51 protein-coding genes and 1 pseudogene (2 of these 52 cut by a window edge) are annotated in these 57,671 nt (G+C 63.6%); 30 read left to right on the top strand and 22 right to left on the bottom strand.

The genetic code is table 11. The features are described 5' to 3' along the window. Positions 1–223 carry the 3' end of an alpha/beta fold hydrolase gene (locus UC34_RS01775; protein WP_052810860.1) on the top strand. Its footprint begins 950 nt before the window's first position, so only the last 223 of its 1,173 coding nucleotides appear in the window; its start codon lies off the left edge, out of view; the stop codon is at positions 221–223. A gap of 237 nt (positions 224–460) precedes the next feature. Here the strand turns inward: UC34_RS01775 and UC34_RS26090 are convergent, their stop codons facing one another. The 4 genes from UC34_RS26090 to UC34_RS01755 form a co-directional block, all read right to left on the bottom strand. Then, positions 461–604, bottom strand: a complete 144-nt coding sequence (locus tag UC34_RS26090; RefSeq protein ID WP_044457624.1) for a DUF6726 family protein — start codon at positions 602–604, stop codon at positions 461–463. 213 nt (positions 605–817) lie between these two features. Then, complete coding sequence (locus UC34_RS01765) at positions 818–1,639, bottom strand: bestrophin-like domain (protein WP_044453499.1); 822 nt, start codon at positions 1,637–1,639, stop codon at positions 818–820. Positions 1,640–1,943: 304 nt separating this feature from the next. Beyond that, positions 1,944–2,594 (bottom strand): GNAT family N-acetyltransferase, encoded by a 651-nt coding sequence (locus UC34_RS26085; protein ID WP_335645753.1) that lies wholly within the window; start codon positions 2,592–2,594, stop codon positions 1,944–1,946. Continuing rightward, a complete protein-coding gene (locus UC34_RS01755; RefSeq protein ID WP_044453497.1) occupies positions 2,581–4,665 on the bottom strand; it encodes an ATP-dependent helicase in 2,085 nt (694 codons plus the stop codon). The genes UC34_RS26085 and UC34_RS01755 overlap by 14 nt, the downstream gene beginning before the upstream one ends. 186 nt (positions 4,666–4,851) lie before the next feature. Here UC34_RS01755 and UC34_RS01750 point away from each other — a divergent pair, with 186 nt between their 5' ends. The 3 genes from UC34_RS01750 to UC34_RS01740 all read left to right on the top strand — a co-directional run bounded on the left by UC34_RS01750 (position 4,852) and on the right by UC34_RS01740 (position 7,153). Then, complete coding sequence (locus tag UC34_RS01750) at positions 4,852–5,799, top strand: DUF72 domain-containing protein (RefSeq protein ID WP_044453495.1); 948 nt, start codon at positions 4,852–4,854, stop codon at positions 5,797–5,799. A 186-nt stretch (positions 5,800–5,985) separates the two neighbouring features. Further along, positions 5,986–6,546 carry a hypothetical protein gene (locus UC34_RS01745; RefSeq protein WP_044453493.1) on the top strand — a complete coding sequence of 187 codons (561 nt, stop codon included), beginning with the start codon at positions 5,986–5,988 and terminating at the stop codon, positions 6,544–6,546. A 10-nt stretch (positions 6,547–6,556) separates the two neighbouring features. Beyond that, positions 6,557–7,153 (top strand): hypothetical protein, encoded by a 597-nt coding sequence (locus tag UC34_RS01740; protein WP_044453491.1) that lies wholly within the window; start codon positions 6,557–6,559, stop codon positions 7,151–7,153. 55 nt (positions 7,154–7,208) lie between these two features. Here the strand turns inward: UC34_RS01740 and UC34_RS01735 are convergent, their stop codons facing one another. The 4 genes and pseudogenes from UC34_RS01735 to UC34_RS01720 all read right to left on the bottom strand — a co-directional run bounded on the left by UC34_RS01735 (position 7,209) and on the right by UC34_RS01720 (position 12,842). Further along, positions 7,209–8,678 carry a catalase gene (locus UC34_RS01735; protein WP_044453489.1) on the bottom strand — a complete coding sequence of 490 codons (1,470 nt, stop codon included), beginning with the start codon at positions 8,676–8,678 and terminating at the stop codon, positions 7,209–7,211. A gap of 544 nt (positions 8,679–9,222) precedes the next feature. Next, positions 9,223–10,380 (bottom strand): annotated as a pseudogene (locus UC34_RS01730) (cysteine desulfurase family protein); the annotation flags it as partial. Between the two features lie 154 nt (positions 10,381–10,534). Beyond that, positions 10,535–11,971, bottom strand: coding sequence for a sensor histidine kinase (locus tag UC34_RS01725; RefSeq protein WP_044453485.1), 1,437 nt, complete (start codon positions 11,969–11,971; stop codon positions 10,535–10,537). A 181-nt stretch (positions 11,972–12,152) separates the two neighbouring features. Then, positions 12,153–12,842 carry a response regulator gene (locus tag UC34_RS01720; RefSeq protein WP_044457621.1) on the bottom strand — a complete coding sequence of 230 codons (690 nt, stop codon included), beginning with the start codon at positions 12,840–12,842 and terminating at the stop codon, positions 12,153–12,155. Positions 12,843–13,085: 243 nt separating this feature from the next. Between UC34_RS01720 and UC34_RS01715 the strand changes: the two genes are divergently transcribed. From UC34_RS01715 to UC34_RS01700, 4 genes are all read left to right on the top strand, one after another. After that, on the top strand, positions 13,086–14,210 hold the full coding sequence (locus tag UC34_RS01715; protein WP_044453483.1) for an ABC transporter substrate-binding protein: 1,125 nt from the start codon (positions 13,086–13,088) through the stop codon (positions 14,208–14,210). Positions 14,211–14,346: 136 nt separating this feature from the next. After that, positions 14,347–16,110: an ABC transporter permease gene (locus UC34_RS01710; protein ID WP_044453481.1), complete on the top strand. Its 1,764-nt coding sequence runs from the start codon at positions 14,347–14,349 to the stop codon at positions 16,108–16,110. Further along, positions 16,103–17,173: an ABC transporter ATP-binding protein gene (locus UC34_RS01705; protein ID WP_044453480.1), complete on the top strand. Its 1,071-nt coding sequence runs from the start codon at positions 16,103–16,105 to the stop codon at positions 17,171–17,173. Before UC34_RS01710 ends, UC34_RS01705 begins: the two co-directional genes overlap by 8 nt. Positions 17,174–17,265: 92 nt before the next feature. After that, positions 17,266–18,348: a porin gene (locus UC34_RS01700; RefSeq protein WP_044453478.1), complete on the top strand. Its 1,083-nt coding sequence runs from the start codon at positions 17,266–17,268 to the stop codon at positions 18,346–18,348. Between the two features lie 109 nt (positions 18,349–18,457). Here UC34_RS01700 and UC34_RS01695 read toward each other — a convergent pair whose 3' ends face one another. After that, positions 18,458–19,555, bottom strand: coding sequence for a saccharopine dehydrogenase family protein (locus tag UC34_RS01695; RefSeq protein ID WP_044453476.1), 1,098 nt, complete (start codon positions 19,553–19,555; stop codon positions 18,458–18,460). A gap of 382 nt (positions 19,556–19,937) precedes the next feature. Here UC34_RS01695 and UC34_RS01690 point away from each other — a divergent pair, with 382 nt between their 5' ends. From UC34_RS01690 to UC34_RS01675, 4 genes are all read left to right on the top strand, one after another. Next, positions 19,938–20,501, top strand: coding sequence for a lytic transglycosylase domain-containing protein (locus UC34_RS01690; protein ID WP_063389807.1), 564 nt, complete (start codon positions 19,938–19,940; stop codon positions 20,499–20,501). 269 nt (positions 20,502–20,770) lie between these two features. Then, entirely contained in the window at positions 20,771–21,928 is a 1,158-nt protein-coding gene (locus UC34_RS01685) for a porin (protein WP_044453474.1), read from the top strand. 1,137 nt (positions 21,929–23,065) lie between these two features. Then, on the top strand, positions 23,066–23,491 hold the full coding sequence (locus UC34_RS01680; RefSeq protein WP_044453472.1) for a DUF3224 domain-containing protein: 426 nt from the start codon (positions 23,066–23,068) through the stop codon (positions 23,489–23,491). Then, complete coding sequence (locus UC34_RS01675; RefSeq protein WP_044453470.1) at positions 23,488–23,844, top strand: VOC family protein; 357 nt, start codon at positions 23,488–23,490, stop codon at positions 23,842–23,844. The genes UC34_RS01680 and UC34_RS01675 overlap by 4 nt, the downstream gene beginning before the upstream one ends. 186 nt (positions 23,845–24,030) lie before the next feature. On the opposite strand, the gene glmS is transcribed toward UC34_RS01675, so the two are convergent. From glmS to UC34_RS01650, 5 genes are all read right to left on the bottom strand, one after another. Next, positions 24,031–25,860 (bottom strand): glutamine--fructose-6-phosphate transaminase (isomerizing), encoded by a 1,830-nt coding sequence (gene glmS / locus UC34_RS01670; RefSeq protein ID WP_044453469.1) that lies wholly within the window; start codon positions 25,858–25,860, stop codon positions 24,031–24,033. Between the two features lie 109 nt (positions 25,861–25,969). Continuing rightward, positions 25,970–27,331 carry a bifunctional UDP-N-acetylglucosamine diphosphorylase/glucosamine-1-phosphate N-acetyltransferase GlmU gene (glmU, locus tag UC34_RS01665; RefSeq protein ID WP_044457619.1) on the bottom strand — a complete coding sequence of 454 codons (1,362 nt, stop codon included), beginning with the start codon at positions 27,329–27,331 and terminating at the stop codon, positions 25,970–25,972. Between the two features lie 121 nt (positions 27,332–27,452). Next, positions 27,453–28,409, bottom strand: a complete 957-nt coding sequence (gene ttcA / locus UC34_RS01660) for a tRNA 2-thiocytidine(32) synthetase TtcA (RefSeq protein WP_084070298.1) — start codon at positions 28,407–28,409, stop codon at positions 27,453–27,455. A gap of 1 nt (position 28,410) precedes the next feature. After that, positions 28,411–28,806 (bottom strand): dihydroneopterin aldolase, encoded by a 396-nt coding sequence (locus UC34_RS01655; protein ID WP_044453467.1) that lies wholly within the window; start codon positions 28,804–28,806, stop codon positions 28,411–28,413. 21 nt (positions 28,807–28,827) lie between these two features. Further along, positions 28,828–29,670: an SDR family oxidoreductase gene (locus UC34_RS01650; RefSeq protein ID WP_174556758.1), complete on the bottom strand. Its 843-nt coding sequence runs from the start codon at positions 29,668–29,670 to the stop codon at positions 28,828–28,830. A gap of 267 nt (positions 29,671–29,937) precedes the next feature. Here UC34_RS01650 and UC34_RS01645 point away from each other — a divergent pair, with 267 nt between their 5' ends. From UC34_RS01645 to UC34_RS01635, 3 genes are all read left to right on the top strand, one after another. Beyond that, the gene (locus UC34_RS01645) at positions 29,938–31,161 is read left to right on the top strand and encodes a class I SAM-dependent methyltransferase (RefSeq protein ID WP_044457616.1); all 1,224 of its coding nucleotides are present in this window, start codon (positions 29,938–29,940) and stop codon (positions 31,159–31,161) included. Positions 31,162–31,199: 38 nt separating this feature from the next. Next, positions 31,200–31,394 carry a DUF2905 domain-containing protein gene (locus UC34_RS01640; protein ID WP_044453465.1) on the top strand — a complete coding sequence of 65 codons (195 nt, stop codon included), beginning with the start codon at positions 31,200–31,202 and terminating at the stop codon, positions 31,392–31,394. Positions 31,395–31,716: 322 nt separating this feature from the next. Continuing rightward, on the top strand, positions 31,717–32,619 hold the full coding sequence (locus tag UC34_RS01635) for a glutamate/aspartate ABC transporter substrate-binding protein (RefSeq protein WP_044457615.1): 903 nt from the start codon (positions 31,717–31,719) through the stop codon (positions 32,617–32,619). 125 nt (positions 32,620–32,744) lie between these two features. On the opposite strand, the gene UC34_RS01630 is transcribed toward UC34_RS01635, so the two are convergent. The 4 genes from UC34_RS01630 to UC34_RS01615 all read right to left on the bottom strand — a co-directional run bounded on the left by UC34_RS01630 (position 32,745) and on the right by UC34_RS01615 (position 37,757). Continuing rightward, a complete protein-coding gene (locus UC34_RS01630) occupies positions 32,745–33,995 on the bottom strand; it encodes a multifunctional CCA addition/repair protein (protein WP_044453463.1) in 1,251 nt (416 codons plus the stop codon). Further along, a complete protein-coding gene (locus UC34_RS01625) occupies positions 33,992–34,636 on the bottom strand; it encodes a glutathione S-transferase family protein (protein WP_044453461.1) in 645 nt (214 codons plus the stop codon). Before UC34_RS01625 ends, UC34_RS01630 begins: the two co-directional genes overlap by 4 nt. 112 nt (positions 34,637–34,748) lie before the next feature. Continuing rightward, on the bottom strand, positions 34,749–35,699 hold the full coding sequence (locus UC34_RS01620; protein WP_044453459.1) for a complex I NDUFA9 subunit family protein: 951 nt from the start codon (positions 35,697–35,699) through the stop codon (positions 34,749–34,751). A gap of 51 nt (positions 35,700–35,750) precedes the next feature. Next, positions 35,751–37,757 (bottom strand): lytic transglycosylase domain-containing protein, encoded by a 2,007-nt coding sequence (locus UC34_RS01615; RefSeq protein ID WP_044453456.1) that lies wholly within the window; start codon positions 37,755–37,757, stop codon positions 35,751–35,753. Positions 37,758–37,779: 22 nt separating this feature from the next. On the opposite strand from UC34_RS01615, the gene UC34_RS01610 reads away from it, so the two are divergent. The 4 genes from UC34_RS01610 to pxpA are packed head-to-tail and all read left to right on the top strand — an operon-like array spanning position 37,780 to position 40,911. Then, a complete protein-coding gene (locus tag UC34_RS01610; protein WP_084070296.1) occupies positions 37,780–38,451 on the top strand; it encodes a 5-formyltetrahydrofolate cyclo-ligase in 672 nt (223 codons plus the stop codon). Positions 38,452–38,454: 3 nt separating this feature from the next. Further along, the gene (pxpB, locus tag UC34_RS01605) at positions 38,455–39,117 is read left to right on the top strand and encodes a 5-oxoprolinase subunit PxpB (RefSeq protein WP_044453454.1); all 663 of its coding nucleotides are present in this window, start codon (positions 38,455–38,457) and stop codon (positions 39,115–39,117) included. Continuing rightward, complete coding sequence (locus UC34_RS01600) at positions 39,114–40,127, top strand: 5-oxoprolinase subunit C family protein (protein WP_044453452.1); 1,014 nt, start codon at positions 39,114–39,116, stop codon at positions 40,125–40,127. Before pxpB ends, UC34_RS01600 begins: the two co-directional genes overlap by 4 nt. Positions 40,128–40,167: 40 nt before the next feature. After that, on the top strand, positions 40,168–40,911 hold the full coding sequence (pxpA, locus tag UC34_RS01595; protein ID WP_044453450.1) for a 5-oxoprolinase subunit PxpA: 744 nt from the start codon (positions 40,168–40,170) through the stop codon (positions 40,909–40,911). Positions 40,912–41,034: 123 nt separating this feature from the next. Here pxpA and aptA read toward each other — a convergent pair whose 3' ends face one another. Then, positions 41,035–42,366: an omega-aminotransferase AptA gene (aptA, locus tag UC34_RS01590; protein WP_044453449.1), complete on the bottom strand. Its 1,332-nt coding sequence runs from the start codon at positions 42,364–42,366 to the stop codon at positions 41,035–41,037. Positions 42,367–42,674: 308 nt separating this feature from the next. On the opposite strand from aptA, the gene UC34_RS01585 reads away from it, so the two are divergent. Further along, entirely contained in the window at positions 42,675–44,123 is a 1,449-nt protein-coding gene (locus UC34_RS01585) for an aminotransferase-like domain-containing protein (protein WP_044453448.1), read from the top strand. Between the two features lie 43 nt (positions 44,124–44,166). Here UC34_RS01585 and UC34_RS01580 read toward each other — a convergent pair whose 3' ends face one another. Both UC34_RS01580 and UC34_RS01575 read right to left on the bottom strand, forming a co-directional pair. Next, positions 44,167–45,147: a GlxA family transcriptional regulator gene (locus tag UC34_RS01580; RefSeq protein WP_044453446.1), complete on the bottom strand. Its 981-nt coding sequence runs from the start codon at positions 45,145–45,147 to the stop codon at positions 44,167–44,169. 46 nt (positions 45,148–45,193) lie between these two features. Then, positions 45,194–46,465: an MFS transporter gene (locus UC34_RS01575; RefSeq protein WP_084070295.1), complete on the bottom strand. Its 1,272-nt coding sequence runs from the start codon at positions 46,463–46,465 to the stop codon at positions 45,194–45,196. A 606-nt stretch (positions 46,466–47,071) separates the two neighbouring features. On the opposite strand from UC34_RS01575, the gene urtA reads away from it, so the two are divergent. From urtA to UC34_RS01545, 6 genes are all read left to right on the top strand, one after another. Beyond that, entirely contained in the window at positions 47,072–48,268 is a 1,197-nt protein-coding gene (gene urtA, locus UC34_RS01570) for an urea ABC transporter substrate-binding protein (protein ID WP_418303932.1), read from the top strand. Positions 48,269–48,331: 63 nt separating this feature from the next. Next, the gene (gene urtB / locus UC34_RS01565) at positions 48,332–49,972 is read left to right on the top strand and encodes an urea ABC transporter permease subunit UrtB (protein WP_044453442.1); all 1,641 of its coding nucleotides are present in this window, start codon (positions 48,332–48,334) and stop codon (positions 49,970–49,972) included. Then, positions 49,973–51,193, top strand: a complete 1,221-nt coding sequence (gene urtC / locus UC34_RS01560) for an urea ABC transporter permease subunit UrtC (RefSeq protein WP_084070293.1) — start codon at positions 49,973–49,975, stop codon at positions 51,191–51,193. It abuts the gene before it with no gap. After that, a complete protein-coding gene (gene urtD, locus UC34_RS01555; RefSeq protein ID WP_157122966.1) occupies positions 51,190–52,056 on the top strand; it encodes an urea ABC transporter ATP-binding protein UrtD in 867 nt (288 codons plus the stop codon). The genes urtC and urtD overlap by 4 nt, the downstream gene beginning before the upstream one ends. A gap of 2 nt (positions 52,057–52,058) precedes the next feature. Further along, positions 52,059–52,760, top strand: a complete 702-nt coding sequence (gene urtE / locus UC34_RS01550) for an urea ABC transporter ATP-binding subunit UrtE (protein ID WP_044453440.1) — start codon at positions 52,059–52,061, stop codon at positions 52,758–52,760. 169 nt (positions 52,761–52,929) lie between these two features. Further along, complete coding sequence (locus tag UC34_RS01545) at positions 52,930–53,826, top strand: urease accessory protein UreD (RefSeq protein ID WP_044453438.1); 897 nt, start codon at positions 52,930–52,932, stop codon at positions 53,824–53,826. A 180-nt stretch (positions 53,827–54,006) separates the two neighbouring features. Here the strand turns inward: UC34_RS01545 and UC34_RS01540 are convergent, their stop codons facing one another. Continuing rightward, positions 54,007–54,417: an organic hydroperoxide resistance protein gene (locus UC34_RS01540; RefSeq protein ID WP_044453436.1), complete on the bottom strand. Its 411-nt coding sequence runs from the start codon at positions 54,415–54,417 to the stop codon at positions 54,007–54,009. A gap of 585 nt (positions 54,418–55,002) precedes the next feature. Between UC34_RS01540 and UC34_RS01535 the strand changes: the two genes are divergently transcribed. The 4 genes in view from UC34_RS01535 to UC34_RS01520 are tightly spaced (at most 58 nt apart) and all read left to right on the top strand, a layout consistent with a single transcriptional unit that may run on beyond the window. After that, a complete protein-coding gene (locus UC34_RS01535; protein ID WP_044457610.1) occupies positions 55,003–55,773 on the top strand; it encodes a transporter substrate-binding domain-containing protein in 771 nt (256 codons plus the stop codon). A gap of 58 nt (positions 55,774–55,831) precedes the next feature. Then, the gene (locus UC34_RS01530; protein WP_044453434.1) at positions 55,832–56,518 is read left to right on the top strand and encodes an amino acid ABC transporter permease; all 687 of its coding nucleotides are present in this window, start codon (positions 55,832–55,834) and stop codon (positions 56,516–56,518) included. Beyond that, positions 56,515–57,165, top strand: coding sequence for an amino acid ABC transporter permease (locus UC34_RS01525; RefSeq protein WP_044453432.1), 651 nt, complete (start codon positions 56,515–56,517; stop codon positions 57,163–57,165). The genes UC34_RS01530 and UC34_RS01525 overlap by 4 nt, the downstream gene beginning before the upstream one ends. Beyond that, positions 57,152–57,671: the 5' portion of an amino acid ABC transporter ATP-binding protein gene (locus UC34_RS01520; RefSeq protein ID WP_044453431.1), read on the top strand. It continues 203 nt past the right edge of the window; the window shows 520 of its 723 coding nt (coding positions 1–520); the start codon lies at positions 57,152–57,154; its stop codon lies off the right edge, out of view. The genes UC34_RS01525 and UC34_RS01520 overlap by 14 nt, the downstream gene beginning before the upstream one ends.

The following is a 57,671-nucleotide window of genomic DNA, read 5'->3' as shown; positions in this document are numbered from 1 at the left end:
CGTCAGGCATCCGGTGTTTATCGGAATGGGCTCGGAGGACATCGACGTGCCGCTCATCATGCAACAGGCTTTCGCTCAGGACGTGACGAAAGCCGGAACGAAGACCCTCGTGCGCATTTACAAAGGGCTGGATCACGATGCAACGGTCAATCCTTCGCTGCGTGACTCCGTGCCGTTCATTCTCGATCTGATGGCGACGAAAAAGCGTGCGCGCGCACAATAACTAGAGGGTTGATTCGAGATTTGAACGAAGGGATCGAGGGAAGGTTCTTGGCGCCAGAAAATAACCCCTTGATTTAGTTGAATTTATTCCCCGTTGCATGAACGCAACATGCGGACACTTACGTAAAAATACATATGGTGCATCGCAACACGTCGTCCTATACTGAACTCGTCTCCTCCATGTCTCCTCCTGATATGGATTAAGCCCGCAACGCGCGGGCTTTCTTTTTTTCTGCGATCAGTCGATTGCCGCAGCGCAGGCGTCCGTCGGTGTTGCCAGCACGCCCCCGACTCCCGGAATGATCTTCAGCCCCGCCGAAGTGACCCGGCATGGGGCCGCCAGCAATCCACATCCCGCCACCGAGGTCACGAACGGCAGAATCGCGAATACGGCCCACCAGCGACGCCAATGGCGCGACGCGGGCGTCGAGACAGACTGTGCACCATCCTCCGTGCGATGGTGCGTGCGCGGGTCGTGTTCATCGGTCGGCACAGCATCAGCGGCGTGCGCAGTGGCGATGGCCTTACGGCGCATCGGGGAAAGTGTATTCATTGGGGGCGTCCTAGTTGCAAATTTGCGCACGTCCTCGCGTCGTCATCGGTTCGTCTGATCCTGTCGAGTGCCCTGGCGCGGCACGGTAAGGCCGACCGACTTCGCAAGGGGCGTCGGCGAGATTCCCGAAGCGCCCCGGAACGGTTCGTCGAGATTCACGATCAGCGCGATCACCATGCCGATCGCGCCCATGTGAATGGCGATGATGAAATTACTTTTCCATGAGCCCGGATAGCGCCCATTCATCGCCATCGCCGCCAGCATGAAAAGTGAGATGACCCACCAGAAAACGCCGGGCACGGTCTTCGTCGAGTTCTCGAAGCGGCCTTGGCGCGCTTCCTCAAGACGATCGAGCAGCGTGCGAATCGAACTGGCGCTGTCCTCGTGGCGCGCGACCACTCGCCGCGTAGCGCTCACAAACGCCGTCAGCGCCGCCTCGGTCCTGGGCGACAGATCGGGATCCGCGGTACTCAACGTCTTCCATTCGTCGGTGACGGCCGATGTCACGTAACCGCGCAGCAACACACGTGCCGACTGCGCGTCGTCGTCGCCGACCGCTTTCAGTTCGCGATCGAGTCGTCGCACGACCGAGGCTTCATGCAGCGCCTGATCGTCGGCGTGGCCGAGATTGGCTCGCACGTCGGTCAACACGTGAGCCAGTACGAACACGATAAAGGCGAGCAAGCTGCCGTGGACCACGTCCGCGACCGTGCCCCGCATCTCCGAGGGATCCCCCAGCCGATCGAACAACGAGACGCGCGCGAGCCAGGCGACGAAAACGGCGAGCACCGCCGTCCCAAGCGCCATGCAGACGAGCAACACGCCCGTCGGCAGCAACGTCATCTGATCAACCAGCCACTGCATGCCCGTCTCCCTGCGTTCGTCTTCGATGCGACTGTCGGCGCTTGCCGTACGCCGTACCCCGTACCTATCGCACCAACCTCACCTACCGCACTTGCCTCGCTCGTCGTTCCCCACCGCAACGGGTCGCGAATCTACGGGCGTCTTCGGAATCTATCGACGCCTTCGCGCCTTTCCCGGCAGCGCATATGCCACGCCTCGCCGCCGATGCGGCGACTATACCTGATGCGTAAAAGACAGCAACTTTAGAAGATTTCGGGGCCTGACAGCGGAAACGTGCCGAAAGATTGCGCGCCCGACGCAGGCGTCAGAGCGCTTTGGTGAGCAATACGGTCGTCAAGCCGCTGTCCCATGCCTCGTCGGGGTATGTCGCCACCTCGGCATAGCCATTGCGAACGTAGAACGCACGGCTTTGCGTGTTGAACGTGTCGGTCTCCAGACGCGCGAGACGATGGCCCGCCGCGCGCATCTGCGTCTCCGCGTGGGCGAGCAGCAACATCCCGATGCCCTGGCGTTGGCGCGACGGCGAAACATGCAGCGCGTCGATAAAGTCGCCGATGACGTGGACCATGCCCACGACCTCGTCCTCGTACGTGGCGTTGCATTCGCCTGCGGTCTCGCTCGGGGTCGCGCTCGGGGTCTCGCTCGGGGTCTCGCTCGGGGTCTCGCTCGAGGTCTCGGTTGGGGGCGCGGATGAGGTCGCAGTCGGGGTGCTTGCGGTCTCGCCTGCCGGTCGACTTTGGAGGCCACTTGCGGACGTCCCCGATACCGCGACAATGAACTCGCGCCAGTGCGCGCGCACATATGCGCGCGTCCGCTCGCCCGAGGCGAACGTTGCTGCGACGTCGGGACGCAACATCGGCGCCCACGTCGTGTGATACGTCTGCATGAGAAGCGCCGTCACCGCTTCGACGTCCGACACGCGCGCCATGCGCAACGCGATGTCAGGACCACGCATTGCGAAGCTTCCTTGCCACATCGATATGCACCGCGACGTCGCCAACCGGCCCGCGCGGCGCATCATCCTCGCGCGGCTTTGGAAAAATGTCGTACAGCGGCAGCATCGCGTCCGGGACGAATCGGCTACGAGTGCCATACACGTGACGATCGCCCATGCCGGTTTGCTGATGGACATAGAACCGCTGCGGCACGATCAGTTGCAACGACTCCTTCGCACGCGTCATGGCGACGTACAGCAACCGCCGCTCCTCCTCGATATCCTCATCATCCCCGGTGCTCATGTCGGAGGGAATGCACCCGTCGACAACATTGAGCACATACACCGAATGCCACTCCTGCCCCTTCGCGCTGTGGATGGTCGACAGGATCAGGTAATCCTCGTCGAGCAACGGTGGCCCGGACTGGGCGCTGGTCGCGTCCGGAGGATCGAGCGTAAGTTCGGTCAGGAACTGCTCGCGCGAACCGTAAGTGTTTGCAATGCGTGCGAGTTGTTCGAGATCGGCTTGCCGCACGGCGGCGTCGTCAAAGCGTTGCGCGAGCAACGGCGAATACCAGCGCAGTGCCAGATCGACGTCCGCCGGCCACGCGAGACGCGTGTCGTGCAACACCATGAAGACCTCGACGAACGCGCGCCACTCCGTCGTGGCGGCCGCGGGAGGTTTGAACGCTGCCAGCACCTGGGCGGGCGTTGCAGATTGCGCCATCGCATCGAGCAGCCGTGTCGCGCTCACCGGGCCGATACCCGGAATCAACTGTGCGACGCGAAACCCCGACAGGCGGCTCGCCGGGTTGTGCGCCCAGCGCAGAATCGACAGCATGTCCTTCACATGCGCTGCTTCGAGAAACTTCAACCCACCGAATTTCACGAACGGAATATTGCGACGCGTGAGTTCGAGCTCCAGCGCGGCGCTATGGCTGCCGGTACGAAACAACACCGCCTGCTGCGTGAGCCGGGTGCCCGTCTCGCGCTGGGCCAGCACCTGATCGGCGACCCAGCGCGCCTGCCCCGATTCATCGCTCACGTTCACGAGCTGCGGCAGACGTGACGATGGCCGGTCCGTCCACAGCGCCTTGGCATAGCGCTCGCTCGACTCGGCGATGACGGCATTGGACGCATCGAGAATCGGTTGCGTCGAACGATAGTTGCGCTCCAGCGTGACCACATGCGCCGGCTCGGCGAACTGCCCGGGAAAGTCGAGGATGTTGCGGATTGTTGCCGCACGGAAGGCGTAAATCGATTGCGCGTCATCACCCACCACCGTGAGACCGCGCCCTTGCGGCTTCATCGACAACAGAATCTGCGCCTGCAAGCGGTTCGTATCCTGGTATTCGTCGACGAGTACGTGATCGAAACGCGCGTCGAGTTCGCGCGCAAGTTCCGGTGCCCCCATCGTCTCCGCCCAGTACAACAGCAGATCGTCGTAATCGAGCACATGCTGCGCCTGCTTCGCGTCGACATACGCCCCGAAGAGCTGCTTGAGTTGGCCTTCCCACTGCGCGCACCACGGAAAATGCTTCGCCAGGACGTCTCCAAGCGGGGCCTGACTGTTCACCACGCGCGAATAGATCGTCAGGCAAGTGCCCTTGAGCGGAAAGCGCGACTGCGTGGCCGAAAATCCCAGTTCGTGACGCACCAGACCGAGCAGATCTTCGGCATCGCTGCGGTCATGAATGGTGAACGCCTCCGACAGGCCGATGCGCGGTGCAAAGTCGCGCAACAACCGTGCGCCGATCGCGTGAAACGTTCCCGCCCAAGGCAGCGACGGCGGCTGCGTCGATGACAGCCCCAGCACCTTTTGCAGCACCGCGCCCACACGTCGCTCCATTTCGTTCGCCGCACGGCGCGAGAACGTCAGAAGCAGAATGCGGTTCGGATCGGCGCCGCGCACGATCAGGTTGGCAACGCGGTGGGCGAGCGTACTCGTCTTGCCCGACCCCGCCCCGGCAATGACGAGCAGCGGGCCGCCCGGCGTGCCATCGTCGCCCACGCCATAGTCGACCGCTTCGCGCTGGCGGTCATTCAGTTCGGCCCATGGGTCGCGGGCGGTAGCGCTCGGCTGTTCGGACATGCAAGTTAGCGAAAGAACCACGGAAATACGCACATAAGCAGACGAAACGTGCCGCTTCTGTACGAGGACGCCTTAAGAATACTGTATATTTATACATTATAACGATGGGTTTGACGCCCATCGAGCCTCCCGCGAATTTAAGACGAATCCTCTCCGCTTCTTCCTATTTCTCCATTGCGGCCCCTGATGACGATTCGCATCGGTACATCGTCCTGGACCGATCCCACGCTCATCGCGTGCGGACGGTTCTATCCGCCCGGCGTCTCTACGCCGGAAGCACGCTTGCGCCATTACGCATCGACGTTCGATCTGGTGGAGGTCGACAGCAGCTATTACCGCCTGCCCGATGCCGGCGTCGCATGGCGATGGGCACAACGCACCCCCTCGTCGTTTCGCTTTCACATCAAGGCGTTTCGGGCCTTCACCGGCCACACCACCGCACTGAATGCGTTTCCGAAGGACATCGCGCGGGCGCTGGGCGCAAGCGCGTCGGACGCGTCGGAGGATTCCCCCGCGACGCAGGGCATTCAAATCGCAGCCAGCGACATTCCGTCCGAGCTGCGAGACGAGTTGTGGCGTCGCTATCTGAGCGCCGTCGAGCCGCTGCGCCAGAGCGGGAAACTGAGCGCGATTCACTTTCAGTTTTCACCACGCGTGCAAAACGATCCGGCCGGGCGCGCCCTTGTCTTCGAGACGGCACGGCGACTGGATGGCGAGCGTCACGTCGTCGAATTTCGCCATCGCAGCTGGTTCGATAGCCCGTCGCGCGAAACCGCGACGCTGGCAATGCTTCGCGAGACGGGCGCAGCGCACACCATCGTCGACAGCCCGGTCGGGTTCGACAATACGGTGCCCGCCGTGTGGGCGACCACACGCGACGATCTCTGCGTGGTCCGCCTGCATGGGCGCAACGCCGCCGCGTGGAATCGCCAGGGCATCACGGCGTCGTCAGGTCGCTTCGTCTACGAGTACAGCGCGAGTGAGCTGATCGACATCTCCGCACGAGTCGAACGAATCGCCGCGCTCGCCGATGACACCCACGTGCTCTTCAATACCAACCACGAAGACCAGGGCATGAAGAACGCCTCGGCGTTTCAGCGGGCGCTGGCCGATCTGGCCCGCCCCGGACATTAGGCGAGACGCCCGGTGTCAGGCCGACATCCCGCTGCACGAAGCGCGCACACTCACAACGCGTGACGTTTTTCCGCCGAAATCGAGACAAAAAGCCGAACCGCATCGGCCAATTCCGATAAATCGGCCGCTTGCCGTTTCCCAGCCATTTGCGCCTCTAGAATCGCCCTGAGATTCACGGAGAACGGCATGGTCGCAGACAGGGAATACATCGAACGCGTGAGAGGGTATGGGTGGAAGGATGTCGACGGATTATGGCGCGACGTCAAGCAATGCTCGACACCGGGTTGGGATGCGGGCAAGGCGCTGGAATATCTGGTGCTGAAGGGGTTCGAGCTTAGCGGGGCCAAGGTCCGATGGCCATTCAGGGTGTTGCACGAGGACCGAAAGGTCATCGAGCAGGTCGACGGCATGATTTATTCCGAAGGCATCGCGGCCATTGTCGAATGCAAGGACTATTCAAAGCCGGCCACACGTACGAAACGAGCCGCCAGCAAGGAGCCCATCGCGACCTTGCTCGCGCATCTGATGCGACGCCCTTCGTCGCTAATCGGTTGCCTGTTCGTGAGCGGCAACTATTCGGACACAGCACAGAACCTGGTCAATTCCATCAAACCTGCCACGATCCTCTGCTGGAGCGGGAGCGACATCGAGTACTGCCTCGAACGGCGGGATTTCGCGTTGGGACTTAAGCGCAAGTACCGGGCGTGCATGGAGGAAGGCGCGCACTGCATGAGTTGCGCAGACTAAGGAGAGTCACATGGAAATACTTCGAAGCATCGTTTGCCCGTCCGAGGACGCGATTGCATTTCTTCAGGCGTGGATGCCCGGAGCGCTCGTGAAATCGTCACGCTTTTATTGCCCCACGACATTGAGCGACGTCCCGACGACCGCTCGCGACGTCATCTATCTGCGAGAGCTCCAGACGCTCGTGATTCACGACGTCCGCTCGACGCATCCGAGCGTCATCGATGATCAAGAAGATCGCACCAAGGACCTGCTGACGATTAACGCATCAAGCGAGCAGTTCGAAATCGTCGTCGTTGCACCTACGCTCTTCATCATGCTTTTCGAAACGCAGGAGGTATTCCAGACGGTATTCGGACATCGCGCCAACGAATATCTGAATTTAATGGGAAGCTACGATCCGGAGCGCGCCATTCGGGAAGCCGGCACGAGCGTGCGCGAAATCATCGCGAACTTCGATAGCGCCACACTCGACAGATTGCGTAACACCATCACGGCGAAACGGATTCTGCAGGGCATCGCCATACTGGATGCCAAGCCATTCGCCGCGGTAAATGGCGGCGACTATGTCGTGCATCGTCGCCCGCCGCAATTTCGGCATTGGGACTAGCGCGCCGATGTCGGCGCGCTAGTCGATCACGTCGCTTTACTGCGCGAGTTTCACGCTACTTCTTCGCGTCCTTCACTGCCTTCTCGATACGTGCGCCGACGTCCGGATCGATTTTCTTCCAGTAGTCGAACGCGCGCTCCAGCACCGGACTGCGCACGCCGCCAAGCAGCGCCCCGGCCACGGTTTCGACGAGACGCGCTCGTGATGCGTCGTCGAACACGTTGCGAACGAGATCGCCGGGTTGCGAGAAATCGTCGTCGTCCTTGTGCAGCGTGTAGGCACTGCGGACCATGTCGCCATCCGATTCCCAGCCGTCTTCGGCCGCACCGGTCTGATCGGCGTACGGGCGTCCGGCGCTGTTCGGCACGTACACCGGCGCGTTGCCAGTGTGCTCGAACGTCATGTGGCCGTCGAACATGTAGGTATTCACCGGCACCTTCGGGCGGTTCACCGGCAACTGATGGAAGTTCGTGCCGATACGGTTGCGCTGTGCGTCGTTATAGGCGAATGCACGGCCAAGCAACATCTTGTCCGGCGACAGGCCAATGCCCGGCACCGTATTGCCCGGCGAGAATGCCGCCTGCTCGATCTGCGCGAAGAAGTTCTCCGGATTGCGGTTGAGCGTCATCTTGCCCACCTTGATCAGCGGATAGTCCTTGTGCGACCACGTTTTGGTCAGATCGAACGGATTGAAGCGATACTGCTTCGCTTGCGCATACGGCATGACCTGGACCGACAGGATCCAACTCGGATGTTCGCCTCGCGCGATGGCGTCGAACAGGTCGCGGCGATGGAAGTCGGCGTCCTGACCCGACATCGTGGCCGCTTCGGCGTTGGAGAAGAACGCCATGCCCTGCTCGGTGTGGAAGTGATACTTGACCCAGAACTTCTCGCCCTGCGCGTTCACCCACATGTAGGTGTGCGAACCATAGCCATTCATGTGACGCCAGGTACGCGGCAAGCCACGGTCGCCCATCAGATACGTGACCTGGTGCGCCGACTCCGGATTGTTCGTCCAGAAGTCCCACTGCATGTGGTTATCGCGCAAGCCCGAGTCCGGCAGGCGCTTCTGGCTGCGGATGAAGTGCGGGAACTTCATCGGGTCGCGCACGAAGAAAACGGGGGTGTTGTTGCCGACGAGATCGTAGTTGCCTTCGTCGGTATAGAACTTGAGCGAGAAGCCTCGCACGTCGCGCCAGGTGTCCGGGCTGCCTGCTTCGCCCGCGACGGTGGAGAAGCGCGCGAGCATGTCGACCTTGGCGCCCTTCTTGAACAGTGAAGCCTTGGTGAACCGGCTCACATCTTCGGTGGTTTCGAAAATGCCGAAGGCGCCCGCGCCCTTGGCATGGGGCTGACGCTCGGGGACCTTCTCCCGATTGAAGTGCGCCATCTGCTCGAGGAAGTGAACGTCGTGCAGCAGAAGCGGCCCGTCCGCGCCGACCGACAGTGTGTTCCGGTCGCTTGCCGCCGGTGCACCCGCACCGGTCGTCGAACCAGTGCCCGGACGTTCGTTCTCTTTGCTCATACATACCTCCGACAAGAAGGTGGGTGGGGAGAGGAAGAGGGAGAGAATAGGAGTCAGCGATGTCGCAAGTGGTTCAAAGCATAATACAAGTCGATGAAACGCATCCACCGGCACATCCACCGGCAAATGGCGCGCTGAATATCCGTCACTTGCGAACGACCTGCTGCGACGCGCGCGAACCGCTTGGCGCAATGCGGCACAAGCATTGGTAATGCATATTGATATGGGTATGGACGTGGGCGCGGATGCGCGGACTGCTGCGGATCGTAGCGCACGTACTGACGGGAGGGGCTGCGACAGGTACGGTTACTGACGCTGCGGCGCACCATCCAGGGCGACTACGATGACTAGGCGACGACGAGACTAAGCGACAAAGAGACCCGGCGGCGAAGGCAAACCTTCGACGACCACGCGACGACGATCAACCGACGATGACTAACAGGAAGTTGCCGAGCGCCTCGGCGCGAGACGCTCGGTTCTGGCCGCCGTGCGGCCAATGCTCAAGACATCAAGACATGAAGACCTCAAGACCGTCGGACGGTCAGGCGGCCAGCGCCCGACACTGACAGACCACACGCTCGAAGCACGCAATCGCAAAGTCGACGGACGCCTCGGACGTAAAGCGCCCGAGACTCACGCGCACCGTACGACTCGCAGCCTCGCTGTCGAGCCCGATGGCGCTCAGCACATGCGACGGTTGCCCGGAGGCCGAATTGCATGCCGACGTGGACGATACCGCCAGATTGCCGTTGAGCATGAACGTGAAGAAACCCGAATGCCCGATGGTCAGGCTCAGCGTATGCGCAATGCGTTGCGCATCCGCCGCGTTGTGCACCACGCCGTCGAGCGACAGCACCCCCTCGAGCAGACGACGGCTCAGCCGGGCGATGCGTTCGTTATCCGCCGTCATGTGCTGACGGGCCAACTCGCAAGCCGTTCCCATCCCCACGATCTGATGTGTTGCCAACGTGCCGGAACGCAGTCCGCGCTCGTGACCGCCGCCATGCATCTGCGGGGCAATGCACGCCATCACGTCCTTGTTCACGTACAACGCGCCGATGCCCTTCGGCCCGTAGACCTTGTGCGCCGACATCGACAGCATGTCTATGCCCATGGCCTTCACGTCGATGGGAGTCTTGCCCAGCGCCTGAGCGGCATCCACATGTAGCAGTGCGCCCGCGTCATGCACGACTTTGGAGATGGCGGCGACGTCGGTCAGCGTGCCGAGTTCGTTATTGACGAGCATGACGGACACCAGCCCGGTGTCGGGACGCAGCGCCGCCGCGACGGCTTCCGCCGTGATCTCTCCCTTGGGGGAAGGCTTCAGGTAAGTGACCGATGCACCGCGCGTTTCCAGATACGCCATGGTGTCGAGAATCGCCTTGTGCTCAAGAACGCTCGTCATCAGGTGCGCACGCGCGTGCCCCAGCTCGGCGTACCCCTTGAGCGCGAGGTTGTTGGACTCGGTAGCGCCGGACGTCCAGATGATTTCCGCCGCATCGGCGCCAATGAGCGCGGCAACCTGCGAACGCGAGCGCTCCACGAGACGGCGGGCGCTCACCCCGGCCGGGTGCGAGCTGGACGCCGGGTTCCCGAACACGCCATCGACGCCGAGACAGTCGGCCATGGCGGCAATCACCTCGGCATCCGCCGGTGTCGTTGCTGCGTAATCGAAATAGTGAAGTGTGTCGCTCTCGCGCATGATCGGCCCCCGCCCAGAAATTTGTGCATTGATCGTACGCGCCGAAACTGAGAAAAGGCTTGCGGAATTACCCGAGATAATGGCGTTTTAGAGAAAATTCACCCGGCAATCTCGCAATTTCCGAAAAATTCATCCAGACCACCCTCACACTCTCTCACACGTCCTCATGCCCCGGGAATCGCACGGTGACTTCCAGCCCGCCGCCGACGGCTTCGTCGAGCGCGACCTGTGCGCGATGTTTGCGCGCGATTTCCTTGACGATGGCCAGTCCAAGGCCCGAGCCATCCGCGGGCTGGGTGCCCGTGTGGCTTTGCTCGCTACGATAAAAGCGCTCGAACACCGCGTCGCGCTCGTTCGCCGCAATGCCGGGGCCGTCATCGAGCACCTGAAGCACAGGCACCGTGCCGTCGAGCCGCGTCCGCACGGTGATGATCGCGCCGTCTCCGGCATAACGGATGGCGTTATCGATCAGGTTGCCGCATAGCTCGGCGAGCAACTCGCGCTGCGCGATCACCTGCACCGGCCCGTCCTGCTCGAACCCGAGGTCGATGTGCCGCGCGCGCGCGACCGGGGACCAGTCGAGCGTTACGCTGCGAGCCACTTCGTCCAGTCGCAACGGCACCATCGCCACGGGCGGCCCGCCCTCGGCCTCGAGACGCGACAACGACAGCAACTGCCGCACGCTTTTCGCCGCCTGCTTCACAGCCTGGTTGAGCCGCTCGACACGCTCGCGCGCCTGAGCGCTCAGCGACTCGCGCAACGTCAGTTCCGACTCCGCCTGAATAATGGCGAGCGGCGTCTTCAACTGATGCGCCGCATCGGCAAAGAAGCGCTGGCGGGACGCCTGCATCCGCCCGACGCGCCCCACGTATTGATTGATGGACTCGACGAGCGGTTTGACTTCGGTGGGCAAATCGACGTTATCGAGCGGCGTCGTATCGTCTTCGCCCCGCGCAGCCACCTTGGCAGACAGCCGATTGAGCGGACGCAGGCCGCGCGTCACGCCCAGCCACACGATGGCAAGCGCGAGCACCACCAGCAGCACCTCCTGCTGAAGCGAACCGGTGAGGATCTGGCGCGCGAGTTCGTGGCGCGCCTCGGTCGTCTCGCCGACCACGATCCAGACGACACGCGTCCTGGCGTTCGGCACATCGTGCACCGGCAGTTGCAGCGCGCCCATACGCAGCGTCTCGCCGCGATATTCGGCGTCATAGAACGCCGTGTGATAGGGCTCCGGCCTGAGCCGGCCGGGCGGTAACGGAAGGTCGTGATACCCCGTCACCGCACGTCCGTCGTTGCCGCCGCCCTGCGCGCCGTCGCCCCCTTCACGGATCACGTAGTAGATTTTGCCGCCACGATCGGACTCGAACATTTCCAGTGCGAGATACGGCAGATTGACCTGGACTTCGTCATCAATGAGCTGCGTGCCTTCGCGGATCGACTTGATCGAGAACTCCAGCGAACGATCGAACGCCGAGTTGGCCGCGCTCATCGCACGCTCATAGGTGAGCCACGTGTCGAGCGCGAGCAATCCGAGCAAGGGGAACAGCAGCCAGAGCGCGAGTTGACGTCGAAGATTCGGTTGCGGCATACGTGGCGAGATAGCGAGGCTTGAACGACGAAGGTGTGGCAAAGGCGTCTGAGTCGCGGCCACGGCACGGCTATGGCATGGCTGAGTCTCGGCTGAGCCACGGCTGAAGCGCTGTAACGACGCGACAACGACGCTCCACGCCGAACGAGTGACATCGACGGGCGCAGAACGCCCGCGCGCATCACCCGGCCGGCGGCGCAACGTCCGCTTTCTCCTCGAGCAGATAACCAAGGCCGCGCAGTGTCACGATAGCGACACGGCTGCCTTCGAGCTTCTTGCGCAGACGGTGGACGTAGATTTCGATGGCGTCCGGGCGGACGGACTCATCGATACCGAACAGCTTCTCCGACAGCGCTTCCTTGTTGATGGCGCGCCCGCCCCGCAAGATCAGAACTTCGAGCACGGCGCGCTCGCGCTTGGTCAGCGCCAGCAATTCGCCATCGAGCCGAAAGCTGCGCTCGACACCGTCGAACACCAGCGGTCCGCACACCACGTCGGCGCTCTCGTGATGCTGCGATCGACGAATCAGCGCACGGGCGCGCGCCTCCAGTTCATCGAGTTCGAACGGTTTGGAAAGATAGTCGTCGGCCCCGAGATTGAGGCCCTTCACGCGATCCTCCAGCGAACCGTGCGCCGTGAGAATCAGCACCGGCACGCGGTTGCGCCGCGCGCGCAATCTGCGCAGGATCTCGAGACCATCGAGGCGCGGCAGTCCGAGATCGAGAATCACGAGCGAATACTCCTGCGTGCGCAATACGTGGTCGGCCGCTTCGCCGTCATGCATGCAGTCGACGGCAAAGTTCGCCTGCGTCAACGCCTCGGACAGCGATTTGGCCAGGCTCGGGTTGTCTTCGACAAGCAGAATGCGCATGAGTGCAGGAATGACAGGAGACGGAAAGGCGCCCTCACGGCGCCGATGCATACGATTCCGGTCATGCGTCACGCACCGAACGGCCGAAGCGACACATGACGACACTAGGGAAATCCATGACCCCAAAAATAGGCGTCAGGCGGGATTCGACAGGAAATCGAAAGCGAATTGAAAGTTTCGGCAAATTAACATGCGCCACGCGAAAACGACAAATCCCTCTCAAGGGATCCTCCGGAGGATGACATGAAGCAAACGACAACGCGCGGCGCCGTGACGGCAACAGCCACGTCCCTCGCGCTCTCGCTCCTGGCAACGGTTGCCGCCGTGCCCGCAGCGCACGCACAGGTGCCGGCCGGCTATCCGGCGAATTACCAGACGACCATCGACGCCGCGAAGAAGGAGGGCAAGCTGATCGTGTACTCGGTGACCGACACTGCGCTCGTGCGTCCGCTCATCAAGGACTTCGAGTCGATGTACGGCGTCAAGGTCGAGTACAACGACATGAACAGCACCGAGCTGTACAACCGCTACATCAGCGAATACGCCGCGAACAGCACCAGCGCCGACGTGCTCTGGAGCTCGGCCATGGATCTCCAGGTCAAACTGGTGAACGACGGCACGATGGCCAGTTACGAGTCGCCCGAGGCCGCCCACATTCCTCAATGGGCCCAGTACCAGAAACAGGCCTACGGCACGACGTACGAACCGCTCGCCATCGTCTACAACAAGCGTCTGCTGCCCGCGAACGAAGTGCCGCAAACGCGCATGGAACTCATCAAGCTGTTGCAGGCGAACCCGGCCAGATTCAAGGGCAAGGTCACGACGTACGACATCGAGAAATCCGGCGTTGGCTTTAACTACCTGACGCAGGACGCCCGAGTGAACCCGGAGGTCACCTGGGAACTGGTCGGCGCGATGGGCGCCCTCAACCCCAAGCTGCAATCGAGCACGGGCGCGATGATGGAGCGCATCTCGTCCGGTGAAAACCTGATCGGCTACAACATCCTCGGCTCGTACGCATTCGCCAAGGCGAAGAAGGATCCGTCCATCGGCTACGTCTACCCGCGTGATTACACGCAAGTGGTGAGCCGTCTCGTGACGATCTCCAAGAAGGCGAAGAACCCGAACGCCGCGAAGCTCTGGATCGATTACCTGCTCTCCAAACGCGGCCAGACACTGCTCGCCAACCAGGCCAACCTGTTCTCGATTCGTGCCGACGTGGACGGCGAGACGTCGATGGCCGGCCTGACGCAACAACTCGGCTCGGCACTCAAGCCGATTCCGATCGGCGCAGGCCTGCTCGTCTATCTGGATCAGTCCAAGCGTCTCGAATTCCTCAAGCGCTGGCAGCAGTCGATCAAGCGTTGATCCCACGGTAATCGGGTTTCGCCCCGGACCTCCACGCCCTAGACCGGCGGTCGCGCCCTGGTGTCAATCGCCAGTGCGCGCCGCCTCTCCCCAGGCCTTTCTCGACATGCACCCCGCGGGGTGCAGGGAGACCCTCATGCTGTCGTCTTCTACCGCCAACCGCGCTGCGGCTTCGAACGGGCGTTCGCCTGCGAGCGCCGCGCCCCATGTGGCGCCCCCCTGGCGTGCGCTGGCCGCCACCTCGCGCTGGCTCGTCATCGCCGTGCTGACGATCGCGGTGCTGTTGCCGCTGTCGTTCATCGTGCTGCAAAGCCTGCTCTCCGCACCGTTTTTCGACGCCAGCCGCACGTTCGGCATCGACGGCTATCGTTTCATCTTCACCGATCCCGACTTCTGGTCGGCCGCGAAGAACTCTTTCATCATCGCGTTCGGGATGTTGTTCATCTCGATCCCGTTCGGCGGCATTCTCGCTTTCCTGATGGTGCGCACCGACTTGCCCGGTCGCCGCTGGCTCGAACCGCTGCTGCTCACGCCGGTGTTCGTCTCGCCGATGGTGCTGGCGTTCGGCTACGTGGTGGCCGCCGGCCCCGTGGGCTTCTATTCGGTGTGGTTCCGCGAACTCACGGGTCTCGATGCCCCATGGTCGGTGTACTCCGTGCTCGCCATCACCCTCATCGTCGGCCTCACGCACGTGCCGCACGTCTACCTGTACTCGTCGGCGGCCTTGCGCAATCTCGGCTCCGATGTCGAAGAAGCGGCCCGCGTCGCCGGTGCCCGCCCGTTCCGGGTGGCGCTCGACGTCAGCCTGCCGATGACCATGCCCGCTCTGCTCTTCGCCGGCGTACTCGTATTTTTCCTCGGCTTCGAAGTCTTCGGTCTGCCACTCGTTCTGGGCGACCCCGAGGGCCACCTCGTGCTCGCCACGTATCTCTACAAGCTGACCAACAAGCTCGGCGTGCCGTCGTATCACCTGATGGCCGCCGTGGCGATGTGCATCGTTGCGATCACGTTTCCGCTCGTGCTGTTGCAACGTCACCTGCTCAAGCGCGCCAACAAGTTCGTCACGGTCAAGGGCAAGGCGGGACGCCAGACGGTGCTGCCGCTGGGCGTCTGGCGCTGGGTTGCGCTCGCCATCGTCGCTGCGTGGCTGATCGTGACGGTCTTCGTGCCCATCTCGGGCATCGTGCTGCGCTCGTTCGTCACGCATTGGGGAGAAGGCGTAGCGCTTGCCGACGTGCTCACGATCGGAAACTTCACCGAGCTTTTCGAACAAGACAACCTCGTTCGCGCCATTCTCAACACGCTGGGTATCGGCGTCATTGGCGGGGCGCTGGCCGTTGGCTTTTACTCGCTCGTGGCCTTCGCCGGCCACCGCCGCAACGACTGGGCCGCCAGGCTGCTCGACTACCTCGTGCTGCTGCCGCGCGCCGTGCCGGGATTGCTGGCAGGGCTCGCTTTCCTGTGGATCTTCCTCTTCGTGCCGGGACTGCGCGAGATGAAGAACTCGATGTGGAGCATCTGGGTGGCGTACACGGTGGTGTGGCTCGCCTACGGCATGCGCCTCATTCAGAGCGCCCTGCTGCAAGTCGGCCACGAACTGGAAGAAGCGGGACGCAGCGTCGGCGCCACGCGCAGCCGTGTGAGCCTCGACGTCACGCTGCCGCTCGTGCGCTTCGGTCTGCTCGCCGCATGGCTGCTGATTTTCATGATCTTCGAGCGCGAATACTCGACCGCCGTCTACCTGCTGTCCCCCGGCACGGAAGTCATCGGCTCGCTGCTCGTGTCGCTGTGGGCGACCGGCGCAGTCGATCAGGTCGCCGCGCTCTCTGTCATCAACATCGCGATGGTCGGCGCCGGTCTGGGCGTGGCGTTGCGCTTCGGAGTCAAATTGCATGGATAAGCTCATCGTCGACAATCTCTTCCTGAGCTACGGCGCCAACCCGATTCTCAAGGGGGTGTCGTTCGAACTCAAGGCCGGCGAAGTCGTGTGTCTGCTCGGGGCGTCGGGCAGCGGCAAGACCACGCTGCTGCGTGCCGTGGCCGGTCTCGAACAACCGTCTGACGGACGCATTGCGCTCGACGATCAGGTCTTCTTCGACGGCGCCAGGCACATCGACTGCCCGGTCGAACAGCGTTCGCTGGGACTCGTTTTCCAGTCGTACGCCCTGTGGCCGCATCGCACCGTTGCGGACAACGTGGGTTACGGCCTGAAGCTGCGCAAAGTGGGCGCGGCCGAGCGGCGTGAGCGTGTGCAGAACGCGCTTGACCAGCTCGGTCTCGGCCATCTCGCCGAGCGCTTCCCGTTTCAGCTCTCCGGCGGTCAGCAGCAGCGCGTGGCGATTGCCCGCGCGCTGGTCTACAACCCGCCGGTCATCCTGCTCGACGAACCGCTCTCGAACCTGGACGCCAAGCTGCGCGAAGAAGCTCGTGCGTGGCTGCGCGAGCTGATCGTCTCGCTGGGGCTCTCGGCACTGTGCGTGACACACGATCAGACCGAAGCGATGGCGATGTCGGATCGCATTCTGCTGCTGCGCAACGGTCGCATCGAGCAGGAAGGCACGCCGGCCGAACTCTATGGCTCGCCGCGCTCGCTCTATACGGCGGAGTTCATGGGCAGCAACAACCGGATCGACGCCACGGTGAGCGCCGTCGACGGCGAAATCGTCACGCTCTCGGGCGAGGGCTTCGCGTTGCAGGCGCGCGCCCGCGACCCGCTTGCTCCCGGTCAGCACGCACAGGCCGTGATCCGTCTCGAACGTGTGCAGGTAGCCGACGGCCCGGGCCACAACCGGGTGAACGCGCAACTCGTCACCTCGATGTATCTCGGCGACCGCTGGGAGTACCTCTTCCATTGCGGCGCGCTGCGCTTTCGCGCGTTCGGTCACGTACCGCGCGAGCCGGGTCATCACTGGGTGGAGTTTCCGGCCAACGACTGCTGGGCGTTCGCGCAATCGAACGCCTGAGGCGACGGCGCGCCCCCCACCCCGCATTTTCATGCGACGCGCGGGCGCTCTCCCGCGCAAACACCACGAGAATCAAAACAGAGGAGACAACAATGAAACGAAGCAGTATCGCGCTGGCCGCGACGGTGGCCATCACGACCGCGGGCACGCTGGTCGGCCAGGCCCACGCGCAGTCGAACGTGACGATTTACGGGATCATCGACGCGGGGGTCGAGTACGTGAACCACGCCAGCGACAATGGCGGCGCAGTGCGCGCCATCTCGGGCGGCAAGAACACATCGCGCTTTGGCTTCAAGGGCACGGAAGACCTGGGTGGCGATCTCAAGGCGGTGTTCAACCTCGAGAGCGGCATCAACATGGTCAACGGACAGTTCGACGACGGCCCCGGTGCGATCTTCGACCGCCGCGCGACGGTCGGCCTGACGCACAAGACCTGGGGACAGTTCACGCTCGGGCGCACGTTCACCACGACGTACGACTACATGCTCCCGTTCGACCCGATGGGCTACGCGCCGAACTATTCGTGGGCGACCAGCGCCACGGCCACGGGGGGGCGCAAGGACGGATTGTTCTCGCGCTCGTCGAACGTCGTGCGCTACGACGGCGACTACAACGGTCTGAAGTTCGGCGCAATGTACGGCTTTGGCAATGTGGCCGACAGCATGAAAACGTCGTCGAAGTACGACTTCGCGCTCGGCTACGAGAACGGCCCGTTCGCCATCGTCGCCACGTACGACCGTCAGAATGGCGCAGGCAGCAGCGTGACGCCGACAGACACGACGGACTACATTCAGGGCATTCACGCCGGTGCGAGCTACCGCTTCGGCAGCGCCAAGATCATGGCCGGTTACCGCAATTACAAGAAGACGTTCGTGACGGCAGGCGCCGCCGCGCTGCGCAGCGATATGTACTGGCTGGGCGGTTCGTACGACTTCACGCCGGCGTTCACGTTGTACGGCGCGATCTACCATCAGAACATCAAGGACGCGGGCGACGCCGATCCGACGCTCATCTCGCTGCGCGCGCAATACGCGATGTCCAAGCGCACGGCCCTGTATCTGTCCGGCGGATACGCCTTCGCGAAGCACGGCCAGAAAGTCAGTCTCTCGCGTGATCTGACGGGGGCGGCCGACACGCAACTCGGCGTCACGGCCGGTATCCAGCACCGCTTCTGATCCGCTTTCGGCGCCTCGCCTGAACCGGTTTCCTCAACGACGGCCCGGCGGTGCGGGGGTGCACCGCGTGCCGGGTCGTCGTGTTTTTTTGCGCGAGGACCGAGGCGAGTCAGGACAGCGATTCGATATGCGTGGAGTGCGCGTAGACCTGCCCGAAGCGATTCGCAAGAAAATCGGGCAGCGCGATCTGCTCCTGGCGCACGAATCCGCGTTGCGGCAATTGCTGCGCGAAGAACATGTCGACGGCCGCGCAGATCGCCGATGCCGTGGTGATCTGGATCGCACTGGCACTGTGCCCGTTGTTACGCTCGGCAAAGATCTTCCGAGCGAACACTTCCTGCGTGAGCACACCGCCGCGCAGACCGTTCACCACCACGAAGATCAGCACCACGTCCTGCAAGGTGCTCGGTATCGCGCGCTTGAGAATCGTCTTGATCGTTTCCTGATCGTCCTTCAGACGCAATTCGTTGAGCAGGACTTTCATCAGCGCACCGTGCCCCGGATAACGCACCGACTTGTAGTCGAGATCGCGCACGCGTCCCGCCAGCGTCTCGCATAACGTTCCCAATCCGCCCGACGTGTTGAACGCCTCGTATTCCACACCGTCAAGCGAGAAGTGCTCCAGATCTTCCAGCGGCTGCACGGTGAGCCGCGCACCGTCGCGAATGGCTTCGCAAGGCTGACAGTACTCGTTGATCAGTCCGTCGACACTCCACGTCAGGTTGTATTTCAGCGAGTTGGTCGGAAATGCGGGAAGCGCGCCGACGCGCATCTTCACGGAATCGACTTGATCGAACGCGGCAGCGAGGTGATGGGCGGCAATGGCAATGAATCCCGGCGCCAGTCCGCATTGCGGCATGAGCGCCGTCGAGGCGCCCTGCGCGAGTTGCGCAATCGCGTGCGTGGCGGCCACGTCCTCCGTCAGATCGAAGTAGTGACATCCGGCGGCGACGGACGCCGTCGCCGCGCTCGTCGCCATGGTGTAGGGCAGCGCATTCACGACAGCGTCGAAGCCCGTGACAGCGCGTTGGAGCGACCCGGTATCGTGATGCGACAGTTCGACGAAGGCGTGCGCATATTCGCGCACCGCGCCGCGCGATTGCGCGTTGCGGTCGAAGACCGTCACCTGGTAATCGCCACTGCCATGTAACAGACGCGCAATGGTCTGGCCGATGTGTCCCGCACCCAGCAAGGCAATCTTCTTCATGTTTCCCCCCCAATCAGGAACGTCGGTCAATGCGCGGCCGGTCTCGCCGTCAACGCGCCAGTCCTTCAATTCTAGGGAGGGGCGACGATGAAATGTAGCGTTAAATCGTCGATAAACATGCTTCGTTTGACGAAATGACTATTTTCGACGACGTTTTGTCACTTCTCAGACGCAGCACTGCACGGGACACGGAGACGAGCGCGCCCACCGTGCCGCACCGGTTAGCGAGTCTGGCGCGCTTCCGAGCGAATTTCGGAAGCGCGCATCGTGCGGTGGCCCCAAGCTTGCGTTGCGACTTCGACGGACGCCGAGACCGCGTCGCGCGCACGGGAGATCGAAACGTCAGAATTTATCGTCTACGGCTTTCAGCCGCTATGAACCTATGTGGCTGCTTATGCATCGCCTGCGCATGGGTGGCATGCGTGTATTCGGGGTGGTGGCCATTTCAGCCATCGGCTTACTGCATGCGTCGCGCGCGGGCGCCGACTGCTGGGACGTGGCCGCTGAGCGCTATCAGCTCGATCCGCTACTGCTCTACGCCATCGCGCAAGTCGAGTCGAATCTCGACATGAACGCACGCAATACCAATCGCAATGGCACCTACGACATTGGCCTGATGCAGATCAACAGCATTCACCTTCCCAAGCTGGCGCAGTATGGCGTGACGGAGCGGCATCTGCGCGAGGACGCGTGCGCGTCGATCCTCACCGGTGCATGGATCCTCGCCGGGTTCGTGCGTCAGTATGGCTATGGATGGGAAGCCGTGGGCGCCTACAACGCCGGCACAGGCGAGGCCCGCGCGCCCCTGCGAAAACGCTATGCCGACAAGGTGCGCAAGCGCTACGCACGGCTTGTCGCGGAACGCACGCGGCGCATGGCCTTGAGTGCGTGCGACGCGCCAGACGAGTTCGGCGCCTGCCAGAACGCGACAGCGTCACAACCGTAACGCCAGCGCCTTCCCGTTGCTTTGATGATCGGTGGACTTTGCGCGCATTCCCTTGATACGGCGTTCATGTGTCATGGAAATGAATTTACGCACATTCGCCGACAGCGGATGCGTTGCGTTGCAACGGCAAGACATCTCATGCGCATTTTCGTTAATACACCTATTGAATTGCGAATTCGTTCGCTATAGTTCGCCCCGAACCCACGGGGCGCCCCTCCACAGGCGAAGGGTTCGCATTGACCATAAGTTATCGATAGAGGATTCGACCGATGAAAAAGACGCAATTGACCGCCGCACTGTGTGGCGTTATCGCAGCGGCCACCACCGGTGCTGCACACGCACAGAGCAACGTCGCGCTGTACGGCATTCTCGACGGCGGTCTGGCCTACGTGAGCAATGTCGGCGGCAGCAAGAACTTCACGACGGCCGACGGCCTGCAATCGGGCAACCGCTGGGGCCTGAAGGGGTCGGAGGATCTGGGCGGCGGCACGTCGGCCATCTTCACGCTGGAAAACGGCTTCAACCTCACGAACGGCGCGCTGGGCCAGGGCAGCCGCGAGTTCGGCCGTCAGGCATTCGTCGGTTTGTCGAACAAGTCGTTCGGTAGCGTGACGATCGGTCGCCAGTACGACTCCGTGGTCGACTTCGTGAGCGGCCTGACGTCTGCCAAGCAGTTTGCGACGAAGCTCGGCGCCCACGTCGGCGATGTCGACAACCTGTACAACTCGTTCCGCATCAACAACTCGATCAAGTACACGAGCGCCAATTACGGCGGCTTCTCGTTCGGTGGCCTGTATGGCTTCTCGAACCAGCCGAGCAGCAGCACGCCGGGCAACGGCTTCGCCAACAACCGCGCATGGAGCGTGGGTGCGAGCTACGCGAACGGCCCGGTCAAGTTCGGCATCGGTTACCTGGAGGTCGGCACGCCGAATGGCAGCAACACCGGCGGCGCAGTGTCCGGCGACTACAGCGGCGATTTCTACTCGGCCCGAATCGGCACGACAACGGTCGGTGTGGACAAGCAACGCGTGTTCGCCACGGGCGGCAGCTACAAGTTTGGCCCGGCCAACGTTGGCTTCGTGTACAGCAACACGCAACTGCGTTACGTCGGCGGTACGGGCGCACGCGTGTCGAACTACGAACTGAACGGCACGTACAACCTGACGCCGTCGCTGTTGCTCGGCCTGTCGTACACGTACACCGATGCCAGCACCCGCAGCGCCGCGCTCGCCGACCTGAGCCCGAAGTACCACCAGGTCAATGCCGCCGTGGACTACCTGCTCTCGAAGCGTACCGACGTGTATCTGGTCGGCCTCTATCAAAAGGCCGCAGGCGACGCGACGGCCGCCTCGATTAACGGCGCCGGCGGTGCGTCGAGCACGAAGACGCAGGCGGCTGTGATCTCGGGCCTGCGTCACAAGTTCTGAGCCAACGGCTTCGCGAGAGGTTTTTGTCGTTGGTTCGAGTGCTCCAGCCGTTTGGGGGAGTCCTGAAGGGGACTCCCCTTTTTGTTTGGAGATTCCGGGTCGTACGAGGCGCACTCCATCCAACTCAGAAGATCAGCGAGTTGACTGGTCAAAACGCCTTGTATTAGTATTTGCGCTGAAAACTACGTACAAGCGGGTGAAAAAAACGTAGCGCCGCCCGGCATGCCGGGTCCCACCTGGAGTGGGAATTCTACTTGTGTAGATAGAGAATCCCGCCTGCAACGGCCACCTCATGGTGGCCGTTGGTCTTTCCGATATGGGCTATGCCCGTATCGCGGTGCCTTCGTGAACCTTTCGCAGCAACGTCGCCAGCGCAATTTTCTTCGCCTCGCGTTGACGCCTCGTTAGACCACCTTCCAAGACATATGCGGACTGGACACGTAACACCAGTCGATTGCGCATCTTGTCTTTTTCGACTTCAAAAAAACGGCGTAAAGCCCCATCTTTCCGTTTTCGTCGACATGCTCACGTGTGACGAAATTGGGCCGTCTGTCGTCCGCCAACGTTATCCTTCGAAACCCCAAACTCAAAACGATGCCTCGCAAAAACTTGCGGGAGAGACGGTACCGAACCGGGCAAAGAATTCTGCGTTCGCGTGCATCCGAGTAAATCTCGCTTCGAGGAATGGACACTAAAGGACGGTCGTCCCACTTGAAACTCTTCGTAAAGCAGTGGCACGAAAAGAGCACGATCACCGATACGTCACAGTGCTCGCGCACCCGTGCCCTGAACGCGAACGGCGACAAGTGGCTTAGATCCCACGGCGTTCCGCGAAATTCGACCGTACCGAATGGTGGCCGCAATGTCTTGGCCACATCTGCCGCGAGCGGTTCCACCAACAACATGTGAACATGATCGGAGGATTATCAGACCGGTCATTTTAGGAACTCGCGAGTCCGAACGGTCGATATCTCAAGAAACTCGGAAATGTCCTGACGCTTATACGGTTAGTAGTGCAAATCGTTGTTTACTTGTAGCCATCTCTTTCGTCGTGACAAATTTCACCTTGTATCTCACTCAAGTTCGAGTACACTCGACACTGTACAAAAACACAGCATTCAGACAAGGAGAGCAACCGTGAATTTCTCGGCAAAAGGGCCTTTCGAGGTGCAACTCGGGCCGCAGGAATTGAGTGCTGTGGCGCAGAGCACCGGACTCGGACGCCTGTCGCTCGACAAGACGTACCACGGCGATCTGAATGCCGCCAGCCAGGGGGAAATGCTCTCCTTTCGCAGCGGCACGGCGGGCTCTGCCGGGTATGTCGCGATGGAAACGGTGCGCGGCACGCTGCACGGACGAAGTGGCACGTTCGTGTTGCAGCATAGTTGCACGATGGCGCGTGGGGTACCAACGCAGTCCATCACGGTCGTTCCCGACTCCGGCACAGAAGCGCTCGTCGGCCTTGCCGGCCAGCTCGTCATCGACATCACGGAAGGCAAACACGCTTATCACTTCAGCTACACGCTGCCGGACGCGCAACCATCGAACGGAGAGCAGGCATGAGCCAACGAGGCACCGATCGCCAGATCGACAACATCGAATTCAACGTCGCCGACATCGCGCGTAGCAAAGCCTTCTATGGCAGCGTGTTCGGCTGGACATTTACCGATTATGGTCCGACCTATACGGAATTCAGCGACGGGCGTCTGACGGGAGGTTTCACGACCGGTGAAGCCGTTCGTCCGGGCGGGCCGCTCGTGATCCTTTATGCCGATGATCTGGCGCAGACGCAGCGTCGCGTCGAATCCGCTGGCGCCAGGATCAGTCGGGCAGTGTTTTCCTTTCCCGGCGGTCGACGGTTCCACTTCCTCGACCCGGACGGATACGAACTCGCCGTGTGGTCGGCGGCAGCCTGAGCCGCGGCATGAGATTGGCGCGTACCGTCGCGCCACGTGGCGCGCGTCGCTAGACGCACGACGCACAAACGCGCCAATAGAATACACACCTAATACACATCGAATGCGCAAACAAAAGGCCGGCACGCTAACAGCGCCACCGGCCTTTTTCGCAGCCCGGGGAACAAGCTCCCCAGCTTCACCACCTCACTCCACGGTTACCGACTTGGCGAGGTTACGCGGCTTGTCGACGTCGGTGCCGCGTGCGCACGCCGTGTGGTACGCGAGCAACTGCAACGGCACCACGTGCAGGATCGGCGAGAGCTGGCCGTAGTGTTCCGGCATACGGATCACGTGCAGGCCCTCGGCGTTGGCGATCTCGGTGTCCGAGTCCGCGAAGACGTACAACTGGCCGCCGCGCGCGCGCACTTCCTGCATGTTCGACTTCAGCTTCTCGACCAGGGCGTCGCGCGGCGCCACCGTGACGACCGGCATTTGCTCGGTCACCAGCGCCAGCGGACCGTGCTTCAACTCGCCCGCCGGATAGGCCTCGGCGTGGATGTACGAGATTTCCTTGAGCTTGAGCGCGCCCTCAAGGGCAATCGGATAATGCAGACCGCGACCGAGGAACAGCGCATTCTCGCGGCGGGCAAACTCTTCCGCCCACGCGATGATCTGCGGCTCCAGCGCCAGCACGCTATTGAGCGCCGCCGGCAGGTGGCGCAGTTGCGTGAGATATTCAGCCTCCTGCGCCGCCGACAAGCGACCACGCAGCTTGGCAATCGTCAGCGTGAGCAGGAACAGTGCAGTGAGTTGCGTGGTGAACGCCTTCGTCGACGCGACACCGATTTCCGTGCCGGCTCGCGTGAGGTAGTGCAATGCCGTCTGACGCACCATTGCACTCGTGCCCACGTTGCAGATGGCCAGCGTGTTCGTCATGCCCAGGGACTGCGCGTGTTGCAGCGCCGCCATCGTGTCGGCCGTCTCTCCCGACTGGGAAATCGTCACGACCAGCGTCTTCGGATTCGGCACGCTGTCGCGATAGCGATACTCGCTCGCCACTTCGACCTGCGTCGGAATCTGCGCCAGCGACTCGAGCCAGTACTTCGCCGTCATGCCCGAGTAGTAACTCGTGCCACATGCCAGAATCAGGATCGAGTCAACGCTGCCAAGCGTCGCCTCGGCACCCTCGCCGAACAGCGTCGGCGAAATGCCCTCGACACCTTCCATCGTGTCGCCGATCGCGCGCGGCTGCTCGAAGATTTCCTTCTGCATGTAGTGACGATACGGTCCGAGCTCCACGGCGCCCGTATAGGCCTGTACCGTGCGCACTTCGCGCTCGACGGCGACGTCGTTGCGATCCACGATCGTCACGCCATCGAGCGTGAGTTCGACGACATCGCCTTCTTCCAGATAAATGAACTGATCGGTCGTGCCGGCCAACGCCAGCGCGTCCGAGGCGAGGAAGTTCTCGCCCTCGCCAACGCCGACTACCAGCGGCGAGCCCGCACGCGCGCCCACGACACGATGCGGCTCCTGCTTGCGGAACACGGCGATGGCATACGCGCCATGCAAACGGCGCGTGGCCAGACGCACCGCTTGATACAGATCGCCAGCCGCGCCGTTCGACAGAATGTGATGGATCAGATGCGCGATGACTTCCGTGTCCGTCTGCGACACGAACTCGTAACCCAGACCGCGCAATTCGTCGCGCAGGCTCTCATGGTTTTCGATGATGCCGTTGTGCACCAGCGCCACTTCGTCGCGCGAGAAAATGGGGTGCGCGTTGTTCGTGACCGGCGCACCATGGGTCGCCCAGCGGGTATGGGCAATGCCCGTCTCGCCCGCCAATTGCGTCTGCGTGAGCTGCTCGTCGAGATCGGCCACGCGTGAGACGCTGCGCGCGCGTTGCGGCACACCGTCCTTGAGCACGGCCACGCCGCACGAGTCGTAGCCGCGATACTCCAGACGGCGCAGCCCTTCGACCAACACCGGTACTACATTACGTCGCGCTACCGCGCCGACAATGCCGCACATATTCGCTTCCTTGAGGGCCGGATCGTCTCCGGCGCATTCGAACGGATGAGATCCGCTTTAACTCCCCGGCGCACGTCTGTCTCTCGTGCGCCGGCACATAACCGCGATTTTACTGCTTCTGCTTGCGCGGGCGGACATAACCCGCCTTCGCTTCCTGCGTCTTGCCATTGAGCACCAGCGAATCTTCCGGCGTGTCCTTCCAGACGGTCGTGCCCGCAGCAATGGTCGTGCCGCGACGCACCGTCACCGGCGCGACGAGCTGCGTGTCCGAACCGATGAACACGTCGTCCTCGATGACCGTGCGGTGCTTGTTCGCACCATCGTAATTGCACGTGATCGTGCCAGCGCCGATGTTCACGCGCGCGCCCACGGTCGAATCGCCGACATACGCCAGATGATTGGCCTTCGAGCCCTTCGCCAGGGAGGCGTTTTTCACCTCCACGAAGTTGCCGATGTGCACTTCGTCCGCGAGATCCGCCCCCGGACGCAGTCGCGCGTAAGGCCCGATATGCGCGTCCACGCCGACAGCCGCACCGTCCAGATGGCTGAATGCCTCGATGCGGGTGCCCGCGCCGATGGTCGTGTTCCGAATGACGCAGTTCGCACCGATCGACACGCCATCGCCGATCGTCACCTTGCCTTCGAACACACAGTTCACATCGATGGACACATCGGTGCCGCACGCGATCTCGCCGCGCAGGTCGAACCGCGCCGGATCGATCAGCGTGACGCCAGCGGCCAGCAGTGCACCCGCTGCATTGCGTTGATAGTCGCGCTCCAGCTCGGCCAGTTGCGCTTTGTCGTTCACACCATTCGGCTCCCACGCGAAGGCTGGCTGCGTGGTGACGACGGACACGCCGTCCGCCACCGCGCACGCGATCACGTCGGTCAGGTAGTACTCGCCCTGTGCGTTCTGGTTCTTCAGTCCGCCAAGCCACTCCTTGAGGGCACGCGTGGGCGCCACCAGAATGCCGGTGTTGATTTCACGGATCGCCAATTCGGCTTCGTTGGCGTCCTTTTGCTCGACGATGCGCTGCACGTTGCCCGCCGCGTCTCGCACGATTCGGCCATAACCGGTCGGATTGTCGAGATCGACCGTCAGTACGCCCAGCTTGTCCTTGCCGGCGGCGTCGATCAGACCCTTGAGCGTCTCGGCGCGCGTGAGCGGCACATCGCCGTAGAGCACGAGCGTCGAGGCCGATTCATCGAGCAACGACACGGCTTGTTGCACGGCGTGCCCCGTGCCCAACTGTTGCGCTTGCTCGGCAAACAGGACACCGTCACCGGCAACGGCCTCACGCACGGCATCGCCGCCGTGTCCGATCACAACGATCAGTTTGCCGGGTTCGAGTTTGCGCGCCGTCGCGATCACGTGCGACAGGAGCGGGCGACCGGCCAACGGTTGCAAGACCTTGGGCAACTTCGAGCGCATGCGCTTACCCATGCCTGCGGCGAGAATCACAATATTCATGGCGTCGTGACGATTCGAAAATAGGAAGGCTTGATTCGGGATTTCGCGCCCCGCCCGCGCACGCAAGGGTGGCGGGCGAGGCACGTTCGTGTCGATGGCTGGCGACGGATTCGGAGCAGACTCAGTCGTCGAACTGCGTGATGCGAATGATGCCCGCATCGTCCTCGTCGCCACAGGGCGCCTCGTCGAACGCAATGTCGCCGAGCGGATCGGGTTGCCCCGTTGCACGCAAGTTCTTGAAGTCGTGCAGATTCGTGTCCATCAGGTGCGACGGCACCACGTTGGACAACGCGCTGAAAATCGACTTGATGCGCCCCGGGTGCTGCTTCTCCCACAGGCGAATGAGCGACTTCATTTCCGCACGCTTCAGGTTGGGCTGGCTGCCGCACAACGTGCACGGAATGATCGGGAACTGTTTGTACTCGGCGTAACGCTCCAGATCCGGTTCCCGCACATAGGCCAGCGGCCGGATCACGACATTCTTGCCGTCGTCCGATTGCAGCTTCGGCGGCATGCCCTTGAGCTTGCCACCATAGAAGATATTCAGGAACAGCGTCTCGATGATGTCGTCGCGATGATGGCCCAGCGCGATCTTCGTCGCCCCGAGCTCGCCCGCCACGCGATAGAGAATGCCGCGACGCAGACGCGAGCACAGCGAACACGTGGTCTTGCCCTCGGGCACCACGCGCTTCACGATGGAATACGTGTCCTGATTCTCGATGTGGAAATCTACACCGATGGAGCGGAAGTAATCGGGCAGCACATGCTCCGGGAATCCCGGTTGCTTCTGATCGAGGTTGACGGCGACGATCGAGAAGTCGATCGGCGCACGCTCGCGCAGTTTGAGCAGGATATCGAGCATGGCATAGCTGTCCTTGCCGCCGGACATGCACACCATCACGCGATCGCCCTGCTCGATCATGTTGTAGTCGCCGATGGCCTGCCCCGTCAGACGGAACAGACGCTTTTCGAGCTTGTTGTTCTCGAACGCCAGCTTCTGCGCCTTCTTCACGCTGTCGGCGGTGGCATTGCCGGTCGCGGCCATCGGCGCGCCGGTCTCGGGCATGACGGCACTCATGTCAGGCATCCTTCATCTGGAACACTTCGATGCCGACCGAGTGGCAATCGGGATAAACGTCGGGCTTCTCGGTCGACACGCCCACGGCTCGCACGCGCGGATGCGCCAGCAGCGCACGCGCGACGTCGTCGCAAAGGGTTTCCTGCAAATGGATATGGCCTTGCCCCACGCGTTTGGCGATGGTCTCGCGCATGAAGTCATAGTCGACGACTTCGTCGAGCTTGTCTTCCGTGGGCGTGCTGTCGGCCAGCGGCACAAACAATTGCACGTTGATGAGCACGCGCTGCTCGCCACGCTTTTCGTGATCGTGCACGCCGATATTGATGAACACCTCATAGTCGCGCAGGAACATGCGACGGCAGTCCATCAGGCGGGGGTGGGAAAGAGCGCTATGCATTTTCAAGACTCGTAATGACAATCAACGAGACCGGTCGGCGTCGGCCGGCTCGGTCAGAAATTTCACGTCTCGCGATGAACTCGCGAGATGTTGCCCGCCGTCGACATACAGCACCGTGCCGGTCACGGCAGGCGCCTCAGCCAGATACGCGACGGCCTGAGCAATGTCCTCCGGGGTCGAAGACGCACCCAATGGCGTTGACGCATGGGCCGCAGCGAATCCCGCCGGCGTCTGATCCACGGACAGGAGCGTGACGCCCGGCGCGACGCCGACCACACGCAAGCGCGGCGCAAACGCCTGTGCCAGCAGCGTGGTCGCGACATCGAGGGCCGCCTTCGACAGCGTGTACGACAGGTAATCGGGATTCGGATTCGCCAGCTTCTGATCGAGCAGATTGACGACCACCCCGCGCCCCGTTTCCCCGAGCGCTGCGTGCATCTCGCGGGCGAGCACGAGCGGCGCGCCCGCGTTCACACGCATGTGACGCTCCAGCGCCTGGTAACCGAAATCGTCGGCGCTATCGTATTCGAAGCGCGACGCATTGTTCACGAGGCATCGCACGACACCAAGCGATTCGCGGCAACGAGCGATCAAACCGGCGGTCGCGGCCTCGTCCGCCAAGGATGCCTGCAGTGCGCACGCACGGCGCCCCAGCGCCTCGATGGCGGCCACCGTCTCGAGCGCTTCGTCGTGCGAGCGCTCGTAGTGAACGGCGACGTCCCATCCCGAGCTCGCCAGCGTCAAGGCAATGGCCCGCCCGATGCGGCGCGCGCCGCCGGTCACGAGCGCCACGCGCGACACGTCGGACGTGCTGGCGTTGTCGCTGGCGGCGGAAGCGGGGCGTGGCGTCGATGCAACGGTCATGCGGCGAATTCCTGTCGAATGCCTCTCAGGGGCAGATTGGGGGACGATTTTCGGGCGGCTCGCGGCGACACAGGCAGCCGCACATGACTGGCGGCACACGTTGCTCGCCCCGAGAACGCGGTGGCAGACATTGCGAAAACAGGTGAAAAACTCGCAAAAAGCATCGAAAACCGGCAAAAATCGGCGCAAAAGTCAGCGATTTTGCCCGCAGACGCGCTTATCTCAACCATCGCAGCCAGTCTGCATCGTCTCCGTTACAATGCCCGCATGAATCAGGCCGCACCGAAACCCCATAGTTTACCCGTTCCGGAGACGGACGCGCTCGAACACTCGCGCCGCCTCACGGCTTACCTTGCCGACGCCATCGCCGCAAGCGGCGGCTGGCTGCCATTCGATCGCTTCATGGAGTTGGCGTTGTACGCGCCCGGCCTCGGCTACTACGCCGCCGGCGCGGCCAAGTTCGGGCGTCTCGCCGCCGACGGCAGCGACTTCGTCACCGCGCCGGAGCTCACGCCTTTCTTTGCCCGTACGCTGGCTCGCCAGCTCGGCGAGATCTTCGAGCAGACCGGCGACGCCCGCGTGCTGGAGTTCGGTGCGGGGTCAGGGCGGCTCGCCGCCGATCTTCTGCTCGCGCTCGAGACCGAAGGCACGCCATGCGAGCAGTACTCGATCATGGAACTCTCCGGCGAGCTTCGCGCACGCCAGCGCGACACCATCGGCAAGGCGGCGCCGCATCTGCTCGATCGCGTCACGTGGCTCGACCAGTTGCCCGACGCCTTTCACGGCGTGATGCTCGGCAACGAAGTGCTCGACGCCATGCCAGTGCGCCTATGGGCGCGCCGTCCCGATGAAAAGGGTGGAAAGGGCCAGCCGCAATGGTTCGAGCGCGGCGTCGTTCTCACGCAGGACGGCTTCGCATGGGAGGAACGTCTTTACACCGGGCCGCTGCCCGACGCCCTCACCGCGCTCCACGACCTGCCGCCGACGCAGGAATACCTGACAGAAACCCACGAAGCGGGCGCCGCATTCGTGCGCAGTGTGGCGCCGTTGCTCGCGCGCGGTGTGCTGCTGCTGATCGATTACGGCTTTCCCGCGCGTGAGTATTACCATGCCCAACGCGCGGGCGGCACGCTCATGTGCCATTACCGTCACCATGCGCACGACGACCCGTTTTACTACCCGGGCTTGCAGGACATCACCGCGCACGTCGAATTTTCGGGCATTGCCGACGCGGGCGTGGAAGCCGGCCTCGATCTGCTCGGCTTCACCTCGCAAGCCCGCTTCCTCATGAACGCGGGCATCGTCGATCTGATGAGTGCGCTCGATCCGACCGATCCGAAGACGTTCCTGCCGGCGGCTGCCGCCGCACAGAAGCTGCTATCCGAGGCGGAGATGGGCGAATTGTTCAAGGTCATCGCCTTCGGGCGGGGCATGGACGAATGGGCCGGACTCATCGGCTTCGCCAACGGCGACCGCAGCCACGCACTTTGATTTCCCGACCCACACGCCCGATCACCGAGAGGCCGCCGATGTTTCGCTGGATGTTCACCATCTTCTTCGCGATCTGCGTCCTCTCGGCAGCCGCGCCGTGGCTCACCAAACTCGGCATCGGCCGTCTGCCGGGCGACGTACGTCTGCGCTGGCGAGGCAAGGAGATGGTCTTTCCCTTCGCCTCGACCGTGTTGCTTTCGCTCGTTTTCAACTTGCTGATCCGCCTGCTGTAAGCCCGTCCCCTGGTTGTGCCCGCCGCCGCGTCGCAACACCTGTTGCAGTATGAGCGGCCGCAGCGCGCGGCCGCCACATCGCCTCCGATTCCCCCGCCTTTAGTGCCTTTAGCGCCATTGAGTGCCATTGCTCGCCAGCCCCCGGACCACCGGCGCTCGTCAGGCAGGGCGCACGCCGTCACCTCTGCTCATCGGTTCCGGGGCGTCCCGTTTTTCAGGGTTAACAACGATTTGATCATTTGTTGCAAAAAAATTACCATGAAACAAATGATTCAGAAGTGAATCACGAGAAGACCATTTTCAGGAGCAGGACATGATCAAGATGCGATTGACCGGGGTGATGCGTGGCGTACTGGGTGTAGCAATGACGTTGGCCGCAGGCGCGGCGCTGGCTCAAGGCGCATCGGAGACGCTGCAAAAGATCGACAGCAGCGGCGTGATCTCGATCGGCCATCGCGAAACGTCGATTCCGTTCTCGTACTACGACAACAACCAGAAAGTCGTCGGTTACTCGCAGGACCTGTGCAACAAGGTCGTCGACGCCGTGAAGACCCGCCTGAAGAAGCCCGACCTGCAAGTGCGCTTCATTCCGGTCACTTCGCAAAACCGTATCGCCCTGGTGCAGAACGGCACGGTGGACATCGAATGCGGCGTGACGACGAACCTCAAGGCGCGTCAGGCGCAGGTCAACTTCTCGAACACGTTCTTCGTGGCCGGCACACGCCTGCTCGTGAACAAGAACGGCGCTGTGAAAGACTTCCCCGATCTCGCGGGCAAGTCCGTGGTGACGAACGCGGGCACGACCTCGGAGCGCATCCTGAGCAAGATGAACAACGAGAAGAAGATGAACATGAACGTGATCTCGGGCAAGGACTACGGCGAATCGTTCGTCATGCTCCAGAGCGGACGCGTGCAGGCGTTCATGATGGACGACGTGCTGCTCGCCGGCGCCCGCACCATGGGCCGCAATCCGGATGACTGGGTCGTGACCGGTACGCCGCAATCGTTCGAAGCCTACGGTTTCATGATGAAACACGGCGACGCCGAGTTCAAAAAGCTCGTGGACGACACGCTCGCCGGCGTGATGAAGAGCGGCGAGATCAACGCGATGTACAAGAAGTGGTTCGAGACGCCGGTGCCGCCGAAGAACATCAACTTCAACTTCCCGATGAGCGAGCAGCTCAAGCAGCTTTACGCCAATCCGAACGACAAGGCGTTCGAATAAGGCTGCCGAACCACCGGCCACCGGGCGCATGCCCGGTGTACCGGCGACGGAAAACGCGAGGGGCGTGCGCAGATCTGAGAATCTCGCACGCCCCTTGGCCTTTCGGACAGGCGCATGGTCGTCGGTTACGCGTCCTCGCCCCGCAGACCGGCGGCTTCGACCGCATCGATTCTTGCCGCTTGTACGGCGTCCCGAATCTTCGCGGGCTGGTCGGCATACTGACGCGCCACCGCCCCCGCGTCGATGCTTCGCGCCGCATCGAGCGCCGCCATCAGGCGTTCGCGCTGCGGATACGGGGCCGTGGCGAACTCACCGCCTCGCCCGCGCGCATCGGCCTCGCAGGCTTGCAACACTTCGACGAAGCGCTCGGGTTTGCGCAAGGCATCGCAGCGCTCCAGCAGACGCACCAGAGCACTGGCACCGAACTTCAGGCACGCATGAATATTGCCGTGCTCGCGAGCCACGACCTGCGCCAGTTCGCGACAGTCGACCGGCACGCGCAGGCGCGCGCATAGCGGGCCGAGCAATCCGACGCTGCGCCCCTCATGTCCGATGTGACGCGGCAGTACATCCTCCGGTGTCGTGCCCTTGCCGAGATCGTGCGTGAGCGCCGCGAAGCGCACCGGCAGCGAAAAGCCCTGCGTCGCGGCGTAATCGAGCACCATCATCACATGCACGCCGGTGTCCACTTCCGGATGATAGTCGGGACGTTGCGGCACGCCCCACAGCCGGGCGACCTCCGGCAAGATGCGCGCGAGCGCGCCTGCGGCACGCAATACCTCAAACATGCGCGATGGCCGATGCTCCATCAGACCTCGCGAAATCTCCTGCCAGACGCGCTCGGGTACCAGGGCGTCCACCTCGCCGTTGGCTGTCATCGCCTGCATGAGCGCCAGCGTCTGCGGGGCGACGTGAAAGTCGGTGAAGCGCGCGGCGAAGCGCCCGCACCGCAGGATCCGCACGGGATCTTCCGCGAATGCCTCCCCGACATGGCGGAACAATCTGGCTTCCAGATCGCGCTTGCCGCCATAAGGGTCGACAAGGACATCGGACAGACTGTCGTCCGGCAGCACTTCGCGCGCCATCGCATTGATCGTGAAATCGCGCCGGATCAGATCCTCTTCGAGCGTGACTTCCGGTGCGAAATAGAACGAGAAGCCGTGATAGCCGCGCGCGGTCTTGCGTTCGGTACGCGCGAGGGCGTACTCGGCCTGGGTTTTCGGATGGAGGAACACGGGAAAGTCGCGGCCGACCGGACGAAAGCCTTTCGCGACCATCTCCTCAGGGGTCGCCCCGACCACGACATAGTCCCGGTCCTTGACGGGCAGCCCCAGCATCTCGTCCCGAATGGCGCCTCCAACGGCGTAGATCTTCATGGACGCACGTCGTAGAAGGGGATGCTTTGCGTCTCGGCGCGCCCACCAGCCACCCATGCCTGCACCGCCGGCACTTCGCGAATGCGATCGGCATAGGCCTGCGCGTGAGCGGACAGCGTCGGCTCGAACGTCGCGAATCGCATCACGACCGGCGCATAGAATGCGTCGGCAATCGAGAAATCCCCAAACAGGAACGGGCCTTCGTAGCGCGCGAGGCAATCCTCCCAGATCGCCTCGATGCGCCGCACGTCCGCGAGCACTTCCGGCGTGGCGCTCGCGCCCGGCCAGTGCGCGGCCACGTTCATCCACATGTTCGTGCGCAACGCCGTGAAGCCGCTATGCATCTCGGCGCAGACGCTGCGGGCATGGGCACGCTTGCCGAGCGATTTCGGCCAAAGGGGAAGGTGCGCATAGGCATCGGCCAGATACTCGCAGATGGCGAGCGAGTCCCACACGGTGATGCCGTTGTCGATCAGGCAGGGAACCTTGCCGGTGGGCGAATACCGCAAGATCTGCTCGCGCGAGTCCTGCTGCGCGAGCCACACGTTCTTTTCTTCGAAGGCGATGCCGAAATGCTTGAGCAGCACCCACGGGCGCATCGACCAGGAGGAGTATTTTTTGTTGGCGATGATGAGTTGCATGAGGACTTTCCTTGCTCGCGCTGCACCGGGGTGTCGCGCGTTTCCATTGATTTATCGACAGGGACTGCACATGGCGACGGCGATGGTGACGATGGTGGCGGGGATCGCGCAATCAGCGACCGGCGAAACGCCGATAGTCCGCCATCCGCTTTTCCCAATTGCCGCCGTTGAGATAGTCGACGGCGATCTCCAGGCCGTTCGGCGTGAGACCCAGTTCCGGCGCCAGCGGGCCGGTCATGACGTTATCGACGCTCATCGAGTCGAGGTTGTCGCGCGTGATGATCGGCTCGCCGGGCAGCTTCTCGAAGATCATGGCCTGAAGTCGTGCCGTGCTGTCCGGTAGCGGCAGAATCGGTCGCTCGCAACCGCAGGCGGCGCCGGCGAAGCGCACCAGTTCCTCCAGCGTATAGACGTCCGGCCCGCCAAGCTCGTAGGTCTTGCCGACGGTCGCATCGTTGTCGAGCGACTGAGCGAACGCCTGCGCGACATCCATGACGTACACCGGCTGAAACCGCGCCTTGGCGCTCGCCAGCGGCACGATGGGCAAACGGCGCTGCAGCTTCGCAAACGTGTTCAGGAAGTTGTCGCCAGGGCCGAATACGACGGACGGGCGGAAGATCGTAGCGGCAATGCCCGTCTCCCGAATCGCCACTTCGCCATCGCCTTTCGAGCGCTGATACATGCTCGGACCGTTCGAATCGGCGCCGAGCGCGCTCATATGAAGCACTCGCGCGATACCGAGATCCGAGCAGGCCTGAGCAATTTTGCGCGGCAGCTCGACGTGCGCACGCGCAAAGGCGCGACCGTAGGGCGTGCCGCGGTCGCCATGCAGAATGCCGACGAGATTGATGACGGCGTCGCTGCCGGCGATCACCCGCTCCAGCGCGCGTGGATCGTGCACGTCGCATTCGACGAGTTCCACGCCGGGCAGTACGGCGAGCGCCTTGGCCGCTTCGACACGCCGTGTCGGTAACCGCACGACATGTCCCATCGTCACCAGCCTCGCTACCAGATGGCTACCGATGAAGCCGGTGCCGCCGACGACACAAACGTTATAGCGCATGCGTCACCTCCGCGTTTGACTGTGGATTCGCGGCCCCGACCGCTGCCCCCGTCACTGGGGCAGGATTACGCCGAGCCGCTCCTTGAGCGATTGCGGACGGCCCGTAATGATGGCCGAGTAATACGTCGTGTTCGACAACACGTTCTCGACATACTGACGCGTCTCGTTGAACGGAATCGTCTCGGCGAAAATCGCGCCCTCGACCGGACGGTCGAGCGTGGAGCGCCACGTACGCGGACGCCCCGGACCTGCGTTGTACCCGGCAGACGCCAGCACGGCCGATCCGTCGAACTGATTGTAAATACCCGACAGATAGCTCGTGCCCAGACGGATGTTGGTGTCGATGTCGTGCATCATGCCCGGGCTGTAGTCCATGCCGATCTGCTTGGCGACCATCTTGGCCGTCGCCGGCATGACCTGCATCAGACCGCCGGCGCCGGCCGACGAGCGAGCATTGATGATGAAACGCGACTCCTGGCGAATCAGCCCGTACGCCCACGCTTCGTCCAGATCGACGCTCTTGGAGAAGCGGTCGACCTTGTCGCGAAACGGCATCAGATAGCGCAGCGTGAAGTCATGCTCCACCTTCGTGCGATCGGCCGTGTTCACGGCGCGGTCGAACAGTTCGATGCCGTTGGCGTACTGCGCGGCGGCGATCAGCTGACGGTCCGTCATGTTGCGCAATTCCCAGTTCCACTCGCGGTTGCCTTCGAAACGCAGGCCCAGGTCGTAGAACTTCGCCGCGCGCAGGAAACCGGGGTTGGAACGGTTGGCGTCGATCTCGGCCTGCGTGACGGTGGTGCGCGGCGGCAGTGCCGTCTTGTTACCGAGTTCTTCGTTCGCGAGTTGCCCGTAGAAATTCGGTTGCGAGGCAATTTTCTGGAACTGGGCACGGGCGGCATCCGCCTGTCCCGCTTCGCGCAGCGCACGGCCGTACCAGTAAGTCCACACGCCGTCGTCGCGCAATGCGGCGGGCATTGCTTCGATACCGGTGCGCACGAGATTCCAGTCGCCTGCGCGCAGCGCTGCACGGATCTTCCACTCCTGCGCCGTGTTCGAGAGCTTGGCGTTGCCTGCCTGGCGATACCAGTTGATCGCCATCGGGTTCTGAGACAGCGCGCCACGCATGCCGATTGCGCCCCAACCGATGGCGCGCTCGTCCTGCGAGAGACTGCCCGCGATGCTGCCGAAATTGCTGGCGGCCAGCATGGCGTCCGAGCGGGCCATGCGAACGGTGGCGAGCAGCGCCAGCTGACGCGACGCCTCCGAACCATCCACCCCGCGCGCGAGAATCTGTGCCGGGCGCGTGGCCGCCATATCGAGCAGGCTGTCGTCCGGACGCGCGGCGCCCAGCGCATCGGCAATCTGCTTGCCCAGCGAGGTGTAGTTCTCCTCATAGGCCAGGCGAATCTGATGCCAGACTTCCTTGCGCGGCAACTGACCGCTCGCGGCCAGCGTATTGATCATGTCGACGCAACCGTCGCCGTAGTACTTGGGCGTGGTCAGCAAATCGGTGGCCGCCTGCGTGACGTTCTCGCCACGCGAGGCGCGCGACATCAGCGCATAGCACTTGACCTGGGTATCGTCGTCGAGCACGAACTTCGGATACTGCGCGTCGAACGTTTGCCAGTCGTGCCGCTTGCCCAGCGAGAGCAGCCAGTCGTTGCGCATGCGATCGGCGATGGCCTGACCGTCGTACGTGCGCAGGAAGGCGCGAATTTCATCGTCCGGCGTATCGATCAGCGCCTTGCCGGAGCGATCGAACATGCGCGACTTGATCTGGAAGTACTGGACGTACGACGGCACGTCGTAGTCGGAGAGCATGGCGGCGAGCGCGGCGACACGCGGCGTGTCGTTGCTGCGCGCAGCGTCACGCAACTGGACGAAGATGTCATCCGGCGAGCGCTGCGAAAGCGCATCGGCAGACGTTGCCGAGCGGCTTGCCGCCGCCTGCGCCTTGGGACGGCCAGTCGCCTCGGTCGTGCTGCATGCCACCAGCGTCACGGCAGTCAGGGCAAGCGCGGCGGCGCGATATACTCGGGTCAAACGTTCGGACATCTTCGGGAGCGTCGGGTAAAAAGTGAATTCAAGCATAGCACGGGACCCCGCCCAATCGGCGGCCCAGACGTCGGGAAATGAGGCGGAGGCAACGCCCGCGAAAGCCCGGCTGCGCAAGGCGTTGCTCGAAGCTCGCAGCACCCTCGAAGGGCGCGCCGCGCGCGACGCCGCGCTCGCCCTGCGGCTCGCCGACGAACTGGCTCGCCGCGCGCCGCGCTGCGTCGGCTTCTACTGGCCGATCCAGGGGGAATTCGACGCTCGCGCCGTCGTCGCCGACTGGCTCGCACAGGCCCCGGCCGGTGGGATGACGGCGGCTCGGTTGGCCGCCCTGCCCGTCGTCACCGCGCCAGCCACACCGCTCGTCTTTCACCGCTGGACGCCGGACACCCCCATGATGGAAGGCCGTTATCGCATTCCCGTGCCGCGCGCGACCGAAGTGCTGGTGCCCGACCTGCTGCTGGTGCCGTGTGTGGGCTTCACGCGCGAAGGCCTGCGGCTTGGCTACGGTGGCGGCTTTTACGACCGCACGCTCCATTCCATGGCGCCCGCACCGCAAACCCTCGGCATCGCGTACGATGTCCTCGAAGTCGAACACCTCAGCGCCGAAGCCCATGATCTGGCGCTCGACGCCATCGTGACGGAGTCTGCCACCTTCGCGCGCCAACCGGCAGGCGCCTGCCGCAATCCACGCTAATCCATGACAACGCTCAAGATTCTGCCGCTCGGCGACAGTGCGCTCGTGTGCGAAGCGGGCACCAGTTCCACGTCGGCCACGCTTGCCACACAACGTCGCGTCTGGCACGTCGCGGCGCTCGCCCGTGACTGGCCCGACGTGCGCGAGGTCGTGCCCGGCATGAACAACCTCACGCTGCTCTTCGACCCGCTTGCCACCGATATCGAGGTGCTGGGCGCGCGCCTGCGCGACGCGTGGCAAACCCAGCCTGCGGCAGGCGAAATCGGACGCGACATCGAGATCCCGGTGCATTACGGCGGCAAGCACGGCCCCGACCTCGCGGACGTCGCCAAACACGCGCATCTGCAACCGAAGACGGTCGTGCAGCGCCACACCGCGCCGGAATACATCGTCTACTTCCTGGGGTTCCAGCCGGGCTTCGCCTATCTGGGCGGCCTCGACGATTCGATTGCCGCGCCGCGCCGCGCCGAACCACGGCTATCGGTGCCCGCCGGGTCCGTCGGCATCGGCGGCAATCAGACGGGCATCTACCCACTCAATTCGCCCGGCGGCTGGCAGATCATCGGCCACGCCACGAGCGCCCTGTTCGACCCCGCCGCGAACCCGCCCGCCCTCCTGGCGCCGGGCGACCGCGTGCGCTTCACCATCGCGAGTCTCGACCTGTGATCGATATCCAGCGTGCCGGCCTGCTTACCACCGTGCAGGATCTGGGCCGACCCCGTCAGCGCGAATTCGGCGTTGCCAGTGGCGGCGCCCTCGATCCGCTCGCCTGTGCCGTCGCCAACCGTCTCGTCGGCAACGACCTGAACGCCGCCGCCCTCGAAATCACGATGGGCACGTGCGTGATGCGCTTCACGTCCGCCACGCTCGTCGCGCTGACCGGCGCAGACTGTCATGCGGATCTGGACGGCACGCCCGTGTGGTCGTGGTGGCGGTTTCCCGTCGCACGCGGCCAGACCTTGACGCTGCGCCCCTCGCGCTTCGGCATGCGCACCTACCTTGCCGTGGCAGGCGGCATCGATGTGCCCGAGACGCTCGGCTCCCGCAGCACGGACCTGAGCGCCGCGTTCGGCGGCTTCGAGGGACGCGCACTGCGCGACGCTGACCGCGTCGCCATCGGGCATCCGAGCGCCGCCGCGCGCAACGCCGAAGCGCTGGGCGTTCGTCCGCCGCTCTGGTTGTCCGACCCGCTGGCGCATCGCGTGCGCGTGCTGCCCGGCCCAGAGTACGACGATTTCACCGCCGCGACGCACAAGAGCTTCTGGGAAAATCCCTGGCAGGTCACGCCCAACAGCAACCGCATGGGCTACCGCCTCTCGGGTCCGGAACCGCTCACGCGCAAGAAGAACCGCCTGCACGACCTGCTCTCGCACGGTGTGCTGCCCGGCGTGATTCAGGTGCCGCCGTCGGGGCAGCCCATCATCTTGCTGGCCGATGCGCAAACGACAGGCGGGTACCCGAAGATCGGCGTGGTGATCAGTGCGGATTTGTGGCGTCTGGGACAGGCGCGGCTCGGCAGTACGCTCTACTTTTCGGAATGCACCCCTGCCGAAGCCCGCGAAGCGCTGCGCGAGCAACTGCGCTATCTTGACCAGATCGAGCGCGCGCTCGCCTGGCACGACCGCGGCATTCTTCACTCGCCGAAGATCCCGGCCGTCACGCGCCAACGTGCGTGAGCCGGCGTCGGCAGATACGGCGGTCCCCGCAGGAGAATTCATGACGAAGATTGACCTGAATGTCGACCTCGGAGAAGGTTGCGATTACGACGAAGCGCTGCTCGCGCTCGTGAGCTCGGCGAATGTGGCGTGCGGCTGGCACGCGGGCGACGCAGGCACGATGCAACAGGTGGTGCGCTGGGCACTGGAGAACGATGTCGCCATTGGCGCGCATCCCAGCTTCCCCGATCGCGAGAATTTTGGGCGCACCGAAATGCAACTCCCGCTCGACGAGATTCGTGCGGGCATGCTGTATCAGATCGGCGCCCTCGCCGCGCTGGTGCGCGCGCAGGGCGGCTGGCTCTCCCACGTCAAGCCGCACGGTGCGCTATATAACCAGGCTGCGCGCGACCCGGCGCTGGCTGAAACGCTGGTCGAAGCCATTCGCGCGTTCGACACCGATCTCGCCATCTTCGGGTTGGCGGGCGGCGAAATGGTGAAGGCGGCCCGCGCGGCCGGCATGACGGCCGTCGAGGAAGTGTTCGCCGACCGTGGATACAACCCCGACGGCTCGCTCGTCAAACGCGGCACGCCGGGTGCGCTGATCGAACGGGAAGAAGAGGCGCTGGCGCAAACGTTGATGATGGTCAGGGAGCAGCGTGTTCGCGCCATCGACGGCACGTTCGTCCCGATTCAGGCACAAACCGTGTGCCTGCACGGCGACGGCGAACACGCGCTCGAATTCGCGCGGCGCATTCGCAGCTTCCTGCTCAATGAGGGCATTGAGATCGCGCCGGTGCGATAGCTCGCATCGGGTCGCGTGGGCAAACAGGCCGCACCAACGAAAAACGCCGTCCGGGGATTTCCCGGACGGCGTTTTCGCATGACGTCATCGCGATGGCGCCGATGCCGTTGCTTATGCCATTGCTTATGCCGTCTCGCGAATGGCTTGCGCCACGATGCCGAACAGTTCGTCGATCTGCGCTTCGCTGATGATAAGCGGCGGCGAGAACGCCAGGATATCGCCCGTGTAGCGGATGAGTGCGCCCTTCTCGAAGCACTTCACGAAAATCTCGTGCGCCCGTGCGCCCGGCTTGCCGTCTCGCGTTGCCAGCTCGATGCCGCCGACCATCCCCAGATTGCGAATGTCGAGCACGTTCGGCAGGTCGCGCAGCCCGTGAATCGTCTTCTCGAAATGCGGCGCGAGCTTGGCAGCGCGCTCGAACAGCCCCTCGCTCTTGTAAAGGTCGAGCGCCGCGCACGCCGCAGCGGCAGCCAGGGGATGGCCCGAGTAGGTATAGCCGTGGAAGAATTCGATCGCGCCCGTGTTCCCGGCGTCGACGATCGTGTCGTGCACGCTCGTCTTCACGGCCACGGCGCCCATCGGCACGGCGGCGTTGTTCACGCCCTTGGCCATCGTGATGATGTCCGGCGTCACATTGAAATATTGCGCCGCGAACGGCTTGCCCAGGCGACCGAGCCCCGTAATCACTTCGTCGAAAATCAGCAGGATGCCGTGCTTGTCGCAGATCTCGCGCAGCTTTTGCAGATAGCCTTGCGGCGGCACCAGCACGCCGGTGGACCCGGCAAGCGGTTCCACGATCACGGCGGCGATGGTCGAGGCGTCGTGCAGCGTGACGAGACGCTCCAGTTCGTCGGCCAGGTGTGCGCCCCACGCAGGTTGTCCCTTGGTGAAGGCGGCTTCCTTGATATTGAGGGTGTGCGGCAGATGGTCGACGGCGGGTAGCAACTGGCCCGAATACGCCTTGCGGTTCGGCGAGATGCCGCCCACGGAGATGCCGCCGAAGCCCACGCCGTGATAGCCGCGCTCGCGACCGATCAGGCGCGTGCGCTGGCCTTCACCACGGGCGCGATGATAGGCGAGCGCGATCTTCAGCGCGGTGTCGACCGACTCCGATCCCGAGTTCGTGAAGAAGATGCGGTCGAGCCCTTGCGGCGTAATCTCGGCGATCTTGGCCGCCGCCTCGAACGCCTTCGGATGGCCCATCTGGAACGTCGGCGCGAAGTCCATTTCCCCCGCTTGCTGACGAATCGCCTCGACGATTTCCGTGCGGCAGTGCCCGGCGTTCACGCACCACAGACCTGCGGTGCCGTCGAGGATCTGTCGATTGTCCGACGACGTGTAGTACATGCCTTCGGCGCGGGTCAACAGGCGCGGCGAGCTCTTGAACTGACGGTTGTTGGTGAACGGCATCCAGAACGCCGTCATGTCGAGATTGAGCGCTTTCATCATGTTCATCGCAGGTCTCCCCAAGGCTGGGTAGGGTTGGGCTGAGTTCAGTCAGGTTGTCCCGGCGACGAACGCCGTCACACCGGTAGATGGAACGATGCTACGAGAGGGCGACCGATACAGACATGTACAGTAACGCGGAATATGGTTATTCTGTATCGGTCAATCACCCAAACTGTATTGGCAACAGCCGATGTAGCGGACACCCGGCAATGCCGCGCCCCTCGGGCGCGCACGTGTGTGCCGCACGCTCGGGATTTACCCGTACACCGTACGCTGTCTGTACTGTTTCGGATGCTGTCCCCCTCAAACTGCCCATGGTCCAGCCGCTCGCCTTCTCCCTGAACCGCGCCCAGCCCGAAGCGCTCGTCGACCAGATCGTGCGGGAGGTCGAACGTGCGCTCCAGCGTCAGACGCTGCACGCCGGCATGCGCATGCCGTCGATCCGCGCATTGGCGAAAGCGCATGGCATCAGCACGTTCACGGTGGTCGAGGCATACGACCGGCTCGTCGCGCGTGGCACGCTGATCGCCCGGCGCGGCGCGGGGTTTTTCGTGGCCGGTGCGGCGGAAGGGCGCGACACACGCACCGCGCATCCTGGCGGAACGCTCGCGATGGGACCGGCCGCGGCCGAGGTCACCAACGCGTGGCTGCTCTCGGAGATCTTCGCCGACGACTCGATCGCCGTGAAGAGCGGTTGCGGCTGGCTACCCGACAGTTGGCTGGACGAAGACGGTCTGCACGGGGCGTTGCGCTCGCTCTCGAAAGGGCCCGGTGCACATCTCGCGCATTACGGCCATCCGCACGGGTACGGGCCCTTGCGTCAGTGGCTCACGCGTCGGCTCGGCGAGTTGTCCATCGATGCGCCGCCCGAGCAGATCGTGCTCACTCAGGGCGCCACGCAGGCCCTCGACCTGATCGTGCGGACCCTACTCAAGCCGGGCGACACGGTGCTGGTCGAAGCGCCCGCGTATTGCAACTTGCTGGCGGTATTGCGCCTCGCAGGATTGAACGTCATCGGCATTGCCCGCACGGAAGCGGGGCTGGATCTCGCCGCGCTGGAGCAGGCGGCGCAGATGCATCGCCCGCGAGCGCTGTTCGTCAACCCCGCGCTGCAGAATCCACTGGGCACATCGCTGACGCCGGCCTCGGCGCATCGCATTCTGCAATGCGCCGAGCAGCACGATTTCTGGATTGTCGAAGACGACATCTATCGCGAGCTAGCGCCGGCGGGCACGCCGTCGCTGGCGGCCATGGACGGGTTGTCGCGCGTGATCTACGTGTCGAGTTTTTCGAAGACGATTTCGCCGTCGGTGCGTGTGGGATATCTTGCGTGCTCGCGTGAGATGGCGCATGAAATTGCACGCAGCAAGATGGTGGCGGGCCTCACGTCCTCGGAGATCAATGAGCGTATCGTGCATGCGATCCTCACCGAAGGCCGTCATCGCAAACACATCGAACGCCTGTCGGATCGGTTGACGCGCTCGCGCGCGCGATTGATCTCGCAACTGCAGTCGCACGGCGTCACATTGCTCGCGCAGCCCGAGGGCGGCATGTTCGTCTGCGGCAGCTTGCCCGACACCGCGCAGCCCGCCCGTGAACTGGCGGAAGCCGCACTGCTCGAGAGCATCATGCTCGCCCCGGGCGAGTTCTTTCTCGCGCACACCGAACCCTGCCACTGGTTCCGCTTCAACGTCGCCTATTCGGATGACGCAAGGCTATTCCGGTTTCTGGAAAAGGCGGCAGCCGGGAAGTGGGCAGCGTGAGGCGAATCGGCGCCGTTATGGCTTTGTGCCGTCATGCCCTCATTCACGCCGCAACGCCAAACCGCTCCCGATACGCCACAGGCGTCACCCCGTACTGACGTTGAAAGGCGCGTCGCAGGTTCTGCTCGTCGCCGAATCCGACGCGGGCGGCAATGCGTTTGAGCGGCGCGTCGGAATCGAGCAGCGCGAATCGCGCGGCTTCCAGGCGCATGCGCTCCACCGCCTTCGCCGGGGTCGATCCGGTGCGTGCGAGATAGCTGCGTGCGAATGTCCTCGGGCTCATGTTCGCCTGCTCCGCCAGACGCATCACCGACAAGTCGCCGTCGAGCCGCTGCGACATCCACGCATGCAGGTCGCCGAAAGGCGCGCCCGCCGCCACCTGCTCCTGCAACGGCGGACTGAACTGCGACTGCCCGCCCGCACGCTTGAGGAACACCACCAGCCGACGCGCCGCCTGTAACGCGACATCCACACCGCAATCGTCCTCGATCAACGCCAGCCCGAGATCGATACCCGCCGTGATCCCGGCAGACGTCCACACCGGGTCCTGACGCACGTAAATCGGATCGGACTCGACGATTGCCGCCGGATAGCACTGTTGCAGCATCGCCGTGTCGAGCCAGTGCGTGGTCGCACGGCGTCCGTCCAGCAGCCCCGCCGAACCGAGAATGAACGCGCCCACACACACCGAACATACGCGCCGCACGCTCGGCGCATAGCCGCGCAACCAGTCGCCCACCGGCCCCGGCACCGCAGGACGATGCGCCACCGCGCCACCGACGGCGATCAGCGTGTCGACGACCATGTCGTCGAGCGCATGCATCGGCTCCGTGTGCAGCGTGATGCCGGATCCGGTCTCCACCGGACCGCCATGCTCGGATACGACCACGGTCTTGTACGGCCCCTCCAGCCCCCGCTCCGTGAAGTTGCGAATGACGGCGTGAAATGCGTCGAGCGGCCCCGCCAGATCCAGCAACACGAACGGCGGCACGATTAGAAATGCGACGAGACGGGGTTGGCTCATGGGGATAGCGATATGCGAATGAAATGCCGTTTCTCCGTGCCGGACACTAGGCGGCGGCCTGCGTCGGTCGACGCTTCGCGTCGAGCGCGTACCACACGGTGGCCAGCGCCGCGATGAGCAGCAACGGGAATGTCGCCTGATTGATCGTCGACCAGCCGAAGCGCGCGAGCAGTTGTCCGGCGAACAGACTGGCGAGCGCCGTCCCGGCGAAGGTGATGAATTCGTTGGCCGCCTGGGCGCGCGCACGCTCCGCAGGGCGATACGACATCGTGAGCAAGGTCGTGCCGCCCACGAACATGAAGTTCCAGCCCACGCCGAGAAAGGCCAGCGCGGCGTAGAAGTACGCCAGACTCGTCGACATCAGCGCGAGCACGCCGCACAGCGCCGACATCGCAATGCCCAGCAGCAACACCGGCACCACGCCCCAGCGCTTGACCAGATGTCCCGAGAAGAACGACGGCGCATACATCCCGACCAGATGCCATTCGATGATGTGCGCACCATCGTCGATACTGTGGCCGCATGCGACTGCCGCAATCGGTGTGGCCGTCATCACGAACATCATCACCATGAAGCCGATCAGATTGTTCGCCAGCGCTGCCACGTATATCGGCTGACGCATGATCTCGCCCAGCGGACGTGCGGGCAACTCGGCCGCGCTCCCCGTCGCACCGACCGCCGAATGCACAGGCAGATCGCGCAGAAAGCCTGCTAGCAAGATCAACGAAATGCCCGACAGTATCGTGACGACGAGATACGACCCGGCGAACGTCACCGGCGCGAGCCAGTCCTTGCTCCCCGCCGCCAGGGCCGGGCCGACCACGGCAGCCAGCACGCCGCCCGTGAGCACGATGGAGATGGCGCGCGGTTTGTCTTCCACGGGCACCACGTCGGCCGCCGCCAGGCGGTAGTACCGTGCGAACGCCTGGAATACCCCCACACACGCCGTGCCTGCACAGAACATCGCGAAGTGGCGCTCATAGATCGCCAGCACCGACACCAGACCGCCGACGGTGCCGAACAACGCGCCCAGCGCGAAGCCGATACGCTGGCCGAAGCGCTGGATCAACATCGACGCGAAGATCGTCGTAATGGCCGATGCCACCGTGATCAGCGAGAACGGCAACGTCGCATAGCCCTTGTCGGACGCCAGCATGTAGCCCACCAGCCCCGTGAGCGTCAGATCGACGGAAAGCGCTGCCGTATAGAGCGCCTGACAGGCGGCGAGCACGGCGGCATAGCGTCGGCCCAGCCGACGGCGTTGCTGCTGAGCAGGATCGGTAGGTGGCGCGGCGCGCCCGGCAACGGTATCGGTCATGGGGGGGTTATCCGGCAAGTCGGGAATCGTCAGCAATCCTTGATAGCCCCCATCTTGCCCTCGGCGGGTTTGGCATGAATGCCAATCATGCATCAAAAAATGCCATGCGTGGCCGACGTCGAATGTCCGCAGTTCGTTCCCCAGGGGGCGACGCCACAATGCCCCGACACCCTGACGCACCGCTAAATCCGGCGGCCCAGCCCGGCGACGGTGCACGATGCACAACCGTGACCCATCCCCTGTGTCGCGCCAAATCGGTGCGCACCAACTCAGCGCACGTCGCACCATGGTGCCGCTCGCCCCCTCGGCTGAATGACCGATGACCGCCGAAAACGCACGCCGCGATCCCCCGGGTCGCGCCGTCGGGAAGCCGGATCGCGCCGGGCGCGCAGTAGAGTCCGGCCATCCCGCCGACAGCCTCCGGGGCTTCGGTTACCCCTGCAAACCGGCGCATGCCGACGCATTCCGCTTACGCTGGCACAGCCCTTGCGTATATCTCCCCGACACCGGATCTACCGGTCTAACCAGGAAAGGGGAAGACGTACCATGAAACGACGCACGCTACTCCAGATGGCGGCCCTCTCGGGCGCCGCATCACTTACCGGCATGGCGCCGAATCTGTTCGCGCAAAGCAAGCAGCCCATCAAGGTCGGTATCCTGCACTCGCTCTCGGGCACGATGGCCATCTCGGAGACGTCGCTCAAGGATGTCGCGCTCATGACCATCGCGGACATCAACGCCAAGGGCGGTGTCATGGGTCGTCCGCTCGAAGCCGTGGTGGTCGATCCGGCGTCGAACTGGCCGCTCTTCGCCGAGAAGGCGCGTCAGTTGCTCACCAAGGACAAAGTCGCCGCCGTGTTCGGCTGCTGGACCTCGGTGTCGCGCAAGTCGGTGCTGCCGGTCTTCGAAGAACTCAACGGTCTGCTGTACTACCCGGTGCAGTACGAAGGCGAAGAGATGTCGAAGAACGTCTTCTACACCGGCGCCGCGCCGAACCAGCAGGCCATTCCCGCCGTGGAATATCTGATGGGCAAGGAAGGCGGCAGCGCCAAGCGCTTCTTCCTGCTGGGTACCGACTACGTCTACCCGCGCACGACGAACAAGATCCTGCGCGCGTTCCTGCATTCGAAGGGCGTGGCCGACAAGGATATTCAGGAGGTCTACACGCCGTTCGGTCACAGCGACTATCAGACCATCGTCGCCAACATCAAACAGTTCGCGCAAGGCGGCAAGACGACGGTCATCTCGACCATCAACGGCGACTCGAACGTGCCGTTCTACAAGGAACTCGGCAATCAGGGCCTGAAGGCGACCGACGTGCCGGTCGTGGCGTTCTCCGTGGGTGAGGAAGAACTGCGCGGCATCGATACGAAGCCGCTCGTGGGCCACCTCGCTGCATGGAACTACTTCATGTCGGTCAAGAACCCGACCAACGACGCATTCAAGAAGGAGTGGTTCACGTATGTGAAGGCCAAGGGCCTGCCCGGCGGCGACAAGCGCGTGACGAACGACCCGATGGAAGCGACGTACGTCGGCATGCACATGTGGAAGCAGGCCGTGGAGAAGGCGGCGAGCACCGACGTGGACAAGGTGCGCACCGCGATGATCGGCCAGTCCTTCAAGTCGCCGGACGGCTTCGACATGGTCATGGACGGCAACCACCACCTGCACAAGCCGGTGATGATCGGCGAGATCCGTCCGGACGGCCAGTTCAATGTCGTGTGGAAGACGAAGGCGCCGGTGCGCGCCCAACCGTGGAGCCCGTTCATCGCGGGTAACGAAGGCAAACCCGACAAGGTCTGATCTTCCTTCCATTCCTTGCGCCGGGGCCTCACGAGAAGGCTTTGGCGCATGCAGAGGTTTCACATGATAACGATAAGACGCTGGACCGCTGCCGCCCTTGTCCTGATGTCACTGGGCGCTGCGCTGACGATGTCCTCCCAGGCCGTTGCGGCCGCCTCCACCGGCTCCACCATCACCCAAGACGATTTGCACGCGCTCGCCGGCGACGACTTCGACGCCAAAGCGCAAGCCATCGACCACCTCGCGGCCGACGGTTCTCCACAAGCGGCCGCGCTGCTCAAGGCGCTTGCCGACGATACGGCCGTGACGGTGGGCGACAGCCTGGCGATTCAGAAGGACGACAAGTACCTCGACCCGATCACGGGCGCACCGGTCAAGGGGGAGGACGCCGGAGCGCTCACGCTCAACAACGTGCTGCGCGCGAAGGTGGCTACGGCTGCTGCCGCCGGCGCACTGCTCTCGCCGGACCACGACGCGCGTGCGCAAGCCATCGACACGATGCTGCAAAACCCATCGCCGGCGTTCAAGACGCTCATCGAACAGGCGCGCCAGAAGGAGACGGACGCCGCGCTGCGCAAGCGTCTCGACCAGCTCTGGGCGCAGTCGGCGCTGCATGACGCCGATCCGACCAAGCGCAAGGAAGCCATCGATCTGATCGCCGCAGCAGGCGACCCGCAGATGCGCGATCTGCTGCTGCCCATCATCGCCAAACAAGCCGACGGCGCCTTCGCCGAGCCGGACGCCACGGTGCGCAGCGCCGCCGACATTGCGCTCACGCAACTGGCCGCAGCACAGCGTCGCAGCGAATTCTTCGGGACCGTGTTCGCCGGTCTGTCGCTCGGCAGCGTGCTGCTGCTCGCCGCGCTGGGACTGGCGATTACCTATGGTCTGATCGGCGTGATCAACATGGCGCACGGCGAATTCCTGATGATCGGTGCTTACGCCACCTATGCGGTCCAGACCCTGTTCCAGCGATTCCTGCCGGGGGCGTTCGACTTCTATCTCGTCGCCGCCGTGCCGAGTGCGTTCGTCGTGGCCGCTGCCGTGGGTTTCGTGCTGGAGCGCACCGTGATCAAGCATCTGTACGGAAGACCGCTGGAGACGCTGCTCACGACCTTCGGTATCAGCCTGCTGCTGATTCAGGCGGTGCGCACGTTGTTCGGCGCGCAGAACGTCGAAGTCATCAACCCGTCGTGGATGAGCGGCGGCATCGCCGTGCTGCCCAATCTGATGCTGCCCTACAACCGCATCGTGATTCTCGTATTCGCGCTGGTGGTCGTCGCGCTCACCTGGTCGGTGCTCAATCTCACCCGTCTGGGCCTGTTCATTCGCGCCGTGACGCAAAACCGGTCGATGGCCGCCTGCGTGGGCGTCAAGACGGGGCGCGTCGACAGCTATGCGTTCGCGTTTGGTGCAGGCATTGCCGGTCTCGGCGGCTGCGCACTCTCGCAGATCGGTAACGTCGGCCCCGACCTCGGGCAGAGCTACATCATCGACTCGTTCATGGCCGTAGTGCTGGGTGGCGTGGGTCAGCTCGCGGGGACCATCGTCGGCGCGTTCGGGCTGGGCATTGCCAACAAGCTGCTCGAACCGGTATGGGGCGCCGTGCTCGCCAAGATCGCCGTGTTGATCCTGATCGTGCTGTTCATCCAGAAACGCCCGCAGGGCATGTTTGCGCTCAAAGGGCGCAGCGCGGAGGCCTGAATGCAGACGTCGAACTTTCTTCCCGAAGGCGTCACGCCAACGATGTCGCTCGATGTCCCGGCGCGCGCGCGCCTGCTGCCCAGGCATGTCGCGCCGGTGCTGCTCGCATTCGTGCTGGCCGTGATGGTCATCGTGCCGGTATGTGCGCTGGTCCTGCCGGCCACGCACCCGTTGCATCTCTCGGCGTACGCAATGACGCTGGTGGGCAAGATCATGTGCTACGCCATTGCGGCGCTCGCGCTCGATCTGGTGTGGGGCTACTGCGGCATCCTGAGCCTCGGTCACGGCCTGTTTTTTGCGCTGGGCGGCTATGCCATGGGGATGTACCTCATGCGCGGCATCGGGCGCGACGGCGTGTACCACAGCGACCTGCCTGACTTCATGGTGTTCCTCGACTGGAAGGCATTGCCCTGGTACTGGACCGGCACGGAACATTTCGCCTGGGCCATGTTTCTTGTCGTGGCGTTGCCCGGTGTGGTGGCGTGGCTCTTCGGCTATCTGGCCTTCCGCTCGCGCGTGAAGGGCGTGTATCTGTCGATCATCACGCAGGCGCTCACGTTCGCCGCCATGCTGCTGTTCTATCGCAACGAAACGGGCTTCGGCGGCAACAACGGCTTCACCGACTTCAAGCGCATTCTCGGCTACTCGATTACGTCGGCGAACACGCGCACCGTGCTGTTCCTCATCACGTTCGCGGTGCTCATCGGTGCGTTCCTGTTGTGCCGCGCGCTGGTCGTCTCGAAGTTCGGCCGCGTCGTCACCGCCATTCGCGACGGCGAGTCGCGCGCCATGTTCCTCGGCTACCGACCGCTGAGCTACAAGCTTTTCGTGTGGACGCTGTCCGCCATGCTGTGCGGTGTCGCCGGGGCGCTGTATGTGCCGCAGGTCGGCATCATCAACCCGAGCGAGATGGCGCCGGTCAACTCCATCGAGATGGCGATCTGGGTGGCCATCGGCGGGCGTGGCTCGCTCGTGGGCGCGATTGCCGGGGCGTTCATCGTCAACGGTGCGAAGAGCTTCTTCACGGCGTATTTCGCCGAGTACTGGCTGTTCTTCCTTGGCGCGATGTTCGTGCTGGTGCCGCTGCTGCTGCCGCAAGGGGTGATCGGTCTGGTCGCGCAATTCTCGCGCAAGCGCGGGCAACATGCGCCGACCGAGGCCGTCGGCGACGTTCCCCATCGTGCTTCCCCCGCTTCATCCGCCTCCGGAGACCGCGCATGAGACCCGATTACGATATCCGCTGGCAGCAGGCCGATGCGCCCGAGGCGTCGGTCACCGTCAGCGGCGACGCCACCGGCATGTCGCACCTCGTGGTGCCTGGAGAAATCGATACGTCGCACGGCCTGATTCTCTATCTGGAGAACATCAGCGTCTCGTTCGACGGCTTTCGTGCCCTGAACGATCTTTCGCTGTCGATCAAGACCGACGAACTGCGCTGCATCATCGGACCGAACGGCGCGGGCAAGACGACGATGATGGACGTGATTACCGGCAAGACGCGTGCCGATTCGGGCCGCGCCTTTCTCGGACAGACGCTCGATCTGTCGCGTCTGGATGAACCGGCCATCGCGCAGGCCGGCGTGGGACGCAAGTTTCAGAAGCCGACCGTCTTCGAGCATCACAGCGTGTGGGAAAACCTCGAACTCGCGTGTGCGGGCGACAAGCGCTGGTTCCGTGCACTGTGGGCCGTGCTCACGCCGACCATGCGCCGTCGTATCGAAGAGGTGCTCGCGCTCACGCATCTGGAGCATCAGGCCCACGTGCGCGCGGGTCAGCTCTCACACGGCCAGAAGCAGCGACTGGAGATCGGTATGTTGCTGATGCAGCAGCCGCAATTGCTCCTGCTAGACGAACCTGCGGCCGGCATGACCGACGAGGAGACGGCGCAACTGGCCGAATTGCTCAACCGTCTGCGCGGCCATTGTTCGATGATGGTGGTCGAGCACGACATGGCGTTTGTCGCCGCGCTCGCGGGCGATTCGGGAACAGTGACGGTCATGGCCGAAGGCCGGGTACTCGCCGAAGGCACGCTCGACGCGGTGCAACGCGACGAGCGGGTGATCGAATCGTATCTGGGACGCTGACCATGCTCGAAATTCACGCACTCAATCAGTACTACAGCGGCAGCCACATCCTGCGCAATGTCGAATTCACGGTGCCCGATGCACAACTCACCGTGCTGCTCGGACGCAACGGCGTGGGCAAGACCACGTTGCTCAAATGCCTCATGGGCGTGGTGCCGGTGAAGTCGGGCAGCATCGCCTGGCGTGGCCAGACGATCACGTCGGCCCCGTCGTATGCACGCGTGTCGGGCGGTCTGGCGTATGTGCCGCAGGGACGCGAAATCTTCCCGCGTCTCACCGTCGAGGAGAATCTCCTGATCGGTGCGGCGAGCCGTCCGTCGCGCGACGCCAAGCGCGGCGTGCCCGACCACATCTACGAACTGTTCCCCGTGCTGCGCGACATGAAGCAGCGTCGCGGCGGCGATCTGTCCGGTGGGCAGCAACAGCAACTCGCTATCGGACGGGCGCTCATGAGCGAGCCGCAACTCCTGATTCTCGACGAACCGACCGAAGGTATTCAGCCATCGATCATCAAGGACATCGGGCGTACCTTGCGACGTCTTGTCGACGAGCGCGGCATGACGGTGCTCCTCGTCGAGCAGTACTATGACTTCGCCCTCGAACTCGCCGATCACTACCGTGTGATGAGTCGCGGGGCCATCGTAGCCAGCGGCCTCGGCAAGGACATGGAGGCCGACGGGGTGCGGCACATGGTGGCGGTGTAAGGCATCGAACGTACGGGCGCCGGCCGATGTCGGACCGGGCCTGCGGCACCGGCGCGTGCTAGATTCGCCGCATGCGCTGTGGCATGCTTCGCCTCGGCGATGCGGCTGTCGGTTCGCTCCCCGGTTTGCATCCCCTCCGCGCTCCTTTGCCTCCCATTCACCGGCTTTCATGAACACCTCGCCAGTCCCCTCCGATACTGCGGCACCCGGTGGCAGCGCCGCCGCACCGAACGCACCCGCCGGCTGGCATGCCGAGTTGACGCTCGGCTTCGTGCGCCAGGACGCGCGCACCGTGCTCGCCACGCGCCGCCACAAGGGACCGCTCGTCGTACAGAAGTCGCTGCACCCGGAAGGCCCCGGCATCTGCCATGCGGTGGTCGTGCATCCGCCGGGCGGTATCGCTGGCGGCGATGCGTTATCCATCGATATCGGCGTGGGCGAGAAGGCTCATGCGGTGCTGACGACGCCCGGCGCGACCAAGTGGTACAAGTCGCAGGGCCGCTTCGGCATGCAGGACATCACGCTCACGGTGCAAGCCGGGGCAAAGCTCGACTGGCTGCCGCTGGAGAACATCGTGTTCGAACAGGCGGATGCGCGTCAGCGCATTACGGTGCGACTGGGTGAGAACGCCACCGTCATCGGCTGGGACGCCACGCTGCTTGGCCGTCAGGCAGCCGGCGAGCAGTGGACGCAAGGAAGCTGGCGCGCCAACTTCGAATTGCGCGACGCGCAGGATCGTTTGTTGTGGGCCGAACAGGCAGTGCTCGGCGCGGATGACGCGCAGCGCACCGGCGCGACCGGCCTCGCAGGCTTCCCGGTCTTCGCCACGCTATGGGCCGTGGGTCCGGCGTGCACGCGCGAGTTGGCGGAGTCGCTGGCCGAAGGCTTGCCGTTCGACGACAAGCTTCGCGCGGGTATCACTTGCCTGCCGGGCAACGTGCTCGTGCTGCGCGTGCTAAGTCACGACATGGAAACGGCACGTGGACTACTGATCGCGCACTGGCTCAAGCTGCGGCCGCTGGTTCACGGCGCACCCGCGCAGCCCCTGCGGATCTGGGCGACCTGAGAGGCGACCTCAAGCGTGGCAAAGGGCGGCCCGCGACCGCCGCCCCGCCTTCCAGCCTCCTGCCTCCCACAAGCGCAGCTGACGGGCTGAGAGGAACGAGAGAAACGAAGGGCATGACGTGAACCACGCAAGCGCGAACGCTTTGCGGATGGCATGCCGGCATCTCCGGGGATCCGAGCGTCAGACGAGATTGAGCTCGACGTCGATGTTGTTGCGGGTGGCCTTGGAGTAGGGGCAGGTCTGATGCGCGGCCTCGACAAGCGAGCGTGCGACATCGCGCTCCAGCCCCGGCAGGCTGACGTTCAGACGCGCCCGAAGGAAGTAGGCGCCATCGGCGTTCGCGAGATCGACTTCGGCGTCGACGGCAGTGTCGGCGGGCAGCACGATCTTCAGCTTGGCGGCGGCCAACCCCATTGCCCCGATGAAACAGGCGGACCAGCCGGCGGCGAACAATTGCTCGGGGTTCGTACCCGCCCCCGGCGTGCCGGGGGCAGACAACCGGATGTCGAGTTTGCCGTCGGCGCTGCGTGCTGCGCCATCGCGCCCGCCTGTGGTGTGAGTCTTGCCGGTATAGAGCACTTTGCCAGTCATGATGATTTCCTCTGAGGTTGCGTGATCTCGTCACATTAATCGAATGCGATTACATCGCATCCGATGTATATTGCGCGCATCGATCTGCGAAGTCAATACCATGCGATTAAATCGCATGCGATCTAATGAGAGGATGTCTCCGCCTGACAGCCAGTCACGAACGGCGACGCTTACGCGCGATCCGGGCGATCGGTCCACTCGTTGCGCACCATTGCGGTGACGCCGACGCGCCTGCCCTAGGCGCCCGCCGCCTTTGCGCACCGATACGCACCAACATCGTGCATATGCGTCTTGCATCCGGCGCGGCTCGCCGCCGACGTTTCATTGCCCGACGCGCCCCTTAGCCTTGTCCTTCAGGCTGAGGCAGCGGATGGCGCGGTCTGGGCACGATTCCTGCTACCTCACTGTATCGACCGGTCAGACCAGATGAGCCGGCCGCCGGAACACTCCCGTTGCCGGAACGCTTCGCCCCCGATTTACGAGGTTGTCGACATGCTGCCGTTCATCCGCTCCGCCGTCTCTCACGACACCATCGCCGCCACGCTCGGCGCGCGCGCCCGCGCCCGCCGCGTTTTCGCCACGCTCATGCTGAGCGTGAGCGCGGTTGCCGCCTTCGCGGTGGCCATGCCGCGCGCCGCCCATGCCGACGGTCTCGACGACATCGTCAAGCGCGGCACCCTGCGCGTGGCCGTGCCGCAGGACTTCCCGCCGTTCGGCTCCATCGGCCCGGACATGAAGCCGGCCGGTTACGACATCGACACCGCCGCGCTGCTGGCCAGGGGCATGGGCGTGAAGCTCGAACTCGTGCCGGTCACGAGCGCCAACCGCGTGCCGTATCTCACGACGAACAAGGCGGACCTCGTGATCTCCAGCCTCGGCAAGAACGCCGAGCGTGAAAAGGTCATCGACTTCTCCGACGCCTATGCACCGTTCTACAACGGCGTGTTCGGCCCCAAGGACATCGCCGTGTCGAAACCGGCCGACCTGTCGGGTAAAACCATCGGCGTGACGCGCGGCGCAGTGGAAGACCTCGAACTCTCGAAGGTCGCGCCGGCGGACGTCACGATCAAGCGCTTCGAAGACAACAACGGCACTATCTCGGCATTCCTCTCGGGCCAGGTGCAACTCGTCGCCACGGGCAACGTCGTGGCCGCCGCGATTGTCGCCAAGCATCCGCCGAAACTGCCGGAACCGAAGTTCCTCATCAAGAACTCGCCCTGCTTCGTCGGCCTGAACAAGAACGAGCCGCGACTGCTCGCCAAGGTCAACGAGATCATTGCGACCTCGAAAAAGGACGGCTCGCTGGGCAAGGTCTCGCAGAAATGGCTCGGCATGCCGCTGCCGACCGATCTGTGATCGCGCATCCTCGCCCCAACCGATGCGTCTGACACGCTGAGCGCCTGACTGCCCCCTCATGCACTACGTCCTCGACTTTGCCGATCTGCGGCAATACTTCATGCTGTTCGTGCGCGGCGCCGCGCTGACGATCGCGCTCACGGCCGTTTCCACGGTCATTGGCGTGATCATCGGTGCGCTGTGCGCCATTGCACGCGAGGAAGGCTCGAACGTGTCCCGGCTGTTTGCCGGGCTTTACGTCGAACTCATCCGCAACACGCCGTTCATCGTTCAGCTGTTTTTCATCTTCTTCGGTCTGCCCAGTCTCGGCATTCATATCGGCGAGACGTCCGCCGCCGTCATCGCCATGAGTCTCAATCTCGGCGCCTATGCAACCGAGATCATTCGTGCGGGCATGCGCGCCGTGCCGCGTGGATTGTCGGAAGCCGGACTGTCGCTTGCCATGACGCGCGCGCAGATCCTGCGTCATGTGATCCTGCCCCAAGCGTTCGCCAAGGTGTTTCCGGCGCTCGCCAGTCAGATCGTGATCGTGATGCTCGGCTCGGCGGTCGTCTCGCAGATCTCCGTGCCGGATCTGTCGTATGCCGCCAACTTCGTGCAGTCGCGCACGTTCCGCGCCTTCGAGAGCTATCTGATCGTGACGGCGTTGTATCTCGTGCTCGCCATCGCGCTGCGTCGTGTCCTCATGCGTTGCGCGCGACGTCTTTTCCGCGGCATGGTCAAGGTCGCGGGAGGCGCGCGATGATCGAATTTTCGCTATGGGACATGCTGCGCGGGCTCGTGCTCGCCGGGCGCTGGACGCTCGCGCTGTCGGCCATCGCCTTCGTGTGCGGCGGACTCGTCGCGCTCGTGCTGCTGGTGATTCGCGTCGGGCGCGTGCAATGGGCCGCGCGCGCCGTCGCGCTGTACATCGAGGTGTTTCAGGGCACGCCGCTGCTCATGCAGTTGTTCCTGGTGTTCTTCGGCCTGCCGTTGCTGGGGTTCGAAGTATCGCCGTGGGTGGCGGCCGCCGTCTGTCTTACGCTTTATACGAGCGCCTACCTCACGGAAATCTGGCGCGGCTGTGTCGACGCCATTCCGCACGGTCAGTGGGAGGCGTCGTCGAGTCTGGCCATGCGTTATGGCGAACAACTGCGTCACGTGATCCTGCCGCAGGCACTGCGCATCGCCATCGCGCCGACGGTCGGCTTCTCGGTGCAGGTGGTCAAAAGCACCGCGCTCGCGTCGATCATCGGCTTCGACGAACTCACCAAGACCGGCACCATGCTGACCAACGCCACGTTCCAGCCGTTCACGGTGTACGGCCTCGTCGCGCTGCTTTACTTCGCCGCCTGCTATCCGCTGTCGTTGTGGGCGCGCCATCTCGAAAGGAAACTCCATGTCGCTAATTAAAGTCAGGGGCATGCAAAAGCGCTTCGGCGAGAACCCCGTGCTGCGAGGCATCGACATGGACGTCGAGCGCGGTCAGGTCGTGTCGATCATCGGCAAGAGCGGTTCGGGCAAAAGCACGCTGCTGCGCACCCTCAACGGCCTGGAGCGCTTCGATGCGGGCAGCGTAGATGTCGATGGCGTACTCGTCGGCGCGCGCGACACCGATCTGCGGGCGTTGCGCCTGAAGGTCGGCATGGTGTTCCAGCAGTACAACCTGTTTCCGCATCTGACGGCGGGCGAGAACGTGATGCTCGCGCAGAAGGTCGTCAAGAAGACGTCCGGCGCGCAGGCACGTGAGCTCGCTCGCACGATGCTCGCGAAGGTCGGGCTGGCCGACAAGTTCGACAGCTATCCGTCGCAACTCTCCGGGGGGCAGCAACAGCGCGTGGCGATCGCACGCTCGCTGGCCATGCAGCCCGCCGTGCTGCTGTGCGACGAAATCACGTCGGCACTCGATCCGGAACTGG

The organism is Pandoraea vervacti (genome assembly GCF_000934605.2).
Taxonomy (GTDB): domain Bacteria; phylum Pseudomonadota; class Gammaproteobacteria; order Burkholderiales; family Burkholderiaceae; genus Pandoraea; species Pandoraea vervacti.
The sequence above is the reverse complement of the archived record's forward strand: the minus strand, read 5'-3'. Positions and strand labels throughout refer to the sequence as shown.

Coding starts and splice junctions, on each gene's coding strand:
- urtE (WP_044453440.1), top strand. CDS start 52,059: ATGCTCGAAATTCACGCACTCAATCAGTACTACAGCGGCAGCCACATC.
- UC34_RS01650 (WP_174556758.1), bottom strand. CDS start 29,670: ATGACCGTTGCATCGACGCCACGCCCCGCTTCCGCCGCCAGCGACAAC.
- UC34_RS01540 (WP_044453436.1), bottom strand. CDS start 54,417: ATGACTGGCAAAGTGCTCTATACCGGCAAGACTCACACCACAGGCGGG.
- UC34_RS01690 (WP_063389807.1), top strand. CDS start 19,938: ATGTGGCTGCTTATGCATCGCCTGCGCATGGGTGGCATGCGTGTATTC.
- UC34_RS01580 (WP_044453446.1), bottom strand. CDS start 45,147: ATGAGCCAACCCCGTCTCGTCGCATTTCTAATCGTGCCGCCGTTCGTG.
- pxpB (WP_044453454.1), top strand. CDS start 38,455: ATGACAACGCTCAAGATTCTGCCGCTCGGCGACAGTGCGCTCGTGTGC.
- UC34_RS01765 (WP_044453499.1), bottom strand. CDS start 1,639: ATGCAGTGGCTGGTTGATCAGATGACGTTGCTGCCGACGGGCGTGTTG.
- urtB (WP_044453442.1), top strand. CDS start 48,332: ATGATAACGATAAGACGCTGGACCGCTGCCGCCCTTGTCCTGATGTCA.
- pxpA (WP_044453450.1), top strand. CDS start 40,168: ATGACGAAGATTGACCTGAATGTCGACCTCGGAGAAGGTTGCGATTAC.
- UC34_RS01545 (WP_044453438.1), top strand. CDS start 52,930: ATGAACACCTCGCCAGTCCCCTCCGATACTGCGGCACCCGGTGGCAGC.
- UC34_RS01635 (WP_044457615.1), top strand. CDS start 31,717: ATGCGATTGACCGGGGTGATGCGTGGCGTACTGGGTGTAGCAATGACG.
- UC34_RS01695 (WP_044453476.1), bottom strand. CDS start 19,555: ATGAAGAAGATTGCCTTGCTGGGTGCGGGACACATCGGCCAGACCATT.
- UC34_RS01655 (WP_044453467.1), bottom strand. CDS start 28,806: ATGCATAGCGCTCTTTCCCACCCCCGCCTGATGGACTGCCGTCGCATG.
- urtD (WP_157122966.1), top strand. CDS start 51,190: ATGAGACCCGATTACGATATCCGCTGGCAGCAGGCCGATGCGCCCGAG.
- UC34_RS01525 (WP_044453432.1), top strand. CDS start 56,515: ATGATCGAATTTTCGCTATGGGACATGCTGCGCGGGCTCGTGCTCGCC.
- UC34_RS01625 (WP_044453461.1), bottom strand. CDS start 34,636: ATGCAACTCATCATCGCCAACAAAAAATACTCCTCCTGGTCGATGCGC.
- glmS (WP_044453469.1), bottom strand. CDS start 25,860: ATGTGCGGCATTGTCGGCGCGGTAGCGCGACGTAATGTAGTACCGGTG.
- UC34_RS01645 (WP_044457616.1), top strand. CDS start 29,938: ATGAATCAGGCCGCACCGAAACCCCATAGTTTACCCGTTCCGGAGACG.
- UC34_RS01685 (WP_044453474.1), top strand. CDS start 20,771: ATGAAAAAGACGCAATTGACCGCCGCACTGTGTGGCGTTATCGCAGCG.
- UC34_RS01710 (WP_044453481.1), top strand. CDS start 14,347: ATGCTGTCGTCTTCTACCGCCAACCGCGCTGCGGCTTCGAACGGGCGT.
- UC34_RS01725 (WP_044453485.1), bottom strand. CDS start 11,971: ATGCCGCAACCGAATCTTCGACGTCAACTCGCGCTCTGGCTGCTGTTC.
- UC34_RS01720 (WP_044457621.1), bottom strand. CDS start 12,842: ATGCGCATTCTGCTTGTCGAAGACAACCCGAGCCTGGCCAAATCGCTG.
- UC34_RS01745 (WP_044453493.1), top strand. CDS start 5,986: ATGGTCGCAGACAGGGAATACATCGAACGCGTGAGAGGGTATGGGTGG.
- UC34_RS01620 (WP_044453459.1), bottom strand. CDS start 35,699: ATGCGCTATAACGTTTGTGTCGTCGGCGGCACCGGCTTCATCGGTAGC.
- glmU (WP_044457619.1), bottom strand. CDS start 27,331: ATGAATATTGTGATTCTCGCCGCAGGCATGGGTAAGCGCATGCGCTCG.
- UC34_RS01715 (WP_044453483.1), top strand. CDS start 13,086: ATGAAGCAAACGACAACGCGCGGCGCCGTGACGGCAACAGCCACGTCC.
- UC34_RS01750 (WP_044453495.1), top strand. CDS start 4,852: ATGACGATTCGCATCGGTACATCGTCCTGGACCGATCCCACGCTCATC.
- UC34_RS01735 (WP_044453489.1), bottom strand. CDS start 8,678: ATGAGCAAAGAGAACGAACGTCCGGGCACTGGTTCGACGACCGGTGCG.
- UC34_RS01535 (WP_044457610.1), top strand. CDS start 55,003: ATGCTGAGCGTGAGCGCGGTTGCCGCCTTCGCGGTGGCCATGCCGCGC.
- UC34_RS01740 (WP_044453491.1), top strand. CDS start 6,557: ATGGAAATACTTCGAAGCATCGTTTGCCCGTCCGAGGACGCGATTGCA.
- UC34_RS01700 (WP_044453478.1), top strand. CDS start 17,266: ATGAAACGAAGCAGTATCGCGCTGGCCGCGACGGTGGCCATCACGACC.
- UC34_RS01575 (WP_084070295.1), bottom strand. CDS start 46,465: ATGACCGATACCGTTGCCGGGCGCGCCGCGCCACCTACCGATCCTGCT.
- urtA (WP_418303932.1), top strand. CDS start 47,072: ATGGCGCCGAATCTGTTCGCGCAAAGCAAGCAGCCCATCAAGGTCGGT.
- UC34_RS01640 (WP_044453465.1), top strand. CDS start 31,200: ATGTTTCGCTGGATGTTCACCATCTTCTTCGCGATCTGCGTCCTCTCG.
- aptA (WP_044453449.1), bottom strand. CDS start 42,366: ATGAACATGATGAAAGCGCTCAATCTCGACATGACGGCGTTCTGGATG.
- UC34_RS01705 (WP_044453480.1), top strand. CDS start 16,103: ATGGATAAGCTCATCGTCGACAATCTCTTCCTGAGCTACGGCGCCAAC.
- UC34_RS01585 (WP_044453448.1), top strand. CDS start 42,675: ATGGTCCAGCCGCTCGCCTTCTCCCTGAACCGCGCCCAGCCCGAAGCG.
- UC34_RS01630 (WP_044453463.1), bottom strand. CDS start 33,995: ATGAAGATCTACGCCGTTGGAGGCGCCATTCGGGACGAGATGCTGGGG.
- urtC (WP_084070293.1), top strand. CDS start 49,973: ATGCAGACGTCGAACTTTCTTCCCGAAGGCGTCACGCCAACGATGTCG.
- UC34_RS26085 (WP_335645753.1), bottom strand. CDS start 2,594: ATGCGTGGTCCTGACATCGCGTTGCGCATGGCGCGCGTGTCGGACGTC.
- UC34_RS01675 (WP_044453470.1), top strand. CDS start 23,488: ATGAGCCAACGAGGCACCGATCGCCAGATCGACAACATCGAATTCAAC.
- UC34_RS01530 (WP_044453434.1), top strand. CDS start 55,832: ATGCACTACGTCCTCGACTTTGCCGATCTGCGGCAATACTTCATGCTG.
- UC34_RS01755 (WP_044453497.1), bottom strand. CDS start 4,665: ATGTCCGAACAGCCGAGCGCTACCGCCCGCGACCCATGGGCCGAACTG.
- UC34_RS01615 (WP_044453456.1), bottom strand. CDS start 37,757: ATGTCCGAACGTTTGACCCGAGTATATCGCGCCGCCGCGCTTGCCCTG.
- ttcA (WP_084070298.1), bottom strand. CDS start 28,409: ATGAGTGCCGTCATGCCCGAGACCGGCGCGCCGATGGCCGCGACCGGC.